54 protein-coding genes (1 of these 54 running past the window's edge) are annotated in these 57,671 nt (G+C 37.3%); 1 reads left to right on the top strand and 53 read right to left on the bottom strand.

All coding sequences use genetic code 11. The annotated features are described in order from the left end of the window. From AB1349_02525 to AB1349_02485, 9 genes are all read right to left on the bottom strand, one after another. Nucleotides 1–211 carry the 5' portion of an HD domain-containing phosphohydrolase gene (locus AB1349_02525; protein ID MEW6556211.1) on the bottom strand. 935 nt of this gene lie to the left of the window's left edge, so the window shows 211 of its 1,146 coding nt (coding positions 1–211); it begins with the start codon at nt 209–211; its stop codon lies beyond the left edge, outside the window. Nucleotides 212–320: 109 nt separating this feature from the next. Then, nucleotides 321–2,138 (bottom strand): ATPase, T2SS/T4P/T4SS family, encoded by a 1,818-nt coding sequence (locus AB1349_02520; protein ID MEW6556210.1) that lies wholly within the window; start codon nt 2,136–2,138, stop codon nt 321–323. Between the two features lie 78 nt (nt 2,139–2,216). Beyond that, nucleotides 2,217–3,167 carry a hypothetical protein gene (locus tag AB1349_02515; GenBank protein MEW6556209.1) on the bottom strand — a complete coding sequence of 317 codons (951 nt, stop codon included), beginning with the start codon at nt 3,165–3,167 and terminating at the stop codon, nt 2,217–2,219. Further along, nucleotides 3,167–3,562: a DUF192 domain-containing protein gene (locus AB1349_02510; GenBank protein ID MEW6556208.1), complete on the bottom strand. Its 396-nt coding sequence runs from the start codon at nt 3,560–3,562 to the stop codon at nt 3,167–3,169. The genes AB1349_02515 and AB1349_02510 overlap by 1 nt, the downstream gene beginning before the upstream one ends. Continuing rightward, complete coding sequence (locus AB1349_02505; protein MEW6556207.1) at nt 3,559–4,899, bottom strand: lamin tail domain-containing protein; 1,341 nt, start codon at nt 4,897–4,899, stop codon at nt 3,559–3,561. Before AB1349_02505 ends, AB1349_02510 begins: the two co-directional genes overlap by 4 nt. Then, nucleotides 4,896–5,708, bottom strand: a complete 813-nt coding sequence (locus AB1349_02500) for a hypothetical protein (protein MEW6556206.1) — start codon at nt 5,706–5,708, stop codon at nt 4,896–4,898. Before AB1349_02500 ends, AB1349_02505 begins: the two co-directional genes overlap by 4 nt. Before the next feature lie 112 nt (nt 5,709–5,820). Next, entirely contained in the window at nt 5,821–6,921 is a 1,101-nt protein-coding gene (locus AB1349_02495; GenBank protein ID MEW6556205.1) for a hypothetical protein, read from the bottom strand. A gap of 97 nt (nt 6,922–7,018) precedes the next feature. Further along, nucleotides 7,019–7,894, bottom strand: a complete 876-nt coding sequence (locus tag AB1349_02490) for a type II secretion system F family protein (GenBank protein ID MEW6556204.1) — start codon at nt 7,892–7,894, stop codon at nt 7,019–7,021. A 90-nt stretch (nt 7,895–7,984) separates the two neighbouring features. Next, the gene (locus tag AB1349_02485; GenBank protein MEW6556203.1) at nt 7,985–8,860 is read right to left on the bottom strand and encodes a type II secretion system F family protein; all 876 of its coding nucleotides are present in this window, start codon (nt 8,858–8,860) and stop codon (nt 7,985–7,987) included. Between the two features lie 86 nt (nt 8,861–8,946). On the opposite strand from AB1349_02485, the gene AB1349_02480 reads away from it, so the two are divergent. Then, nucleotides 8,947–9,210 (top strand): hypothetical protein, encoded by a 264-nt coding sequence (locus tag AB1349_02480; protein ID MEW6556202.1) that lies wholly within the window; start codon nt 8,947–8,949, stop codon nt 9,208–9,210. Nucleotides 9,211–9,386: 176 nt separating this feature from the next. On the opposite strand, the gene AB1349_02475 is transcribed toward AB1349_02480, so the two are convergent. The 44 genes from AB1349_02475 to AB1349_02260 form a co-directional block, all read right to left on the bottom strand. Further along, a complete protein-coding gene (locus AB1349_02475) occupies nt 9,387–10,325 on the bottom strand; it encodes a PorV/PorQ family protein (protein MEW6556201.1) in 939 nt (312 codons plus the stop codon). After that, on the bottom strand, nt 10,322–10,567 hold the full coding sequence (locus AB1349_02470) for a four helix bundle protein (GenBank protein MEW6556200.1): 246 nt from the start codon (nt 10,565–10,567) through the stop codon (nt 10,322–10,324). Before AB1349_02470 ends, AB1349_02475 begins: the two co-directional genes overlap by 4 nt. 26 nt (nt 10,568–10,593) lie before the next feature. Beyond that, nucleotides 10,594–14,949 carry a T9SS type A sorting domain-containing protein gene (locus AB1349_02465; GenBank protein MEW6556199.1) on the bottom strand — a complete coding sequence of 1,452 codons (4,356 nt, stop codon included), beginning with the start codon at nt 14,947–14,949 and terminating at the stop codon, nt 10,594–10,596. A gap of 120 nt (nt 14,950–15,069) precedes the next feature. Beyond that, nucleotides 15,070–15,504: a hypothetical protein gene (locus tag AB1349_02460; GenBank protein MEW6556198.1), complete on the bottom strand. Its 435-nt coding sequence runs from the start codon at nt 15,502–15,504 to the stop codon at nt 15,070–15,072. A 155-nt stretch (nt 15,505–15,659) separates the two neighbouring features. After that, nucleotides 15,660–17,798 (bottom strand): ATPase, T2SS/T4P/T4SS family, encoded by a 2,139-nt coding sequence (locus AB1349_02455; GenBank protein MEW6556197.1) that lies wholly within the window; start codon nt 17,796–17,798, stop codon nt 15,660–15,662. Between the two features lie 157 nt (nt 17,799–17,955). Further along, on the bottom strand, nt 17,956–18,708 hold the full coding sequence (gene cpaB, locus AB1349_02450; GenBank protein MEW6556196.1) for a Flp pilus assembly protein CpaB: 753 nt from the start codon (nt 18,706–18,708) through the stop codon (nt 17,956–17,958). 234 nt (nt 18,709–18,942) lie between these two features. Next, complete coding sequence (locus AB1349_02445) at nt 18,943–20,142, bottom strand: hypothetical protein (GenBank protein MEW6556195.1); 1,200 nt, start codon at nt 20,140–20,142, stop codon at nt 18,943–18,945. Further along, entirely contained in the window at nt 20,111–21,169 is a 1,059-nt protein-coding gene (gene add / locus AB1349_02440; protein ID MEW6556194.1) for an adenosine deaminase, read from the bottom strand. The genes AB1349_02445 and add overlap by 32 nt, the downstream gene beginning before the upstream one ends. A 10-nt stretch (nt 21,170–21,179) precedes the next feature. Further along, on the bottom strand, nt 21,180–21,830 hold the full coding sequence (ybgF, locus tag AB1349_02435) for a tol-pal system protein YbgF (protein MEW6556193.1): 651 nt from the start codon (nt 21,828–21,830) through the stop codon (nt 21,180–21,182). Nucleotides 21,831–21,850: 20 nt separating this feature from the next. Beyond that, nucleotides 21,851–22,525: a hypothetical protein gene (locus AB1349_02430; protein ID MEW6556192.1), complete on the bottom strand. Its 675-nt coding sequence runs from the start codon at nt 22,523–22,525 to the stop codon at nt 21,851–21,853. A gap of 73 nt (nt 22,526–22,598) precedes the next feature. After that, entirely contained in the window at nt 22,599–23,570 is a 972-nt protein-coding gene (locus AB1349_02425; protein ID MEW6556191.1) for a sugar phosphate isomerase/epimerase family protein, read from the bottom strand. A 17-nt stretch (nt 23,571–23,587) separates the two neighbouring features. Further along, nucleotides 23,588–23,923 (bottom strand): DUF86 domain-containing protein, encoded by a 336-nt coding sequence (locus AB1349_02420; protein ID MEW6556190.1) that lies wholly within the window; start codon nt 23,921–23,923, stop codon nt 23,588–23,590. Further along, nucleotides 23,916–24,251, bottom strand: a complete 336-nt coding sequence (locus tag AB1349_02415) for a nucleotidyltransferase domain-containing protein (GenBank protein ID MEW6556189.1) — start codon at nt 24,249–24,251, stop codon at nt 23,916–23,918. The genes AB1349_02420 and AB1349_02415 overlap by 8 nt, the downstream gene beginning before the upstream one ends. After that, nucleotides 24,248–25,108 carry an S-methyl-5'-thioadenosine phosphorylase gene (mtnP, locus tag AB1349_02410; protein ID MEW6556188.1) on the bottom strand — a complete coding sequence of 287 codons (861 nt, stop codon included), beginning with the start codon at nt 25,106–25,108 and terminating at the stop codon, nt 24,248–24,250. The genes AB1349_02415 and mtnP overlap by 4 nt, the downstream gene beginning before the upstream one ends. Further along, nucleotides 25,105–26,406 carry a DHH family phosphoesterase gene (locus AB1349_02405; GenBank protein ID MEW6556187.1) on the bottom strand — a complete coding sequence of 434 codons (1,302 nt, stop codon included), beginning with the start codon at nt 26,404–26,406 and terminating at the stop codon, nt 25,105–25,107. The genes mtnP and AB1349_02405 overlap by 4 nt, the downstream gene beginning before the upstream one ends. Further along, on the bottom strand, nt 26,393–27,082 hold the full coding sequence (locus AB1349_02400; GenBank protein ID MEW6556186.1) for a hypothetical protein: 690 nt from the start codon (nt 27,080–27,082) through the stop codon (nt 26,393–26,395). The genes AB1349_02405 and AB1349_02400 overlap by 14 nt, the downstream gene beginning before the upstream one ends. A 35-nt stretch (nt 27,083–27,117) precedes the next feature. After that, complete coding sequence (locus tag AB1349_02395; protein MEW6556185.1) at nt 27,118–28,086, bottom strand: sugar phosphate isomerase/epimerase family protein; 969 nt, start codon at nt 28,084–28,086, stop codon at nt 27,118–27,120. A gap of 137 nt (nt 28,087–28,223) precedes the next feature. Next, entirely contained in the window at nt 28,224–28,442 is a 219-nt protein-coding gene (locus tag AB1349_02390) for a hypothetical protein (GenBank protein ID MEW6556184.1), read from the bottom strand. Beyond that, nucleotides 28,439–29,770, bottom strand: a complete 1,332-nt coding sequence (locus tag AB1349_02385; GenBank protein MEW6556183.1) for a pyrimidine-nucleoside phosphorylase — start codon at nt 29,768–29,770, stop codon at nt 28,439–28,441. The genes AB1349_02390 and AB1349_02385 overlap by 4 nt, the downstream gene beginning before the upstream one ends. 56 nt (nt 29,771–29,826) lie before the next feature. Then, nucleotides 29,827–32,046, bottom strand: coding sequence for a single-stranded-DNA-specific exonuclease RecJ (gene recJ, locus AB1349_02380; protein ID MEW6556182.1), 2,220 nt, complete (start codon nt 32,044–32,046; stop codon nt 29,827–29,829). 30 nt (nt 32,047–32,076) lie between these two features. Continuing rightward, nucleotides 32,077–32,895, bottom strand: a complete 819-nt coding sequence (locus AB1349_02375; GenBank protein MEW6556181.1) for a purine-nucleoside phosphorylase — start codon at nt 32,893–32,895, stop codon at nt 32,077–32,079. A 9-nt stretch (nt 32,896–32,904) separates the two neighbouring features. Further along, the gene (locus AB1349_02370; protein MEW6556180.1) at nt 32,905–33,528 is read right to left on the bottom strand and encodes a DUF47 family protein; all 624 of its coding nucleotides are present in this window, start codon (nt 33,526–33,528) and stop codon (nt 32,905–32,907) included. 25 nt (nt 33,529–33,553) lie between these two features. Continuing rightward, complete coding sequence (locus AB1349_02365; GenBank protein MEW6556179.1) at nt 33,554–34,585, bottom strand: inorganic phosphate transporter; 1,032 nt, start codon at nt 34,583–34,585, stop codon at nt 33,554–33,556. Nucleotides 34,586–34,611: 26 nt separating this feature from the next. Beyond that, nucleotides 34,612–34,827: a DUF2283 domain-containing protein gene (locus tag AB1349_02360; protein ID MEW6556178.1), complete on the bottom strand. Its 216-nt coding sequence runs from the start codon at nt 34,825–34,827 to the stop codon at nt 34,612–34,614. Next, nucleotides 34,796–35,137 carry a hypothetical protein gene (locus tag AB1349_02355; protein ID MEW6556177.1) on the bottom strand — a complete coding sequence of 114 codons (342 nt, stop codon included), beginning with the start codon at nt 35,135–35,137 and terminating at the stop codon, nt 34,796–34,798. The genes AB1349_02360 and AB1349_02355 overlap by 32 nt, the downstream gene beginning before the upstream one ends. Further along, complete coding sequence (locus AB1349_02350; GenBank protein MEW6556176.1) at nt 35,134–36,357, bottom strand: phosphopentomutase; 1,224 nt, start codon at nt 36,355–36,357, stop codon at nt 35,134–35,136. The genes AB1349_02355 and AB1349_02350 overlap by 4 nt, the downstream gene beginning before the upstream one ends. Then, nucleotides 36,354–37,115 carry a hypothetical protein gene (locus AB1349_02345; protein ID MEW6556175.1) on the bottom strand — a complete coding sequence of 254 codons (762 nt, stop codon included), beginning with the start codon at nt 37,113–37,115 and terminating at the stop codon, nt 36,354–36,356. Before AB1349_02345 ends, AB1349_02350 begins: the two co-directional genes overlap by 4 nt. Before the next feature lie 68 nt (nt 37,116–37,183). Continuing rightward, complete coding sequence (locus AB1349_02340) at nt 37,184–38,146, bottom strand: DNA methyltransferase (GenBank protein ID MEW6556174.1); 963 nt, start codon at nt 38,144–38,146, stop codon at nt 37,184–37,186. Next, complete coding sequence (gene ade, locus AB1349_02335; GenBank protein MEW6556173.1) at nt 38,143–39,849, bottom strand: adenine deaminase; 1,707 nt, start codon at nt 39,847–39,849, stop codon at nt 38,143–38,145. Before ade ends, AB1349_02340 begins: the two co-directional genes overlap by 4 nt. Before the next feature lie 62 nt (nt 39,850–39,911). Next, complete coding sequence (locus AB1349_02330) at nt 39,912–42,221, bottom strand: hypothetical protein (GenBank protein ID MEW6556172.1); 2,310 nt, start codon at nt 42,219–42,221, stop codon at nt 39,912–39,914. A gap of 143 nt (nt 42,222–42,364) precedes the next feature. Beyond that, nucleotides 42,365–43,705, bottom strand: coding sequence for a PorV/PorQ family protein (locus AB1349_02325; GenBank protein ID MEW6556171.1), 1,341 nt, complete (start codon nt 43,703–43,705; stop codon nt 42,365–42,367). Between the two features lie 487 nt (nt 43,706–44,192). Further along, nucleotides 44,193–44,531, bottom strand: coding sequence for a DUF86 domain-containing protein (locus AB1349_02320; protein ID MEW6556170.1), 339 nt, complete (start codon nt 44,529–44,531; stop codon nt 44,193–44,195). Beyond that, nucleotides 44,528–44,845 carry a nucleotidyltransferase family protein gene (locus AB1349_02315; GenBank protein ID MEW6556169.1) on the bottom strand — a complete coding sequence of 106 codons (318 nt, stop codon included), beginning with the start codon at nt 44,843–44,845 and terminating at the stop codon, nt 44,528–44,530. Before AB1349_02315 ends, AB1349_02320 begins: the two co-directional genes overlap by 4 nt. A gap of 419 nt (nt 44,846–45,264) precedes the next feature. Continuing rightward, entirely contained in the window at nt 45,265–46,431 is a 1,167-nt protein-coding gene (locus tag AB1349_02310; GenBank protein MEW6556168.1) for a pyridoxal phosphate-dependent aminotransferase, read from the bottom strand. 86 nt (nt 46,432–46,517) lie between these two features. Further along, a complete protein-coding gene (locus AB1349_02305) occupies nt 46,518–46,898 on the bottom strand; it encodes a response regulator (protein ID MEW6556167.1) in 381 nt (126 codons plus the stop codon). Further along, nucleotides 46,870–49,503, bottom strand: coding sequence for a GAF domain-containing protein (locus AB1349_02300; protein MEW6556166.1), 2,634 nt, complete (start codon nt 49,501–49,503; stop codon nt 46,870–46,872). Before AB1349_02300 ends, AB1349_02305 begins: the two co-directional genes overlap by 29 nt. Further along, nucleotides 49,500–51,329, bottom strand: coding sequence for a chromosomal replication initiator protein DnaA (gene dnaA, locus AB1349_02295; protein ID MEW6556165.1), 1,830 nt, complete (start codon nt 51,327–51,329; stop codon nt 49,500–49,502). Before dnaA ends, AB1349_02300 begins: the two co-directional genes overlap by 4 nt. Continuing rightward, the gene (locus AB1349_02290) at nt 51,326–52,159 is read right to left on the bottom strand and encodes a hypothetical protein (protein MEW6556164.1); all 834 of its coding nucleotides are present in this window, start codon (nt 52,157–52,159) and stop codon (nt 51,326–51,328) included. The genes dnaA and AB1349_02290 overlap by 4 nt, the downstream gene beginning before the upstream one ends. An 11-nt stretch (nt 52,160–52,170) precedes the next feature. Then, nucleotides 52,171–53,100: a hypothetical protein gene (locus tag AB1349_02285; GenBank protein MEW6556163.1), complete on the bottom strand. Its 930-nt coding sequence runs from the start codon at nt 53,098–53,100 to the stop codon at nt 52,171–52,173. Further along, entirely contained in the window at nt 53,090–54,166 is a 1,077-nt protein-coding gene (locus AB1349_02280; GenBank protein ID MEW6556162.1) for a PilT/PilU family type 4a pilus ATPase, read from the bottom strand. Before AB1349_02280 ends, AB1349_02285 begins: the two co-directional genes overlap by 11 nt. A 1-nt stretch (nt 54,167) precedes the next feature. Next, complete coding sequence (locus AB1349_02275) at nt 54,168–54,461, bottom strand: hypothetical protein (protein ID MEW6556161.1); 294 nt, start codon at nt 54,459–54,461, stop codon at nt 54,168–54,170. A gap of 111 nt (nt 54,462–54,572) precedes the next feature. Beyond that, a complete protein-coding gene (locus AB1349_02270; GenBank protein MEW6556160.1) occupies nt 54,573–54,866 on the bottom strand; it encodes a BMC domain-containing protein in 294 nt (97 codons plus the stop codon). 105 nt (nt 54,867–54,971) lie between these two features. Next, entirely contained in the window at nt 54,972–55,643 is a 672-nt protein-coding gene (gene deoC, locus AB1349_02265) for a deoxyribose-phosphate aldolase (GenBank protein ID MEW6556159.1), read from the bottom strand. A 491-nt stretch (nt 55,644–56,134) separates the two neighbouring features. Further along, nucleotides 56,135–57,562: a DUF4139 domain-containing protein gene (locus AB1349_02260; protein MEW6556158.1), complete on the bottom strand. Its 1,428-nt coding sequence runs from the start codon at nt 57,560–57,562 to the stop codon at nt 56,135–56,137. Nucleotides 57,563–57,671 lie beyond the last annotated feature (109 nt).

Here is a 57,671-nt window from a genome sequence, read left to right as displayed (position 1 = left end):
CTATTTTCTTGAGTATCGCATCAACATCTGATGTAGACGCGATTGTTTTGGCTATTTCAAAAAAGTCAGTATACTCGGAATCTTTCATAGAAACCGCAGCTGGTTCCGGTTTTTTCTCTACAAGCGGTTCAATTTTGGTATCCGCAGTTATTCCACAGCGGGGACATTTATCAGACCTGAATATGAACCCGCATTTAGGGCATTTGGGCATTTTAACATCAGTGATTAAGTGATTAAGTGATTAGGTGATTAAGTGATGGATTGCTCTCGCAATGACATTACTAACCACTAACCACTTATCCACTTGTTTATCACTGCCTCTATGTGGCGGCTGCCATTATTTCTTCATATGTTGTAATTCCCATTGTAACCTTTACAAGCCCATCTTCAACCAGTGTTCGCATCCCGTGTTTTTTTGCCATATCTCTGATAGGCCCGACTGATACCTCTTTTATACAGAACCGACGCAACTCATCGTCCATTTTTAATAGTTCGTGGATTGCGGTTCTACCTTTCATACCTCGAGAGCCGCATTTGGGACAGCCACCTTGATGTGGTTTCATAAATGTCGCATTTGAATAATCAATTTTATGGTCATCCAGTGCTTTCTTTAAATCATCAGGTGGACTCGGCTCAGGTTCTTTACAATTTTTGCAGAGTGTCCCGATAAGCCGCTGCGCAAGAATCGCCTCAACAGTATTCGCAGTAAGATATGTATGAACACCCATTTCTGATAGACGCGAAATTGCTGATGGTGCATCATTTGTATGGAGTGTTGACAGCACCAAATGCCCGGTCATTGCGGCTTCCATCGCTATCTGTGCAGTTTCCTGGTCGCGGATTTCGCCAACCATAATTACATCAGGATCCTGTCGTAAGAATGCGCGCAGCGCCATTGCGAAATCAAACACCTTATCGCCCATTTTTAAGTCAGGGTTGACCGGCACCTGCATAACGCCATCAAGATTGTATTCAACTGGGTTTTCAGCAGTCAGTATTTTTTCTGCCGGATCTTTTACAGCGGCAAGTGCAGCGGATAGCGTGTATGATTTCCCACTGCCTGTGGGACCGCAAACAAGTATCAGCCCGTAAGGCACTTCAAGCGCTGCCAGAAATTTCTCCATTGTATCCGGCAAGAAACCAAGTTGTTCCAGTTTTGCAGACGAGCCGGAGCGGTCAAGGATTCGCATTACTGCGCTTTCACCGTAAACAGTCGGCACTATATTCACACGGAATTCTAACGGCTTACCTTTGGCTTTTACCTGAATTCTGCCATCCTGTGGGATGCGTCGTTCTGTAAGGTTCATAGAACCAGTCATAATTTTTATTTTCGCGATAAGTGCCTGCTTGAACGATAAAGGTATCTTAAACGATGCACGCCGTAATAGACCATCCACGCGGAATCTTACAAGCAGCCGTTTCTCAAACGGCTCAATATGTATATCAGACGCTTTCAGCCGGATTGCTTCCAGAATTATCGCATTCACTAATTTTTCAACTTCAGGCGCTGAAGTATCTACCTGCATAATATCGGTTGCCTCTTCCATACCCTTATCAACCTGGACTTCGTCGCCAGTTTCTAAGCCTGCTAAAAGTTCTGCGGTAAGTTCTTTGGCATCCTCGCCGAGGTCTGCGGCAGAAACAGATTCTACTTTTTCGCTTTCTTCTTCAACTTCAGGTATTGCAACTGCTTCTTCAACCCCATAGACTTTATCAAGCACATTTTTTATATCTTCAGGCAGTGCTAAATAGGGCTGAACCTGGAAACCGGTTCTCAAGTTTATATCTTCAATTGCGAACAAATCACGTGGTTCTGCCATTGCGACAAACAGGATATTTTCTTCTTTTGCAAACGGGACTGCATTATATCTTTTTGCGGATTGTTTCGGTATAATTTTAACAACATCCGGGTCTATATCCATCACTGATAAATCAATCGCTTTAACCGCCCATTCAGATGATAGCAGTTTCAGCACCTGCCCTTTGTCAACCAGTTTCAAATCTACAACTGCCTGCTGAAAAAGCACACCACTCTTTTTTAACTCTGCATCAGTTTGTGATAGTTGTTCTTCGGTTAGAATCTTTTTATCTACCAAAATCTCTTTACATGATTTTTTCTTGCCAATTACCTGTGCCATAAATAGAATCAATTAAAAATGTAAAATGTAAAATGTAAAATTGTGGTAGAAAGCATTTTTAATTTTTAATTGCCTCTCTCAGTATGGTGTTTTTTCTATTGGTGTACCTTCTTTAACAATTGTTGGTGTTATGAATATAACAACGGTTGTTTTTATATCATTAAAATACTTATGTGAAAACAGATGTCCTAAAACAGGTATATCCGATAGAAGCGGTATTCCCATGGTTATTTCTTCTTTAAAATTTTTCTCTAAACCTGCGAGTGCGAGCGTTTCGCCATCTCGCAAAATTACTGACGAGGATGCTTTCCGTGTAATTATTGCAGGCAGGTCTATACCGGAAACTGTTACACCGCGTGTTTCGTCTAAATCAGACACATCTGTAAAGATAGAAAGCCCTATCTGGTTATTATCAAGCACTGTCGGAACGAGATTAACACGGGTGCCGTATTCTTTCCATTCTATATCCACACCACCATCCTGCGTCATCACAGCATATGGCACTTCACCACCGACGGTGAATGAGGCATTTGTTTCTGATTTTGCAATCAGTTTAGGTTTTGCTAATAATCGTGCGGCACCTTTACCAATCAACAGTCTTATATCCGCAGAAAGCGATGTCCAGCGTGCAAATTCACCAACTTTAAAAAGCGCCGGGATATCCGGTAGTGTAGCAGGCACTCGTCCTTCTTCAGTATGTGCCACTTCGCCTACCCGAACAGTATCAACCCATTTTACACCAAGCAATCTTGCCTGTTCATTTTTTATCTCAACTACTTCAACTGCAATATGGACAAGTTTATCTTTCTTTTTATTGATTTCATTAAGTGCAGATAAATCGTCAGACGATGATTCGTCAGTAATTGTTTTTACAACTGTTGGTGTGCCTTCGCAGTAAAGACATTGAATAAGTGGATAAGTGGATAAGTGAATAGTAAATACAAACCACTTAACCACATAGCCACTTAACCACCTGAAGTTTACTAACCACTTAATCACATAATCACATAACCACCTTTTTGTATTCACTATTCCTCCATAATTTTTAGTTTATCGGTGACTGAAACTATGTTTTTAGAATGCTGTGCTTGAATTTCTAAAACCGAATCCGCAGTCCTTACAGGCAGACATATCTGCCATGGTTTTATATTATACAGAATTTTTACCGTTTTGTAAATAGTTTTGTTCTGCGTCTGTTCCGTGTTATGTTCCGTGTCTGTTCTGCGTTCCGTTCTCAAGAAAACTGCATCTATCGGGAACTTCATAAAAAACATATGGATACAGTTACAGTTTTTTATCAGAAGCCCTTCAGTTAGTTCTATATTCTGCTTGCCTAAAAGCCCTTTTAATCGTTCTGAAAACTTTTCAGCAATTTTCAAGTTATCAATAACAATTCTGTTTTTTGTCAGATTGTATAGTTTCATTTTTTTAATGTTTTTTTTGCTTTAGCTAATGCGTTTTTTGCTCGTTCGTGGTTGGGTGCATATTTCAGACACATTTCCCAGAGTTCAATCGCTTTTGATATATATCCTGCCGAGTATTCTTTCAAGCCGTTATTATAGTACTCTTCTGCTTTTTCAATATCCTTTTTGGCAGAGGTTGGTTGAGAGATAACAGGTGTTGTAGAAGGTTTTTTGACTTTTGCTGGTTTAGGTTGGGTGGGGTGTGGTTGGGCTTGTGGTTTTTCAACTACTGGTGGAGGTGGTGAAAGTGGTATATTTTTTTCAGGTGGGATTAGGGCGCTTATTTTTTCATACCATTGTTTGATTTCAGCATTTTCAGGTGTTAGTATCAAAATTTTTTTCAGGTTTGTAGCAGCCGATTTATAATCGTTATTAAGATAATACAATACTGCCTCGCCATAAAACTGGTCGCGACCGACCAAATTCTTTTTTTCAAGATCTTCTTTAATTTTTTTTGGGATTCCCTGTAATTCATTTTTAGCAGAATTGTTTTTAGGGTCTAGTTCTCCAATTTTTTTTAACTTTTCTATACAATCAAAAATTTTATTATCACGCCAGTCTGCTTTTGCATCCCTGTATAACGACTCGCATTCTAATTCTTTTTCCTGTTTTATTTGATGTATTTTGGAACCGGATGGATGTCGGGCGATAGCAGAATCGGAATAGACAGTTGATTCAGGCATCTGTGGAATTGATGCAGAGTTTTGAGGTGTTCGTTTTTTGGTTGCGACAAAATCATTCTTATTATCGTCAGTATCAACCCCATAATTTTGTCTTGCTAAACTTACACCATCATTTTCTACAGGTGCATTTTCACACTCTATTGCGTTTATTCCATAGCCGATTTTATCAATTTCCTGCCCATTATAATCAATTATACGGATTGAGCCCTCTTCAGTAAGCAATCCCCAGGGATAATCTCTTGTTAAATCCGCTTTACAACCTGAATAATTAGGTTCTGTATTTGCGATAAGATAAAAACTATAAGCAGCGATTTTTGTATCCGAAGGTATTACTGCTTTGGATACCCAGTTTTGTTTTTCACCGGTACCTTTATACTGAATCCGCCATTCTGAAATATCTATTGTTTTGCCAGTAGGGTTATAGAGTTCTATAAATTCATCTTTAGGCGAATGTGTACTGCCTGTTGCCAGTTCAGATATAACGATATGGTCTGCCCAAACGCCGTAAATGTAATTAAAAATTAAAAATATAAAATGAAAAATGAATGCTAAAAACAATCCATAATTTTTAACTTTTAATTTTAGCGTAGCGTCATTTTTAATTGCTTTTCTCATTCTTTCCTTATTGCTGATTTTGCTTTTTCTATATTTACTCTTGCTTTCTCGTGTGCAGGGTTATACTTCAGACATACTTTCCATAATTCAATCGCTTCCGAGAGATGCCCTGCGGCGTATTCTTTCAAGCCCTGGTTATAGAATTCGTCTGCTTTTTCATAATCAATTTTAATTACTTCCGGCTCTTTGCGTACAGTTTTTTTTCTAACCTGGGCTTTAGCAGGTGTGCTTTTTATATCATTGATTTCTTCAAGATAGAATGTTGCCAGGATATGTCTTGGTGTAAGTTTTATTATCGCTTGAAATTTTTCTGCTGATTCATCGTATTTTTCAGCATTAAACAGTTCTATACCTTCTTCAAGCAGTTTTTTTATTTTCGCTTCTTTATCCTGTTGTTTTTTAAGTTGATATTCCTGTGCGAGTAACTCTTTTGTCTTGTTCAAAAATTTCTTTACTTCATCATTTCCGGGTGTGATTGCCAGACATTTGCCCCACTCGTTGATAGCAGCTGTCAAATCATCATTTATAAAATACAGTATACTCTGATTGTAATATACATCTTCGCTTTTGTATAAAATCTTTTCATCAAGTTTATATTTAAGTTCTGTATAAATATCCGACAATCGTAATTGTGCTTTTTTATGTTCAGGTTCTATTTCAAGTATTTTTTTGTACTTCTCAACTGCGGATAGTATTTTTTTCTTTTTCTTGAATCGTTCTGCACTTCTATAAAGATTCTTTATCTCTTTTTTTATAGAATTGGTTTTTTGAACCTGTTGAGATTCGTCTGATTCGTCGTAAATAGCCACATTTTCGTCAGACCACAGATAAACACAGATGAAAACACAGATTACGCAGATAAAAATCAGCGTTATAGTTCTGTGTCTGTTCTGCGTAATGTTTTGTGTCTGTTTCGCGTTTCTAATAAAACACGATAATAATACCGATAACTTCATTTGTGGTTTCTTCTTGAACAGTTGTAACTGCGGCAGAAGTTTTCAAACTGACAAGTTCTGTTTTCATTATCTGGTTGGGTTTTGTTAGCGAGGCAGAAAGCATTTCCATCAGTTCAGCATTTTTGTTAATTTCTAAGATATGTCTGCCTATATTATCATCGGCAGTTGTAGAAAGTATTGCACATGCTGGTGTATTTATGTAGATGATTTTATTATCCTGGTCTAAGAATATAACACCTTTTGTAAAATATCTGCCGATAGATTGCAAAAAATGGTAGAATCTTAGCTGTGTATATGAAAGTTTCTCCTTATAGGTAGCATAATTAGTTCTGACTGTTTCCATCATTCGGGCTAGTGTATTTGCTAATGCACCGATTTCATCCTTCCTTTTGCCTGTATTCTTTAACACTGTTTCATCAAACTTTTCAGTCGCAATCGCTTCTGAAAGCGCTGTTAATCCGGTAATACCTTTGCCAACATTAAACGAGACAGCATAAACACCGACTGCGACAAGTGCCAGCATCAGAATTATTACTAAAACTGCCCGCTCACTGTAAGCATCCATGATATGTCCTATAGTTTGTGATGCAAAATCTATTCGCAGAAATGCTACTTTTTTCATATTTACAAATATCGGCATTGAAAAAACATATATCTCACCGCCAACACCGGGATATGTCTGGACAAGGAAATCGTTTGATGTAACAATTTTGACTGATATAGGGTCACCTTGCATAATTTTACCTATTTCTGCTTTTTCAGTATGAATTTGGACTTTCATTTCCGGGTCTAAAATAGCCGACTGTATAACATCCGGTAGTTTTTTTATCCTGTCAATATATGCAAGAAGTTGCAGGTCATCTTTGGCTTCTTTCGCATCACCACAGGCATATGCATAACTCTGGACAATTGTTTTAGCATTCGCAAAAAACTGTTCCATCAAGACATCTTTCTGATAGAAATACATAATTGTACCGAGTATAACAACCAGCACAAAGAAGAATGCCAGTTGTGCAACTACTAATTTCAGCACAATACCGATTTTAGGATGTAATGTTTTATCCATCTTACTTCAGGTTAAAGGGATAAATCAAAAGTTAAAATTAAAGGTATAAATTAAAATAAAAGCCCAAAATTTTAACCTTTAACCTTTAACCTGCCTTTTATTTAAAGGCGCCGCCAAAATACTGCAGGGCGATAGGACCGAACAGCATTAAAAATATTGATGGTAACACAAAAAATATCAATGGAAAAAGCATTTTTATAGGTGCCTGTTGTGCCAGTTTTTCGGCAAGTTGAAACCTTTTTATTCGCATCTGTTCTGATTGAACTCGCAATACAGGACCCAGCGAAGAACCTAACTGTTCCGCTTGAATAAGCGCGGTAATCACGGTTGAAAAATTAGGTTCCTGCACTCGCGATATCATATCTTTCATTGCATTCATTCGGGACTGTCCCAATCGGATACCCTGCTGCATAATTATCAGTTCTTCTATCAATGGTGATTTTTCAGATTTAGAAATTACTTTACCTAACGCAGCGGTAAAATCAATCCCTGCTTCCATTGATAATGTAACCAAATCCAGCACATCCGGCAGTATTCTGACTATTAAACGGTGTCTTTTTTTAATCATATCGGACAGGAACAATTTCGGCAGCAACCCGCCAACAGATAGAGCAACAAGCATAACGATAATTTCGGTTTTTTTAATGAACATCAACTCCATCATCAAAACACCTAAAGCGCATATAATCGTGAATGCGATAAAACCATCAGGTGTTATATTTGCTGGATTACCCGCCATATCCAACTGTTTTTTTATCACACGCCGTTGATTGTTAATCCAAGTCCATTTTATTTTAGATATCTGTTTTACAGTAGTTTCTATAACAGCGTTTGAGAATTTGGTAAGCAGCCGGCTGGTTTCTTTTTTCTGCCCAAACCGTTTACTTAAATCAACAATCTCGCTTTTAGGCCAGAAATAAAGTACCGCTAAAAAAACAAATCCACCAATAAATAATGAGATGATGTAAGCCATAATAAAATCAATTAAAAATGCAAAATGTAAAATGTAAAATTGTGGTAGAAAGCATTTTTAATTTTTAATTTTGAATTTTTAATTGCCTTTTTATATATCTATAGTTACAATTTTTTTTATGAATAAGCCGCCGATAGAAATCATCATAAGGACAACAAGCAATATGAGGTATCCGTAAACAGTTGTGAACATCGGTATCATAATTTCCGGGCTTATCAGATATATAAAGAATGCCATCACAAATGGTAGCAGCGCTGTGATAAGCCCTGATAGTTTACCTTGTGCGGTTAACGCATCTATTTTACCCTGCATCTCGTTTCGTTTCCGCATGGTTTCCGAGAGTGTTGTAAGCGCTTCTGACATATTCCCGCCGGTTTCTCGGGCGATATTGATTGCAGTCATTGCGATACGCATTTCTTTGGATTTTTTGAGCCGCTGTGCAATATTGTTCAATGCCTGCTCCATAGAGATACCTAATTTCAACTCCTGCGTTACCGTCTGAAACTCTTCTGATAATGGTGGTTGACCTTGCTGTGCAATTACTTCTAATCCCTGTGCAAATGACAACCCACTACGCAATGAATTAGAGATTAGAACCAGCCCATCTGATAGTTGTTTATCTATGAGTGCCATTCGTCTGGTTTCAGCGCGTTTCAGTATAATTATAGGCAGAAAAAAACCAAAAATAGCGAATAAAATTGTAAAAAATAGATTATTTGTAGAAACATAGCCAACAAACAAAAAAATTGCTAAAGAAATCAGTCGGAATTTTTGTGCTTGGCGGGATTTAGGATTCTCTGCGAATTGTGCAAAAAGCTGTTTTATTGACGGTACTTTTTTAACTTGGTCGCCGGCAAAAGTACTTGCTTCTTTAATTTCTGCACCTGATAGAAGTCGTATAACAATCAAAACGAAAAACCCAAAAACACACGCAACAATCAGAAATGTAAGAATAACTATTAACATACAAATAAATGGCTATTTAACTTGCTTTTTTTTCCACTTGACAAAATTCATATTTTTTGTTATAATTATTTTCAGGAGGTAATGTTATGCCAAATGTTAATGTAAAAAGACTTTTACAGGAATTGGTCGTCCCTGAATTACAAGAGATTAAAGCCGATATCCGAGAAATAAAAGTAGAAATCAGACGGCTGGATGAAAAGATTGATTCAGGATTAGCACGGTTGGATGTTGAAATGCACTCTGATTTCAAACGACTGGATGAAAAGATTGAAATCAATCTTGAATTCCGCGACCGCTTTGCTGCACTTGAAGCTAAAGTTGCTGCATTAACCGCTGCCAGTTCACGATAATTTTTCATCTTTTTTCTTTTAACTACTGAATACACTGAACTCACTGAATTTTTATTTGACATGATTAACAGGATTTTATTCTTTTATCCTGTAAATTCTGTCAGAGTTTTCTTTTACCGACTGAAGTCAGGTATAAATTTTTACTCCCCACTTTAGTGGGCTTGTTTGTTTGTGTTTCAGAATTCAAAACCTATAGAAACTTTATGAATATTGCCGAGTTCACCAAAATATGTAAATGCGTAATCCAGGTTCACGTCTATTTTTTTCATATTTTCTTCAATATAACTTTGCTGATAGAATGTTTTAAGCCCGAGCCCGCCGGATATACCTGAAAATGTACCGGCAGCCTTTAGATCCTCATACCCACACCGCAGATTTACATTCGGGGTTATCCAGTACTCTGCACCTGCTTTAAATTTTATATCAGAATAAATCGGTTTTTCTATTTCAACAGATGTTTCTATTGGTATGTTATTGAATATATAATCTGTATAATTTGTCCCTAACCGGATTGTTGATGGCAGTTTCTGATTATCTATTTCAGGACCGAAATTCTGGAATGAAAGACCAAGCGAGAGATTGTTAGATTTATAAAGTACTCCAACATCAGCACAGAAGCCATCGCTTGTAACCTCATCATAATTCTGATGAACCTGTTTTATAGAGAGACCGGCTGTCAAATTATTTCTGATATTTCTTGCCCAGGAAAGTGTAAAACCAAAATTACTGCTGGATGCGGTTTCGCCAGTCGCACCTGAATCGTCGTTATATACTTCCAGACCTGTAAGCCCGAGATACAGGACAGCTAATCCGACTACATTTTCGCCTTTTTTGCCGATAGGTTTCGCAAACGCCAGCCCTGCTAATTTTATATTCTGAATATATGAAGAATACGCAGTTAGAAGTTGTGGTTTTGCAAGAGTTCCCAGCCCTGACGGATTAGAATATATAGAGTCAACTTTACCGCTATAAGCTACATCAGCACCACCAATTGCAGAAGCAGTAGCAGCTGGGTTTATCCGCAAAAATTCAGCAGTCGGTTCTGTAGCATAAAGGCAATGAAAAATGAAAAATGAAAAATGAAAAATGAAAATCCAAAATCTAAAATGTTTCATTTTCGGCCTTTTAATGTTAAAATACTACTCGCTAAAAAATTGGTAAAATCTTTTCTGGAACTTGATGCTTGTGCTTCAATATAATTTGCTCCAATACTTGTTCCACTCCGTAATAATTGTTTGCCAATTACATCGCAAGTTCTATCTTTAGGCAGATTATCTATAAACTTTATCAATTTTAGAATATACTGATAAATCCGTTCTTTGAACTCTTTTTTGAATTTTGCTTTGTCATTTTCCATTTTTATTTTTTAATTTTAATTTTTATTCATCTTGCCACCATTATTGTTTTGAGTTTGCTTTTATCGTGCCCGATTTCAACTTTATAGAAATACAATCCATTACCGACATCCGATAAGTTCCACTCATATGGTGAGGTATCAACATTTTCATCTTTGATTAAATTACCAGCAATACTGAATATTTTTATATTTGCTTTTTCACCAGTTGAGTATTGAAACGCAATTTTTATGCTATTAGATTTTGCCGGGTTTGGACAGGCATAAACGGTATCGTTAAATGTGTTTGATTTCTCAACACTAAATTTGTATGTTTCAGTCCAATGTTTACTGTTTTTAGCGACAAGTTGTAAATTAACTTTATACTCGCCAGTCACGGTTAACGGCGGGACATTTATTCCAAAAGTTTTGCCGTTGACTACAGGTGTGGTTTTTATTTGTCTGCCAAGCGGGTCAGTTAAAGCAATTGCTGATTTTGAGGTATCTACGATAACATCTTTATCTACGACTGAAACAACAACAGATGAGACACCGGCAGAGACGGTTTTATTTTTAGGTGGTGAATAAGTGCCAACCACAATGTTCCCTGTTCCTGTGGCTGTTGTGCCGGTTTCTTCTTCAGCATTAGCAGGCGGTTCTTCACGCATTATTGTAATATTACCCCACATCGGCTGGGTATTTCCGTAGGCATCAGTTGCAATTCCGCCGTAATCACTTATAGCCGAGATTGTATATGTGTAAATACTGTCAGGCAATAATTCTTCATCGTCAGTTCTACCATCCCATGATTCTTCCCAACTGCCCGCAGCACGGTAGAAACCGAGTGTTGCAAGTGGTGTATATCCATCAGATGGCGCAGGAATCCCAGAACTATCATACACACCCGTAAATGTCACCCCTTTTTGATACACATTGATTGTAACATATGCGGCACCGGTAAGAGTGTACTTGAATGTTTTCTCACCAATATAATCAACAATAGGGTTTGCTGAAAATTCTGTTAATTTCAGTGTTCGCATTATTGTGATATTGCCCCAGATAGGGTGGTCATTCCCGTATGCATCAGTTGCGATACGTTTGTAATCATTCACTGCAGATATAGAATATGTATAGATACCATTAGCGAGTGGTACACCATTCTCATCGTAACCATTCCAGCCTTCTTCATAGTTACCTGCGGCACGGTAGTATTTTATCGTTTTATACAGTTTAGCGCCTGCTGATGGAATGGCTTCTCCATATGTATCGCTATTGGGATTAGTATCTATTCCTGTGAATGTCGCACCACCTTGATAAACTTTTATAGTAACATTAGCAGCGCCTGTGAGCCGGTATGAAAACGCATCTTCTTGATTCTCATAATTAGTGATTGTATTTGCTTGAAGTTTCATTATCCTTAAAATATCTACAGGGATTGAGAGCCACCTGGTTCCACGGCGACCTGTTCTGGGCATCGGGTCGCTAGGATCGCTGACTGGCGGGTCTGTATCCGTCGGGTCAAATACTACCCAGTGTTTATCATATGCATCTATAACAACTATATAAACATCGTTATCTACGATATTACCATTATCATCCCTGCAATCCCATTCATCAGTATTCCACCAGGATGAGTCACCCATCTGTTGGCTTCTTGGTGTTTTATGGATTATAGTTCTGATTGGATTTTTATTTATTGCGGCTGGAAAACCAAAATATGTATATGAAGAATTATGCACGGCGGAATAACTTGGAGTAGTTGAACTCGGATAGATTTTCATTGTGACATATGAATCATCGAAAAGTTGATACTTAAAAAACCAGCCGGGCCCCATCCCGAGTTGCTCTTCTTCTTCCGAATTATCAGTGTAGGAGCCCCTTTTCAAATCATGAATGTACGGACTTAAATGCTGGTCGGCTGGTGAAGGATTGGTACCTGTCCATGTCGGTCCCCAATTCGGCGTCCAAGTTTGCCCGCCGTCAAAACTGACCTGAACGCAATACCTGAAATCACCAAGCCGGTCGCCGATATAATGTCTCGCTTCCGTTTGAGTTGTCTCGGCAAACGGTTCCCAGTTGTTTGACGATAAAAGAGTGCCGGAAGAATACCAAAATTTATATATTGGCGTAATATTATTAACTGATTCTTCGGCCTTGATTGTAATGACATTGCTGGCTGTCTTCGGGTCAAAAACTAAACTTTCAACTTGGACAGATTTACCTGTAGAAATTGTAGACTGCGCTGGTGTCATTATTGCGACACTCCCCCACATTTGCTGAATGCTACCAGATGCATCGGTCAAGATTCCCTTATACTCGCTAACTCCAGAGATTGTATATGTGTATATGCCATTGGGCAGTGGGGTGCCATTATCGTCAAAACCATTCCAACTTTCTTCATAGCTACCGGCAGCACGGTAGAATTTCAGTGTTTTTAACGGTGTAAAACCTGCCGAAGGTATCGGCTCACCGTAAGTTGCACTGGTGGAACTGGTATCAACGCCTGTAAATGTTACACTACTTTGATAAACCTTGATAGTAACTTTTGCAGTACCACTCAAAGTGTATTTGAATATATTTTCATCAACATAATCGCTCACCTGGTTAGCTGAAAACTCTGTCAACTTTACGCTTCTTGTAATGGTAACATTGCCCCACATCGGCTGAACGTTTCCGTAGGCATCTGTCAGTATCCCGCTGTAATCACTGACCGCAGAAATTGTATATGTGTATATGCCATTAGGCAGTGGAGTACCATTATCATCAAAACCATTCCAACTTTCTTCATAGCTACCGGCAGCACGGTAAAATTTCAGTGTTTTTAATGGTGTGAAACCTGCCGAAGGTATCGGCTCACCGTAAGTAGCACTGGTAGAATTGGTATCAACACCTGTAAATGTTACACTACTTTGATAAACCTTGATAGTAACTTTTGCAGTACCACTCAAAGTGTATTTGAATATATTTTCATCAACATAATCGCTCACCTGGTTAGCTGAAAACTCTGTCAATTTCAGTGTTCGCATTATTGTGATATTGCCCCAGATAGGGTGGTCGTTCCCGTATTCATCAGTTGCGATACGTTTGTAATCATTTACTGCAGAGATAGAATATGTATAGATACCATTAGCAAGCGGAAGCCCATTATCATCGTAACCATTCCAGCCCTCTTCATAGTTACCGGCAGCACGGTAGTATTTTATCGTTTTAACCAGTGTAGCGCCTGCTGATGGAATGGCTTCTCCATATGTATCGCTATTGGGATTAGTATCTATTCCTGTGAATGTCGCACCACCTTGATAAACTTTTATAGTAACATTAGCAGCGCCTGTGAGCCGGTATGAAAATGCGTTTGATTGATTAGCATAATCTGATATTGTATTACTTTGAAGTTTCATTATCCTTAAAATATCTACAGGAATAGAGCCCCACCAGTGACCTCTTCTACCGCGTGTAGTTGTAGAGATAGTAACAGTAGCAGGTCCTGGAGATTCCGCGGCATTATCCGTAGGGTCAAATGTGATATAGTGCCTGTTATACGCATCTATTGAAACAATATAAATCCCATTATTTACTATTGTGCCGGAATCATCCCTGCAATCCCATTCGTCGGTATTCCACCATGATGAGTCAATCAATTCCATACTTCGTGGTGTTTTATGGATTATCGTTCTTATTGGTGCTGAAGATATTACAAGTGGATATCCAAAGTATGTTGTTGAACTAACCTGTGTACAGGGTGGATAGATTCTTATTGTTACATATGAATCATCAAAAAGTTGATACTTAAAAAACCAGCCGGGACCCATCCCAAGTTGTTGCTCTTCTTCTTCATTTTCCATACCATAACTACCCCGTTTCAAATCGTGGATATATGGACTTAAAACTACCTGTCCGGGTGCGGTAGATGTATTACCAGTCCAGGTATCGTCAGGTGTCCAATCCCCAATAATTGTTTCGGTATCAGTTACTATATCAAACCGATGTTGAGCAAAATACCTGAAATCACCAAGCCGGTTGCCAATATAATGTCTGACTTCTGTCTGTGTGGTTTCAGGAAGTACCTCCCAGTAGTTTCTTGATGCAAGTGTACCTGAAGAATACCAAACTCTATATACAATTATTACATCTGTATTTTCTGCTGGTGGCACTTCAGGATGGATTGTAATCACATTGCTGTATGTTTCGGGCTCGTAGACGATATCTTCTATTTCAGCAGCAGAGAGGCAGGTTAAAGGTAAAAGGTTAAAATTAAAGGTTAAAATTAAAATTAAAATCAAGATAGAACGAATTTTTTTGAACATCTGTTCTGCAATAATTCGGGCTATTTGGTTTTGTGGTAATTTCTGTACCAGTTTGATTATTTGCAAGGCAAATTTATATGTTCGTTCTTTTAGGTCTTGCATATTTTAACCATAAAGTCAGGTTAAAGGTTTAAATGACAGGTTAAAATTAAAATAAAATCCAGAATTTTACCCTTTAACCTTAAACCTTTAACCTCTTATTTATACCTTTTATTTTAACCTTTAACCTGCCTCTTTATGTTTATACAGAATAAAATCACGCACCTGTATTGTATCGCCGGGTCTGCCGTAGACGGTTATCTGCTCGCTTATATAATTACCTTGCGGATAAACACTCGGTGCTGACGAACCTGATGCTTCTAATGTGTATGCTTCTGCTAATGGGTCGCCTTTGAATGTCCTGACTGCTTTGATAGTTAGCGTATATTTTCCATTAGGATCGGTTGTATCAGAGCCGGAATATCCGAGTGCGATAACTCTGGCGTTTGAAAGTGCGCCTAAAACTCTAATTTTGCCGTCAGATGTTTCTGTCCCGTAATACACCTTCCCAACAAATTCTACTGTATCTTCAAATGGACTGCGTTCGCAGCCGGCAAAAAAGACAGGAAGTAGGAAGTAGGAAGTAGGAAGTAGGAAAAGGTAAAAAATTTTTTTCATAGTTTCCCTTTAACTATTTTAACAAAAAAATTATAATTGTCAATTGAAAATCACAAATAACACATCACGAATATCATCACGAATGTTCCCGAATAAGTATTCGGTTGTATTCGGGTTGGTATTCGGGAGATATTCGGGAGTTGTTATTCGCGATATTATCTGAATATCCCCATATCAAATGTAAGCCCGTGTGATTTTACTTCACTGATGAATGATGGGATAACACCTGTTGTGTTGAACTCGCCAAGCACACGACCTGTAGTATCAATTTCTGTTTGTTTATACACAAAAATATCAGCAAGCGTAATTGTATCCCGTTCGGTTCCTGTTATTTCAGTGATATGTGTAATTTTTCGTGTTCCGTCGGCAAATCTTGCTATCTGAACAATTACATTGATTGCAGATGCAACCTGGCTTCTGATTGCTGAGGTTGGTAAATCCATTCCCGCCATTAATACAAGTGTTTCTAACCGTGACAGACAGTCCCGTGGGGAGTTCGCGTGGATAGTCGTTAACGAGCCATCGTGCCCGGTATTCATTGCCTGAAGCATATCTAACGCCTCGCCACCACGGCATTCACCAACAACGATTCTATCAGGTCGCATACGGAGCGCATTTATCACAAGCCGTCTGATAGTTATCTCGCCTGCACCTTCAATATTAGGCGGTCTGGATTCAAGCCGAACCCAGTGTTCCTGTGGAAGTTGTAATTCAGCCGCATCTTCAATTGTTACAATCCGTTCTGTTGATGGAATAAAACTGGAAAAAATATTCAGCAGTGTTGTTTTGCCACTACCGGTACCGCCGGATATAATTATATTTTTTCTTAACTGAACACAGATTCTCAAAAACTCAATCATTTCCGGCGTAAGTGAACCAAAATTTAATAAATCTTTGAATGTGAGCCGTTCTTTAGAAAACTTGCGAATTGTAAGGCAGGGTCCTACAAGTGATAATGGCGGAATAGTGGCATTCACACGGGAGCCGTCTTTCAGCCGTGCATCTACAAGTGGTGAGGATTCATCAATTCGTCTGCCTAATGGTGTAACAATTCGTTCTATCACATTCATCAGTTGCTGGTCTGTTGTAAATTTTTTAGTGGTCAAAAATATCTTGCCTGCACGTTCTACATAGATTCTATCCCGACCGTTGACCATTACTTCTGTGATTGTCGGGTCTCTCAAAAAATCTTCAAGTGGACCTAAACCTAACGCCTGGTCTAAAACCTCCATCACAAGCCGAACCCTGTCAACTCGTGCGGTAAGTTTTTCGCCTTCTGTATTGAGGATTCGTTCTATTGCTTCCTGAACAATCTGTCTGGTTTCTATCTGTTTCTGTTTATCACCGCTCGGTGCGAGTTCAATCCTTCGTTCTTTCATTTCTTCAACAAGTTTGTTATAAACCCGCATTTTGACTTCTTCTGATGGTGGCAGAAGTGCAGAAGTGGTAGTTTTTGTAATTTCTATTTCTTTTTCTTTGCGGGTCAGTCGGTGTTCTTTTCGCGCCTGTTCCATCGCAATTTTTAACCCGACAAATAACCCAGCACCTTGTTCGGCAGAATTGGTTTCTTCAACAATAGTACTGACTATTGAAAATACACCTTTAGAAAAACCAGACCGGCTTGATGCTGTCACAGCAGGAACCCCTCGGTTTATAGAAAGCACTGCGGTATCCGGGTCAAACGGGATAAGCCATGTCGGGCGCTGTTTGAGATACTCGGTGATTTGGTCAACACTTAACCCACCAGCGATATCTGCTTTGTTTAATACAATTTTTAACATCTGTGTTGGATAGTGATTTATCAAAAACTGTTGCCAGACTTTTTTGGTATGATAGAGTGCTGCAAGTTCAGGTGTAGTAACCAGAACAACTATATCAACATTGTCTAAAATTGCGATTTGTAACTCTGTAAAACTACGGCCTATATTAACTATTACATAGTCATAGACGGTCGCAAAAAAATTGATTGTTTTTTCAGCATAACGCGGCAGTATTTTTGTAGCATCGGTTGATTCAGCAACCGCAGCCAGGAAATCAATCCCGGAAGAATGTTCTACCACATAGCCCTTCAGCATCTGGGCAGATAGTTTATCAATAACAGGCAACAAATCCAGCAGTGATTTCGTCTGTGGAACAGCCAACAGTAGTGCAATCTCGCCTGCCATTGCAAAATTAAAATCAACCAGTGCAACCCGTTTTTTTGTCTGTGATTTTAACGCAATCGCAACATTTATCGCAACCAGTGTCTGTCCAACACCGCCTTTAGAACCCATCACAGCAATTACTTTGCCCATAAAATCAATTAAAAATTAAAAATTAAAAATTAAATACCTTTGGATGTTTTAACTATTTTGCCAAGTATCTTTTTAAATTTAATAACATCTAATGCAAATTTATAAGTTCTTTTATCAATATCAATTTTTAATTTTTCATTTTGCATTTTTAATTGCCTTATTTTGAAAATACGCCCACTGTAGTCGCACCTAAATTAACAACTGTGTGGTCATTTAAGCCGCGAAGTGCTAACCGCAAAACACCTTTCTCAGCAGCTAAGACAAGCGCCTGTGCCTCAAAAGGTGTTACCGCAAGTGTTACCGTAGGCAGTACATCTTCCGTCGGTGTTGATATATCACCACCTGTGAACCCTACGGATGTTTGTGTTCTGGTAGATGCCGCACCGATAATATTTTGTTTATACGCAAGCACAAGTACATTTTGCAGAACTGTTACCGCTTTTTCCTGCTCGTCTAATGTGCATAAAACATCTACATAGTTGCCGGGTTTTATCAATTCTGCAACGCCACTGGCAACATCTACCGAAACGGATACAGCCCGTTTGCCTTCGGGAATCACTATAGCAAGCCCCGTATCTTTGCCGGGTGTTAATAGTTTAGTAGTAACGACCTGCTCACCTTGTTCAATAGGTACTGCGGTCGCATAGATGTTCATGCCGTCTTCATTCACAAGTTGCGAGACCGATTCAAGTGCTTTTGGCATTTTGTAGGCAGCAGGCACTTTGATAGTATCAACCATATAGTCCTTGAGAAGCGTTCCTTCGGCAATATAGCCTCTTGCAACAAGCACCTCGGTCATCTGGGCGCCATAACGGTATTTCTGCTCCAGTGAACGAATCAGCCCGAACGATAAAATAACAGCAAAAAGTCCTAAAATGACTGCAATCAAAATTATTCTTTTGCTCTTCATTCAACACCTCCATTAACGGCAAATTCTAAATCCTAAATCTGAAATCCGAAATTTCAATGAAACTCCCCGCAGCAATTTACGTGGTATTTTAAATGTAAGCATTTGCTTACATTTTGTATGGGAATCCCAATGTTATAGATCCCCACCGGAACCTGTTGTCCATTCGGCATTCTGTCTCTCTGGCTCGCTGTTTTTATGTTCCTATTTTTATTTTACAAGAATTTTTTAGATTTGTCAAGTTTCTGATTCTAAAGCCGATTGGGCGTATTTATAATAAAATAAACTACGTTCTGACTTGTTTTTTATTTCTTTCCGCGGGATTGTGAGCACATTCATGCCTTTAGGAACATTAAACGATTGCTCTACAAAAAGTTTGATAATTGCAGCAGGTACCGAGTAGAGAACATCAAACGGGTTTTGTTCTTTTTTGCCTTCTGAAATTTCTTTGGTTCTGTTAAATGTTCGCTGAAAATTATCTTTGATAAGTTGTATAATTTTTGCGACATTTGGCGGTAAGGAATGAAGTTCTACTTTGTCAATCGGCAGCGTCCATAAATCTATTTCTTTCAGTTTTTCCAATTCCTCATCGGTTAGTTTTACAGGCGGTTCAAAATAAACGAGTTTTAGATTGTAAGGTATCCCAGCATACAGCGTATCTGTGAGTTCCATTGTCATCGGCGTTCTGTATTCTATATCCGTGTTGACACCATTATAAAAAATACTGTATCCTTTGTTAATATAACTATCTGTAAGTTGATTTACGAGCCACCAAGAAAGACAACTTTCCCACGGTGCAAAACATGGACCGAACTCTTTAAACAACAAATACCTGATATTGTCACAGGAGATATTTATAACATTTTCTATTTTTGACAGTTCTTTATAGAAAGTGGACTTGCCACTGCCAGCCGCACCGATTGGTATTATTAAAACCGGCTTTTTGTTTGTAAGCGGTTGGTTGACCCAGTTCGGATTGTTTTTTGAAGCGTGTTGAATGAATGATTCTATATGCTGAATACCGGTTTGGTATAATTTCTGTAAATCAAAACCGGTAACTTGCGATTCTACAATTGCTAAAAAGGTATTCAGAATACTGTAAGGACTTAATCTGAAACAGTTAGAAAAATTTTTTAGTGTCTCAATCGCTTTCTCTAAACTCGGTTTGTTTCTTATCCGAAAAATTCCACGACGGGAATTTACTATAAAAACAGGAATATCATAGATGTTTCGTGCTAACCGCATCGCTTTCAGTGTGTCTTCATTAGCAAGTGTTGTTTCAACAATACTATGCAATGAAATATAAACATCCTTTGTAAAAAGAACTGAATTGTCATCTTCTATAATCTTGCCTAATTTTTCAAGCCCATATGTATTAACCAGTTTTCTTAATAAATCCCGTGTCTCACTGTGCCGTTTGAATTTTTGCTGTTCCATAAATAATTGTGTTTATCTCCTTCTTTATTAAAAGTGCCAGATTTTTTTTGTCCTGCTCCGGCAGAAATGCTGCATCAACACCATTAAATATGATTTTGACTAAATCATCTAATTCAAACCCGAGATGATTAACTAATATATCATATTCATGTGTTAAATCAATCCCGCTTACCGACCTATCGTCAGTATTCACCGTTACTTTTAAGCCCTGATTGTAAAACTCTTTGATTGGATGTGCTTCTAAACTTTCTACAACCTGCGTCTGGATATTTGATGTAATACACATTTCAATTGGTATTTTTTTTTCTTTAACTATATCAATAAGTTTCTCGCTGCTTTTAGAAAGATGAACCCCGTGACCTATTCTGTCAACTGGTATATCAAAAATTTTTTTCATCCCACTCCCCATCGGTGTTTCACCAATATGACAGGTAAGCGGTATTTTGTAACTTTTTGCTTTTTTAAGAAATTTGATAAACTTTTCAGTTGGATAATTTACCTCATCACCCGCAAGGTCAACTCCGACAACACCTTTATCTGAATATTTTCTGGCAAGTTCAACCGTCTGCCAGTTTTCGTCGTCTGTAATCATCCGATAGCAACACAGTATTGCGTTTGCTTTTATCTTGAAATCTCTTGAACCCTGCTGTAAGCCGAATAATGCTTTTTTTACAACCTCGTCCATTGGAAAATCTGCTGTTGACTGAAGTGCAGGCGCAAACCTGGTTTCAAAGTATTTTATATTTTCTGCTTTACAATCTTCACATAACTGATAGGCAATCTTTTCAACCGCTTCCGGGTTTTTTAATAGCGGATAAAAAAAATTAAAGACCTTCAGAAATTCAGCAAGAGACCGACAGTTTTTGGAAACCTGAACATATTTTTTGAGTTCGTCAGGATTTGGAGTTGGCAATTTTATATTCTGTTTTTTGGCAAGTTCTAAAATTGTTTCAGCCCTTACAGAGCCATCAAGATGACAGTGCAGGTCAACTTTCGGTATTTTCTTAAGCAATTCTTTTATATCCATTTAGCGATATTTATTCATTAGCATCTTGTGGTGGTAATTGTTCTTCTGATTTTATCGGCTTCTTCGTTTTTTTTATAGGCTCTTGTTTTTTGGGTTTTTTTGTTTTTTGACCTTTTAATTTGGCGATTTTTTCTTTTGCTTTTTCTGCTTTTTTAGAATCCGGGAAGGTATCTATAACCTTCTGATATTCTTCTATCGCTTTCTTGCTATTATCTATTTTTTCATAACAAACTGCTAACTCAAACTGGGCATTGACCGCTTTTTTTGAGTCAGGATATTTTTCTAATAGTTCCTGATATGTTTTGATTGCTGTTTCATATTTTTCTTGCTTTTTTTGATAGATAGAACCTATCTGCAAATATGCATCAACTGCTTTCTTTCGTTCAGGAAATTTATCAATTACCGCCTGGAATTCTTTTAATGCTTCCTCGTATTGTTTCAGTTTCAAATAGCAAGTACCGATGTTGTATTGGGCATCGGCTGATTCTTTTGTCTCTGGAAATTCTTTTAGAAAATTCCTGTAGGATTTAATCGCATCCTCATACTGTTTCCCTTTTTGGAGTGTTTTTGCTTTTTTGAACAAATCTATTTCCTCCTTCTCAGAAAACAGAAACCCACAACAAAAAACTGCCAACACCAAGCCAACAAAAAACTTTTTCATAATCCCCCCTTGAACGGAAATTAAAAATTAGAAATTTCTTTTGACTGGATTAACAGGATTTTATTTTTTGTAATTATTTGTTTTATTTCAACCATAACTTTGTCTATTTTGGGAATAAGATGGTCTATACCCGGCACATCAGTATCAATAACCAAAACCGGTATTTTAGATTCTCGCAATAATCTATCTCTGTCATCATACAGATATGTTTTCTCCATCTCTTCACGGGATACCAGATGGTCGTCGGTGCCTTTAGCAAGTGCTGCTTTATGTCTTGCTACATTTCTTGCCCAGCAGGTTTCAAACGAGCAATCAATATAGAGGATTATTGAATTATTCAAAACCTGTTCTGAAAAATTTGTTAGTGCTTTAAAATAGTTCTGCCTTGAGAATTCTATAAATACTGCACAGTTATCTTTTTGTAATGCGAGAACATCTTTATCAACCTGTTTCAGAATGTCATTCCAAACATTGTCGTCAGTAACCAGATAGCCGCCGTCAGCTGTTTTTTTACAATGTACCCAATTGCCCGTTTTTTCATCTGCCTGAAAAATAGCCCATAATTTTGGAAAGTCATCAACCCTGACAAAATCGTCAAAAAACTTTTCTTCTTTCAGTTGGGCAGAGATCCGTCTGAAAATTTCGGATTTGCCACAGCCTGGTCTGCCTAACAAGAAAATGTTTAAGCACTTCATTAACCCATAACCTCCATTCGCTACGCTCACCCCCGAATAAATTCGGGGGCTACATCTGACTTAGTATTCCAATTTATGTCGTCATTATATCCTTTACATATTCTGCCTCTTTTTTCATTATCTCGCTTGTATTCAAAAGTTCATCTACTTCTCTAACCGCTGTTTCTAACACAACAATTTCTACTTTTTTCTTTCTGAATACTTCAAAAAGATTTTTCAGATTCTCTTTTTTTAGAAACCCGGATTGATAATGTAACGGCGGATGAAATTTTTTTACAACCGGAATATAATCGTTGAGATGAACCTGCGAGATATATTTTTCAGGGATTGTATTCATAATGTTTTCAGGCGGGTTGGGAACCTGGCAGCCTGCATCAGCCCTTGTGAACCAGTGCCCGATATCAAAACAAAATTTTATCGTTTTACCGCGGGAATCAATCATCTCAAGAATCTCAAGACATTCTTCAATATCAACAAGTATAGAATCAAACGCCGTATTGTTTTCAAGATGGAACATTATCCCTTTTCTGTAAGTATACGGCACCAGGTCTCTCAGCGACTTCAACAGGTTTTCTGTAACCTGTTTTCTATACAGCCCAACTGCCTGATAAAACGGCACACTGCCGGGATGCATCACAATATTTATACAGTTCAGTTTGGCAGCAAAATCAATATACAGTTTCAATAATCCAACCGCAAGTTCCCTGTCCTCTTTTTGAAATGCACACACAGCAGCACAGATATATGTGTAGGGCAGATGAAGTGAAAGTGTAATATTTTTTTTATAGGCAGTTTTTTTTGCTTTTAGTACCGCCGACGACGATATCTGTAAAAATGGATTGGGTATCCCGCCATCAAGTTCAACATGGTCAAGCAATACATCAGCGGCAACATTTATCTGATTTACAATATCCCGCTTTGATTCAATCTGTACTTTTGCGTCCATATCCGCAACTGTGAGAGTCCCTTCTTTTAGTTTTCTCTTTTCATCGTCTGACAGAAAAGTAGTGTTTAACAAATTCGTAAAATCCCTACCTATTCGCATATCCACTCCTTTCTAAATTATTTAATAATTTTTTCTATTTTTTCTTTCAGCAATGGAATTTCATTTTTTATAACACTCCAAACGATTTCCCATTTCACACCAAAATAAAAATGAATAATTTTATCTCGCATACCTGCCATATTTTTCCATTCAATATTTTTATATTTCTTTTTAAAATCAGTTGAAATATTTTTTGTGGCTTCTCCGATAATTTCAATATTACGAACAACTGCATCTTGTGTTTTCATGTCCCGTAGAAATTCATCATATTCTTTATTTTCTGTATAACTTTTAATTTTCTCAATAGCCTCAATGATATCTTTTAAAAATTCTTTTTCACTTCTTTTAAACATAAATAACACTCCTTTTAATTTCGTCTTTAACCTCTTTTATTCTTATGGTTTCTATACTTATAGGAGTCAGTATTTCAACTTTTCTGTTAAATAGATTTTCAAGATAATTTGATAAATCTATAAATGTGTCATAAAGTCCTTTAAAATTTTCACCAAATTTGTTTAATTCAAATTCAACAAGAAAATCTATATCACTATTTTTTTTCTGTTCTCCTCTGACAAAAGAACCAAACAGTCCTATTTTTTTAATATTATATTTTTTCAACACTTTTTTGTGTTTTTTCAATGTTCCCAAAATTGCTTTATCTGTAAGTTTTTTTGCTCTCATTTTATATACCTCCCAACTAATGGTTTTAGTTTTTTTAGTGTTGTCTTGTTAAGTGCTTTCGGTTGTGTGAAAATCGCATTTTTTACGGCTGTCGCACATCTACATTTTCTTTCTTTTTTCAATTCGGGCAAAATCGCCTTAACTAACCGCTTGACATTATTTGAATTCGCAATAAGATTTTCAATAACTTTTTCTATCGTTACTTCCTCGCCTTCCTTCCAGACATCATAGTCGGTGACAAGCCCGATTGTAACATAACATATTTCTGCCTCGCGGGCCAATTTTACCTCGGGCAGTGCCGTCATACCAACAATAGAAAAACCAAGTTTTCTGTTCACCTCTGATTCCACCTTCGTTGAAAATTGCGGTCCTTCTATACAGACATATGTTCCACCTCTATGCACGGAGATACCAAGTTCTTTCGCCTTATTATAAACAATCTCTGAGAGAACAGGACAATACGGCTCGTCAAATGCGATATGACCGACGACACCATTCCCAAAAAATGTATTCGGTCTTAGCCGTGTTCTGTCAAACAACTGGTCAGGAATAAAAAAATCTCTGGGTTTTATCTCTTCTTTCAGAGAACCACAGGCAGATGCAGCAATTATTCTTTCAACCCCAAGTGTTTTAAGCGCATAGATATTCGCTTGTGAGTTTACTTCCGTCGGTAAAAATCGGTGACCTTTTCCATGTCGTGGTAAAAATGCACATTTTATCCCTTCAAGTGTGCCTATAACAATACTGTCTGATGGCTTCCCAAACGGCGTTTTTAGCTTTACCTCTTTAATATCTTTGATTCCATCAATTTCATAAACACCGCTACCACCAATAATCCCAACTTTTACATCATTCATTCTTCCCCCAGAATAATAAGAAATTCTTTCATAATCTCATATAATGAAACACCCGAACTTCTTGTTTTGAACTCTGCTGCCTTTGGATGACCACCGCCTGAAATCTCGCCTCGGTGCCCAAATTTTGAAACCAACTTTTCTACAAGTTGTGTTGCAATGTTGCCACAGTGAATTTTATCAGTATTCGCTCTGAATGAAATATGAACACCGTTTTTTTCGCCAAGCCAGTTGAACATAACAAGCACACAAGGATTACCCAATTCGTAGAGTTTCACAGAACCAACCATCGGCATCAATGCAACATTGTTTCCGACAAACAGGTAGATATTTACTCCATCAAGTTTATTGAACAAGGCAACATTATCAAACATATTTTTGGATTTATTCCAGTCGTCTAAAAAACACTGATATATTTTTCTGGCAATATTTTTATAGAGCATTTGCTCTATATGTTTTGCCGTCGGAATATAGAGCATTTGCTCTATAAAGTCGTCGGGCGAACTGTAATCTTTCGCTTTCAGATTAAGCAGAGTGTCAAATGCAAACTCAACCTGTCTTCTATTTTTAAGTTCTGGAATTCTATCATTATAAAAATACTGAAACCCACCGCCGGAAAGTGCGAAATAAAATTCAGCAATTTGGTTTAATACTGTTGTTTTTTCTCGCTGGTTGACTTCAAACATCGTCGGACGGGAAGATATTTTCTTGACAAGGTTCGGAAATTTTTTAATTGCATCGTCGTAAAACGGTTTGACAAATGGTGCGACAAAATCAGTTGCGGGCTCAATTGCCCAGTCGCCTTTAAGCCCAATCAAAGTCAAGAAATCATCAAGTTCGTCACGCAAACCCATTGCCTGTGAAACCATATTACACAAAATAGCAGCAGACGAAAGTGTATATTGCGGGATAGATGGATTAAAAACTAAACATTTGTTCGGATATTCACCGACAAGCGGGTGATGGTCAATAATTACAACATCTTTTATTAAATCAGGATACTCATTGTAATAACCCATTGTCGCTTTATCAACTATAATCAGTAATTCGTAATTTGTAATTCGTAATTCGGATTGAATCCGATGTTTTTCAAGTTCCATCGTCTCAGGAATACGATATATAATTTCAGCACCAAGTTTTTTTAATATTCTGTAAATTATAGCGCCCGAAGTCAAACCATCAGGGTCATCGTGAAAAAACACAAGACACTTTTTGCCTTTTATATTTTTCAATAATTCAACTATTCTCTTAAATCCGTCTGGTTTTTCTAACTGCTCTTTTACAAATTCAGAATAACTCATTAATTACCTTTTCGTCAATTTGTTTTCTTAAACTTGCAAGTCCTGCTTTACCTGATACAGTACTGTCTAAAACAACCGTTTTAGTCGGCACTAATTTCATAAGTTCTTTTTCTGACCTAATATATGCCTCTTCATAATCATCAGTTTTATAATATGTCTTCATCAAATCAAGCGGGACGATATGGTCGTCGTGCCTGTTCGCAAAGTCTACCTCGTACTGCGATGCATGGCTCACCTCTGAATGAATTCGGGGGCTACATTGTGATTTCTGAAATCTTGCAACATTTCTTTTATAACATTCTTCAAAAGTACTGTAAATGTATAGAATTAGTGAATCATTCAGAACATCTTTTGTAAAATTTTCAAATGCATGGCAGTAATTATCACGAGCAAACTCTATAAAAATAATTTTGTTGTCTGCTCTTTCTTTTTTTACAAGTTGGCATAACTCCTTCAGTGCCTCATCAACAACAGACCAGTCAGTAACAGCGAAGCCGCCATCTTTTAAAATGTGCCTTTTGAAGTCACTATCTCTCGCAAGTATCTCTTTTAATGTCAGGAAATCATCTCGCCGTGGACAAAAAATCTTTTTTTTCTCAACTATTTCTTTCAAGATTTTATAGACGACTGATTTCCCACAACCGGGTCTGCCTAACAAAAATACAAAATGTTTCATTCCTTGTTCCCACGTTCTCGCTAACGTGAGAATGATTATTTAAATATTCCCTTTATGTATGCTGTTTCCTGCTGAATAATATCGTCTCTGTTTTTTACCTGTTCAAGTGTTTTGAATGCGGTTTCTAAAACAATCACTTCCGGATTTTTCTCTTTTAGTATTTTCCAATAATTTTCAAGATTCGCTTTTTGTAAAGGACCGCGGGTTGTATGTAGCGGTGGATGAAAAATTATTTCTTTCGGTATATAATCGTTAAGATGCATCTCGCAGATAAACTCGTCAGGTATAATTTTTAATTTCTCTTCTGGATTCAATGGTATCTCTTTGCCTTTTTCGGCTCTTGTGAACCAGTGCCCAATATCAAAATTGAAATAAAGTTTTACACCGTTTGCACGAACTGCTTTTACAACTTCAATACAATCTTCCGGTTCGGCAAAGATATTATCAAATGCAACATTGTTTTCTATATGGAGTTTCAGTCCTTTACTTTCTGCGTATTTACCAACCTCGGTGAATGATTTCACAATCTGATTAAAAAATTGTTTCATATAAATATCAGAAACCATATAAAACGGTGCAGTGCCTGGATGCATAATAAGATATTTTGCGCCAATATCAGCTGCAAAATCAACATATACCTTCTGAAGTTTTACAGCAAACGAGCGGTCAAGTTCCTGCAAACTTGAAATAGAAGAACCGGCATTGGAGTAGGATAGATGGACGGAGAGTGAAATTCCGTTTGTTTCTGCCAGTTTTTTAATTTTTTTTCGTTGCAATTTAGAAAACTCAGGATATGGATTGGGCACATCGCAATCAAGTTCCAGATGGTCAAGTCCTAATTCTTTCGCTTTTTTTATCTGGAACTCAACACTTTCTTTGAACTTAATAAGCCCGAGTGCATTCATAGAAAAAAGCGTCAGGGTTTCATTAAGAATTTTTTCCTGAATATCCTTTTCCAAGACATCAAATACAAAAGTGTTTGTAAAATCCCGTCCAAGTTTCATCTGTTCTCCTTTTTTCTTATAAGCCATTCACGAAATGCTTTAAGACGAGGAAGTGATTCTCTATCTCTTAATCGTTTTGCTGACTCTTTACTTTATGTTTATTAAAAACCTTTGCAAGTAATTTTGCCTGTTTATAATCAAATCTTTTTTCCATAGCCAAGCCAGGATGGTAATTTTTTTTCACACCATTGACGATATTCTTTCATGGTCTTGAAAGCACGAAAATACGGTTCGTCATCTAAAACTGGCTTATATGTATGAATAAACGAATAGTTCAGTCGTTGTTTTAATGTTCGTTTAGAAGCTGCCTCAAAATCCTCAATCCAAGTTTTTATATCTCTATTCACTTTCTTCATTTGTATTTCTCTACTTTATCCTTTGTTACTCTTGCATAGAAGAATTTTGGTGGTTTTGTTTTTTTATTTCCGATTGTATAAGCGTTCAGGAATTTTTCTTTTGCCTCGTTGAATTTCTTTTCGTTTCCGTCAGTATGGAAAATTGCAAGTGGTTCATCTTTTTCCACTTTGTCGCCAACCTTTTTCTTTAAGTAAATCCCAACGGATGGGTCAACGATATCCTCTTTTTTCGTTCTGCCAGCGCCTAAAATGAGTGATGAAAGTCCAACTTCAAGTGCATTTATGTTTTCAACATAGCCCGATTGCCGACTGCATATTGTTATCTGCTTTTTACATTGTGGCAAAAGTGACGGATTATCAATCGCTTCTGGATTCCCGCTTTGTGCCTTTACCATTGCTTTAAGTTTTTCAAGCCCTTTTCTATTAGCAATTATCTCTCTCAATTTTTTCTTACCTTCGTCAGTTGTCTTAACAATTCCAGAAATCAAAAGCATATTACTTCCTAACTCAATACATAAATCTGTTAGGTCTCTTGGACCAACGCCATTTAAAGTATCTATTGCCTCTTTAACCTCTATTGAATTACCAATTGCATACCCGAGCGGCTCTTCCATACTGGTGATAAACGCTACCATTTTTTTACCTGCACCTTCGCCGATATCAACCATCGCTTTTGCGAGTTTTAATGCATCTTCATATTTTTCCATAAATGCGCCGGAGCCGGTTTTTACATCAAGCACGATTCCGTCGGAGCCAGCCGCTAATTTTTTTGACATAATACTTCCGGCAATCAAAGGAATAGAATCAACCGTCGCTGTTACATCACGGAGTGCATAGATTACTTTGTCAGCGGGTGCAAGTTGTGCGGTCTGTCCCATCAAAGCAAGCCCAATAGTATTCACATTCTGAATAAATTTTTCTTTGGTAAGCGAACAGGTAACACCTGGGATTGATTCCAGTTTATCAATCGTTCCACCTGTATGCCCCAATCCTCTCCCTGTCATCTTCGCAACCTTTCCACCACAGGCAGCGACAATCGGACCTAAAACGAGTGTTGTCGTATCTCCGACACCGCCGGTTGAATGTTTATCAACCTTGAAACCCTTTATACCCGATAAATCTACTCGTTCACCTGAATCAACCATTGCCATTGTTAAATCAGTAGATTCTCTTGCGGACATACCACGAAAAAAAACCGTCATCAAAAACGCTGCCATTTGATAGTCAGGGATTTCGCCTTTTGTAAAACCCTGAATAACAAAATTGATTTCCTCTTTTGACAATTCTGCGCCATTTCTCTTTTTGTAAATTAAATCATACATTCTCATAAAAGCTTTGCCGTCTGTAAATTAGTCCATTTGTACTAAATTACCATCGCTATTTTTTAGAAAATACCGTCCGATGGTTTCAAATCCAAAATTTTCAGTTGTGCTGATTCTTTTGTCTGCCATACATTTATTTCAAGTTGGAACGCGACATTTACTTTTTGTCCTTTTTTGAAATCAGCGGCTCGCCGGCCCAACTGCCAGCCAATACCGCCTATACCTATTTTATCATCCTTGAACCGCGTTCTTAAATGCGCTCCATCAATCCCAACACTTGAAAACTCGCTTAATACAATATCATTGAGTATAAAAACAGGGTAATCATTCCCAAATCCACAGGGTTCTAACAATTCAAGTTCTTTAATAAGTTCAACTGAAATCTCAGATGCTGATATTTCACAGTCAATTAAAAGTTTAGGAACAAGTATTTCGTCTGTAATTAAACTATTCGCAATAAACTTTATCCGTCTGATAAACTCATCAAGATTATTTTTAACTACTGTCAGTCCTGCAGCTTTTTTATGTCCACCGTACTTTACAACTATGTCTTTACATTTTTCTATCGCAGACACTATATCAAATCCTTCAATACTTCTGGCAGCGCCTATAGCCTCGTTATTTTCAAGTATAAGAAGGATTACCGGCTTGCCGAATTCTCTTAGTATTTGGTTTGCAGCAATCCCTGTAACACCATGCTGTAAATTATCTACCACAGTCACAAAAATTTTATCAGTTTCAATATCGTTTTGTTTAATCGTCTCATCAATAAAACTTCTTATATTGATTTTCTGTAAGTTTTTTCTTTTATTATTAATATCAAGAATTTCATCAAATAACTTATTGGCACGGTTTTTATCGGCAGTGTTAAGTAGTTCAAAAGATAAATCGGCTTTGCCATAACGCCCGGCGGCGTTCAAAAATGGAACTATAGACCATGAAATTTTTTTGGCAGTAAACGATTTTTTTTCAATCTGAAGATTCTTAACAATAGTATAAATTCCGGGTTTTTGGGAATTATACAGCATGGGGATACCATATTTAACAAAAACTCTATTCTCGTTGACCAGTGGAACTATATCTGCAATTGTGCCTAAAGCAACAAGATATATGTAATTTTCAATAAATCTCTGTTGTTTTTTCTCTTGCATTAAAACAAGATGTTCAAAAATTTCAGCAGTAACAATCGCATCACTTAACGCTCTATGATAATTTTTAATTTCAACATCTAAGTCCTTCGCCAGTGCATCAAGCCCGTGCGATCTAAACGGAAACAAGGCACGCGATATCTCAAGTGTATCTATAACTTCGTTAGGAATCTCTTCTTTTATTTTTCGGGCAGCCAGATATAAAAATGCGGTATCAAAATTCGCATTATGGGCAACAATAATTGCATCACCAAGAAATACTAAAAACTTTTTTATAACTTCTGTTATATCCGGCGCATCTTTACAATCTTCATCTGTTATCCCGTGAATTGCACTTATACTTTTTGGGATATGGGAATGTGGCTTCACCAATGTTGAAAATGTTCCTATCTGAACAAAATTTCTTATTTTAACCGCACCGATTTCAACTATCTCATCCATCAGCGGTGAAAGCCCTGTGGTTTCTATATCCAGCACAACTATATCTTTGGCAAAATATCTTGAGTACGAAAAAGCAAGTGCCTGAAAAAGTTTGAATGAGACACCGCAGCCGGCGAGTTCCTTGAATGGATATTGTTCGTTTGCCGATTTCGGGTCAATTACACAAAATGCATTCGGTAGTTCAGACGATGGGGGGGGCTCGTGATGGTCGGTAATTATCACATCAATACCTATAGATTTTGCAAACTCAACTTCGCTAACACCAGAAATTCCGCAATCAACAGTTATTATTAAACTAACATTTTCATTGCGATATTTTTCAATTATCTCTTTATGGAGTCCATACCCCTCTTCAGATGGGATATACCATCGGACATCTGCGTTTAATTCCGTAAGATATGAAACTGCGATATTTGTAGATGTAATTCCATCAACATCACGGTCTCCGTAGATAAGAATTTTTTCTCTGCTGTCTATCGCTTTTCTTATTCTGTTGACTGCTTTTTCCATATCCTTGAACAAAAACGGATTATAGAGGTCGGTAAGATGTGGCTTGATAAACTTTTTTAGTTCTGAAACGGTTTTTATACCTTTCTGGACAAGTATTGAGATGAGTATTTTTGAATAGCCTGTTTTTTGTGCAAGTTCATCAATAAGTAATTTATCAACTGATTTAATTTCCCATTTTTTCATTTTTTATCGTCTAACAATGTAAGCATTTGCTTACATTTCTTTTACAATCTCTTTAATATAGCGACACAACTGTTTTCCAACTTTTCTACCCGTTTCTATAACTTCCTGATGGTTTAACGGCTGTTTCAGAATTCCTGCTGCCATATTTGAAATGTATGAAATACCAAGAACCTTTATCCCGCAGTGATTAGCAACAATCGCTTCTGGCACGGTTGACATCCCAACAACATCCGTACCAAGAACTCGTGCCATTTTTATTTCCGCTGGTGTCTCATATGAAGGTCCTCTACCTGCGAGATATACACCTTTCTGGATTTTAATTTTAAGTTTTTTAGCAACTACTTCTGCCTTTTTTATCAACTCTTTATTATAAACCACTGACATATCAGGGAATCGCGGGCCTAATTTATCATCATTGGGTCCCATCAATGGATTATCGCCCATAAAATTGATATGGTCGGTAATGAGCATAATATCACCGGGTTTGAAATTTTTATTGACTGCACCGACCGCGGAAGTGATAATAAGTTTTTCTACACCAAGATATTTCATTAACCGCACAGGATATGTCACATCTTCCAGCGTATGTCCTTCATAGAAATGCAGCCGACCTGCCATAATAAAAACCTTTTTGCCTGATAATTTACCGATAACAACTTCGCCTTTGTGTCCTTCAACAGTGGATTTTGCAAAATACGGAATTTCGCTAAACGGAATGCAAACAATATCCAAACCCGCATCAGCGACAGATGACAAACCCGAACCGAGAATTAAAGCGACTTCCGGTTTTAATTTTGATTTACTCTCAATAAACCTTTTTGATTCGTCCAATTTTTCAATAAGTTCCATATTACCCCTTTATGTAATTTTTACTAAAATATCATTAATAACATCAGCAGCCTCGGCGGCGCGATCGGCTGCGTTTGATAGATGTCTGTAGATTTCCCGTTTTTTCAGAATATTTATTACATCGTTTGTCTTAAAAAGTTCTACCAAGCCTTCCCGATACCGATGCTCTACAAAATTTTCTGCCTTCCTTGCACGAACCAGATGCTCCGCACATACACCTGGATGCTCTTTTAACTGTTTAACCGCACAGACAATATCTTTTGTTGCACTATGTATCGCCTCAACCATTTTTTTAATATAGGTATCAGGCTGAATTTCAAAAAGCGTCATCTCTTCAACAGTTGATTTCGCATAGTCCATCATATCATCAACTGCACGAGATAACGCAAAAATATCCTCGCGGTCTATCGGTGTAACAAACGAACGGTTCAATTCATCTACCAGGATTCTGCGGACCTCATCCGCATTCTCTTCTGCTTCATTCACCTTTTTCCCGTTCTCTGTCGTCGGATTATTGATAAACTCCTCAAACAGAGCAAGTCCTTTTTCTACCTCTGCTAACTGCTCATTCATCATCTTATAGAAATCCTTTCGCTTGGGAAAAAGTTTTTCTACCAAATTCATCTTCCCCATAACACATCCCTCCTTTTCATTTTTTTTACCAGCCTAACAGTTTAATCCCATTTATCAACAGAAAATAAATACCAGCTGAAACACACGCGGTTGCCGGCATAGTAACAAGCCAGACAATAAAAATATCAAACGAACTACCCCATCTTACCGCTTTGACTCGTTCTGCTGCACCCGTTCCCATAACAGCGCCGGATATTATATGTGTAGTTGAAACAGGAAGTCCGAAAATACTTGCTAAATAAATCACACCTGCCCCAGAACCTTCAGCACAAAATCCATTTATAGGTCTAATTCTATAAAGATGCATCCCAACGGTTTGTATAACTGCTTTCCCGCCTAACGCGATACCAAGTGTAATCGCAAGAGCACAAGCAACTATAACCCATTTAGGTATAAAAACTTCACCTGTCGGTTTGTACAATCCAAGCACAATAAGTGAGAAGGTAATAATCCCCATTGTCTTTTGAGCATCATTTGTTCCATGAGATAATGCAAAACACATAGAAGAACAGATTTGCAAATATTTGTAAAGTTTGTTAATTTTAGGTGTTGTGGACCGTGACAAAAAATATGCCAATTTTGTAACAATAAATGCGCCAATAAGACCCATTATCGGTGCTGCTATAAGCACAATAAATATCGTTAATACATTATTCCACTGGACAATATCTAATCCTGCAGCAACAATACCGGCACCAATAAATCCACCGATTAAAGCATGCGAGGCGGAAATAGGGAATCCAAAAATCGTGCAGATTACATTCCAGCCTGCAGCAGATATAACAGTAGCAAAAATTATCACTATTCCATATTTATCGCCGGTAATTATCGTCGGGTCTATAATACCTTTCCCGATTGTTTTAGCAACTGCAGTTCCTAAAAAATATGCGCCGATAAACTCAAAAATACTCGCGAAAAAAATCGCTTTTGCCGGTGTAAGCGCTCTTGTTCCGATAACAGTTGCAACAATATTTGCGGAGTCATTGAACCCGTTGGAAAAATCAAATACCAACGCCAGCACTACAACCAAAATACCAATTAAAAGTGTCGTATCCATTTATGATATCTCCTTTTTAAAACTTTTTACTTATATAAAGGCACTGCTACTTCTTTTGGTTCTATATCAAATTTCTTTGAAAAATTCAGCACCGTCAATCCTATCAGCTCTTCGGTTACAGAGTCATATCTTGCGAAAATTCCATCTTCAATCTCTTCCCCAACAGCTTTCTGCGGCAAACCGAAACTCAAATACATTACATCTGCCATCTTATCGTAACTTATTGAGATTTTTTTCTCCATAGACAACCTCCTTTTTTTCTTTCCTAATTTTTTTAACAAAAAACGCAGTAATAACAAAGCCATCGCCATTAGTATGTTGGGCAATCAAAAGTAAGTATTTTTCACTCACAGGAGTTTCCTTAAAATGTTTGTAGTAATGCACATTGTCTTCCTCAGGACAGTAGTATATCAAATCCGGTTGTTGTATTGTTATGGTTAGTTTTGATAATTGATTATCCATCTCGGGATGTCTTTTTCTAATATGAACCCATTGAATCGCTGTAAGTCTTATTGTTTTTCCAGTTATTGATTTAACTTCAAAAATTATCATTTAATTTCTTTTAAGAAACTTGTTCCACGCTTAAGTTTTATATCAAATAATTCTGCAATTGTCTGGCCTAAATCTGCGAATGTTTTTCTGATACCGAGATTGACATTGTTTTTCAGTCTTTTGCCGAATACGAGAAGTGGCACATATTCTCGTGTATGGTCAGTGTGTATTTTATGCGTCGGGTCGCAGCCATGGTCAGCAGTAATGAATAAAATATCGTCATCAGCCATTACCGAACATATGTTCGGTAAGAACTCATCAAACTCTTTAAGTCCGTTGTAATACGCCACAACATCCCGACGGTGGCCCCATAGCATATCAAAATCAACGAGATTTGTAAAAACTAAAAGGCGTTCTTGTGTTCTTATGTTCTTATGTTCTTGTGTTAACTTAAGAACTTGAGAACTTGAGAACTTATGAACTGCTTCAAGTGTTTTTTGCATACCATCTTTGTTGTTTTCAGTATGAATCGCTTTTGTAATCCCGTGACCGTTAAAAATATCGGAAATCTTTCCGATGCTTATTACTTCTACACCGGAATTTTTTAATTTATCAAGCAATGTCTCTTCAGGCGGGTCAATTGCATAATCGTGCCTATTTGAAGTTCGCTTGAAATTTCCAGGAGTCCCAATAAATGGTCTTGCGATTACTCTGCCGATATTATGCGGTGCAACGAGCATCTTTCTGGCGATTTCACAAATTTCATAAAGCCGATTCAAGCCGAAAATTTTTTCATCCTCGTGTGCGGCAACTTGAAAAACACTGTCAGCAGAAGTATAGACAATCGGATAACCGGTTTTGTAATGTTGTTTGCCAAGTTGTTTTATTATTTCAGTCCCAGAAGATGCATAATTTCCGAGCGTTTTCGTCCCGATTTTTTTTTCATATTCGGCAATCAATTCCTTAGGGAATCCATCAGGATAAGTCGGAAGCGGTTTTTCTGTAATTATTCCTGCTATCTCCCAATGTCCAATAATTGTGTCTTTAGCATTAGAAGCCTCAGCCATTTCGCCGTAACAACCACCGAGGGACGAGGGACGAGGGACGAGGGACGAGGATACGAGATGGTAAAGACCAAGTTTTGCAAGATTTGGGAGATTGAAATCTTTCACTGATTTTGCGATATTACCAAGTGTGTCTGTTCCAACATCATTATATTTTTCTGCATCTGGCAATGCTCCAACTCCGACAGAATCCAAAACAATTAAAATAATTTTCATAATGGTATTTGTAATACAAGAAAATAACCGTTGAAATGATGTTTGATTTTGAAAATACTGAATTTTTCTAATCCTGATTTACCAGATACTATTTCTGTTTTTCTTAAGATATTTTTTTCTTCTTCATCAGTATGGCAAGGCAAAACAAAATTCAAAGTGTCATCTTTAATTTCTTGGTACTTTTTGGGATTCAAAATGTTCCCTTCGGCTTTAATTTCAGTCATTATCCGGAAACGAAGTTTCACAGATGCTTTTTCTACATTTCTAACTTTACTGAAATTTTGTTGTTGAGAAAAAATGGTTAAGAGAGTTTGCTTAAACTCTTCTGAAATTTTTTTACCACTTTCCTTTAATCGCTCTTCTAAAACCTGTGAAAATGACTGGCTTATCAGATTTTCTATACTAATCGTCTCAAAAAAACTACCATAAACGAGGCAAATTTTTACATAACTTTCTTTCCTTCCCCTGACAAGATAATATACATCTCTTACAGGCAATAAGAAAATATCATTACCTACCTTTTCCATCTGTTGTTTAATTATGCTATTCTCTCCAATAATAATCTCCTCAATATTTTTACTCCGGGAAGGTATAGTTGAATTGAAAGATGAAACAGTATAAGAATCGCTATCTTTTAATTCTATCAATTCACCGCCTGTAAATATTTTTTTATCTTTGTTGAGCCGAATCGCCATATCAGGAAAAATTCCATCATTTCTACAAGACAGTAGATTTTTATCAAATGGAAATTTATCCAATCTTTTGACCTTTTTTAAAAGATGTTTTTGCTGAACCAACGAATAAAAGAAATGATAAATGGAATACATTATTCTCTGAACAATTCTAATACTTTTTCTTTTTTACCGACGATGGGAGCAAAATCAACATCCCATACCGTTTTCAGATTTTTAGTATAAATATAGTCCTTATAAAATCGTATTACACTGTCTTCTCTGCTGATATGTTCTAAACGATTATTAATACACCTTATATTTTCTGAATCAATCTCAATCCCAATATATTTTCTTCCAAGTTGTTTAGCAACGATGAGTGTTGTTCCTGTGCCTGCAAATGGGTCTAATACGATATCTCCAATTTTTGTGGAAGATAGAATTATTCTTAACAAAAGTGCAACTGGTGATTGCTGTTTATGGAATCTTTCTCCATTTTCTTTTCTAATTGCCTCATCACCTGCAAAATATCCAGATGTCAACTCGCGAATATCGTCCCATATATCTGTAATATACATACCGTTTTCACGCTCATATTTATAAACTGGCGGTAAGGGTGGATTAATTCTGAGACGATTGAATACTCGAGGTTTTTTTCCTTTCGTTGCAAATGCTATAATCTGATAATGTTTGCCAAATTTGTTTAAACATGGAACTGCTGAACTTTTTTTCTTCCAAATAATAAGATTTTGTAAAACCCATTCTGCTTTACGCAGGCACTGCAAAATATATTCTGTGTTTTTTTCTCTTTGCATAAAATAAATTGCTCCACCATTAGAAGTTATTTTATAAATATTTTTGCAAACCTGTTCCATAATCTGCCAGTATTCCTGTTCTGGCAAATTATCATTCCATGAATTATATTCTTTATCTTGATTGAAAGGCGGATCTAAAAAAGTTAAATCAACACTTTGGCCTGGAATATTCTTCATTAACTCAATACAATCACTTTCAATAACCTGATTTATAAAATTATTTATTGATTTATTTTTAGCGGAGTAAGTAACAGTATTCTCTTTTATTAAATATTTTTGTTTTTTGCTTTTTTTATTTTTCATACAAATAGTCCTACTATTTTCATTTTATTAACATCCACGAGACCTCTGTCGGTCAGTTTTAATTCTGGAATTACAGGCAGTGCAAGAAACGAAAGCGTCATAAACGGGTCGTCCAGAACACAGCCAAGTTTTTGGGAAACTATAACAAGTTTTTCAAGTTCTTTTACAACCGTTTCAAGTGGTTTGTCTGTCATAAGCCCTGCAATTGGAAGCGGCAGTTTACCTAGAATTTTTTCGCTATCAGCGATACATAATCCACCACCCATTTTTACTATTTCTACACAGGCGGTAAATATGGATTTATCGTTAACACCGACGCAGATTACATTGTGCGAATCATGCGCTACCGATGAAGCAATCGCACCTTTTTTTAAACCAAAACCCTTTACAAAACCCTTGCCGATATTTCCTGATGCAAGATGCCGTTCTACAACAACCAACTTCAAAACATCTTTTTTTGTATCAGAAACCGCAAGTTTATTTTTTATACCCACAGGATAAATTTTGTTTTTCGTGATAATCTGGTATGGCACAATTTCTATTACTCTGACATTTTTTTTAACTGCCGGGATTCTGAAATCAGTTTCAGCAAGCCATTTGACATTTATTGAACTACGAAGCGACACATCAGCAAGTTTGACCTTTTTGCCGACATACTTGCCGTCAACCGCTACCAACTCACCACGCCTAAAAACCATTTTCGGCTTGATATTTTTCAGGTTATCTAAAATCACAATATCCGCCTGATAACCCGGCGCAACCGCACCGATTCTTGATAAATGAAAATACTCCGCAGTATTCAATGTTGCCATCTTGATTGCTACAACACCGTCAAGCCCGAGTGAGACTGCTTTTCTTATTACGAAATCAATAGAGCCTTCGTTCACCAAATCTGGCGGATGTCTATCGTCGGTAACAAAAAAGAACCGAGAATAATTTTTTTCATTCACGAGTGGAATTAATTCCTTAAGGTTTCGTTCTGAAGTGCCTTCTCTTATCATCACATACATACCTTTATCCAGTTTTTCTTTTGCCTCTTTATAGGTTGTTGATTCGTGGTCAGAAGCGATGCCTGCAGAAATATATGCAGATAGTGGTTTACCTGAAAGCCCCGGTGAATGGCCATCAATTCTTTTTCCTCTTGCAATTTTTATTTTATCAATAAGGTTTTCATCAATACCTACAAGCCCTGGATAATTCATCACCTCACCAATTCCAACAACCCATTTTTCAGTCAGAAACGGATACAAATCAAAACCGGTCAGTTTCGCACCTGCTGTTTCCATATTCGTTGCAGGCACACAGGATGGCAGCATAAAGAAGACATTCAGTGGCTGGTTTTTTGACGACTCCAGCATATATTTTATACCATCAATCCCTAAAACATTTGCAATCTCGTGTGCATCAGTAATAACGGATGTTACACCTTTAGGCACAACTGCTCTTGCAAACTCTGAAACGGACATCATTGATGATTCAATATGGACATGCCCGTCTATAAAACCTGGCGAGATATATCTGCCATTGATATTCAGTACTTTTTTTGCCTTGTAATTTCCGAACCCGACGATAAAACCTTTATGGATTGCCACATTTTCAGGATAAACTTCGCCTGAAAAGACATTCACCAATTTACCATTTTTTAACAACAGGTCAACCACTATTTCGCCATTTGCCGCTTTAATAATTTCTCTGATATCCATAATAACATCAGTGATTAAGTGATTATGTAATTAAGCGATTAAGTAAAAATCAATCACTGTCCTTATTCTTTTTTTAATTCTATAACAAATTTTTTTATTGCCTGAATCTGACTCTTGACATCCAAACCTGCTTGTTTCAGCACTTCACCGCCGGGACCTGAGCCCAAAAAGATTCCTTTCTTGAATGGATGCAACGAAAACTCACGCCCTTTTTCGGACAGCAGATGTTCGTACATCGTATCTATTGTAAAACCTGTTACTGCCATTGCGTTTTGCTTGAATTCTATCGGTAAAATCTCATCTTGCTTTTTTTTCGACAGATATGAAAACAATTCCGTGCTTGAGATATATAAAATATTCACATCTATTTTTTCTCTGTCTAAAATCTCAACGACATTAGGCAGTTCAATCCCAACTTCGGCGCCTTGATACAGGATAGTTGCTTTTGATTTTTTTGCCCGACGGATAGAGTATATTCCATTAACAGTTTCTGATACATCGGCAAAACCATACTTTTTTCTATCAATTACTGTTTCACTTGGTCGTGAAACAAATGGGACAATCACAGCAGGTTTTTGTCTTAATGATGTAAGGACAAGCGGCCATATTTCGTTTGCATCCCAAGGTGTAAGTGTAATTATTTTCCATTTAAGTTTATTAAAACTTTTCCAGAATGAAAGCGTTTGCGGGCACGCATGTGTGGGACCATCTTCGCCTGTTTTTAGTCCTGCGTGTGCATTAACCAAAATCACCGGTGCTATGTTTTCACCATGTTTGGACTGATATGCGATACAGAAAAGCCGTGCAGCAGTGAATCCCATCGGGCTGATAAATGTAGCATATGAACTGCCTACGCCGATATAATGCCCGGTTGCAGAAATGCCTGACATCAAACCAGAACCGCCGTCTTCACAGATACCGGTTGGAATAATTTTGGCAAGTGGTTTCTCACAGGAAATAAACCCCTCAGGGAAACCATCGCTCATCAGGTTCAAACTTGTTGAGCCAACAAGGTCTGCGGCAAAACCATACAAGCTGCCTTTTGTGATATGGTTAAGATAACTCAATGTTCTACCGAGTGATTCCCGCAATGTCACAGAACTGCCTGGTTTATTCCAAATTTCTGTAGGTGGTTTTTTTATATCAAGCGACTCAGAATTTTCAAACAAAACGGAAATAGCGGCACTATCTTTTTTAGGCTTGCGGTTTTCTTTATTCAGTGCATTCCTGTTTGAAATCAGTTTATTAAATCCAAACTCAAGCAGTTTATCGTCGGCTCTAAGTGCAGTTTCAACAACCAACAGATTCTTGTAAAAATATTCTTCTTTTATTTCTGGTGTTGCCGGCTGCGGTGTTTTGCTGAATTGGACATTAAAAGTTGTCTCAAAAATTTTTTGCGCATTGAAATAGTCGTCGGAATCCAGTTTATAGCCGGCACCGTGTGATTTTCTACCTTCCCAATAGCCCTCGCCTTTTATAGTGCGATACACAAGCATATTTGGTGCATTTTTTTGAGTGATAAAATTGTTAAATGCATAATCCTGTGAAACTTTTATTTGATTATTATCCTTACCGTTTTCCACATACACGACATTATGCCCGTGTAGAAGCCCGAGTTCGTAAGGTGTCCAATTAACATACTGCCCTTTGTTATGCTCGTCGGTACAGACATTATCCGCATCAATACTGGTATTGTTCCAATCCACATGGATAATCAGATTCCAGATATTAGCCGACCAGAAATGTGCCAGATTTTCGTGTACTCTGCCCGGTGTCATTCCACCTTCACCTTCTACGATATTTATTATTGGCGGATTCTCGTAGTATTCTTTTTTTGCAAATGCATAACCACCGAAGCCACCGAAGCCAACACCGGATGCGCCTGTTGCGAGCATAACGCCCGGTGTTTCAGGTGTTGGATGACCATCAAGCCGTTTAGAGCTAAATTTTTTCAGCAATGGCAACACAGTTGCTGGATTTTTTCGGAATCCGAGCAAATCTTCAAACCGTAATTTATGTTCAATAGAATTGTAAAGTTTTTCATCTTTAAGTTTTACAAGTTCAAATAAAAGCCCAAGAAACGAATACAACCCGAGTGCTTTATGTCCTGCTGCCATGCCGATAATATCAGAATCAGGTCTATTCAAGTTTGTAATATCCATTTTTGTATTTTTATTAAAGATAAGATTCAAGAGAATCCTGCCGACTGAAATAGAGCCGCCAGGATGACCTGACTGCGCAAAATTAAACAATAGTATAACGATTGCCCGATAGGCAATAAAAAGTCGGTCCATTATTTGCAGGTCCTGTTCTGCATATTTTTCTTTTTCATCAAGTAACATTGATGACTTTATCAATTTTTTTTCGTCCATTCTTCCCCCGTTCCAGAAAACTCGCCTAGGCGAGTAACCACAGATTAACACAGATTTGCACAGATTTTAATTCTTAATTCTAAATTTTTTCTGTGTTAATCTGTGTCCATCTGTGGTTAATTTTATACTTTCTTATTTATGTGCTATTGAGTAATTTTTTTAGCAAGTTCTACACAGACACGCTGAAGTTCTTCTGCCGAATATGCTTTTACTGTTTCTGATTTAAGTATCTTGCCGGTTTCAACCTCTACAAGATTTACCGTTATAAAATATGTATCCATAAGTTTAGAAAGGTCGCCAACAACCATCTGTTTTACATTCAAGAGTTTACCAATCTGGACTGCGCATTCCGATGTTGTGCAGCCTGTCTGTTGAAATGCCGCTTCCGCTAATATCTTATCCATATTCGCTTTCTCAATAACATTACATACTTGAAGTTTTACTATTTCAGTCCTCAAAAAACCTGCAACAATAGACGCATCCGCAGCAGAAACATTTTTTCCTACAAAATCAGCCACTGCAAGATTTGTTAACATCACTGGCTTTTTTATTTCTGCTTTGACTTCTTTTTCTGCTACCTGCTGTTGTATCTGTTCTAATTGTTGTTTTGCAATGTCTAAATTGTTTTTTGCTGGTTCGTATTTCCCTACTGAAAGAAATACTTGCGCATCTTTGAGCAGTTTTTCAGGTGATGATGTATCTACACCTTTGCCGACCACAATATCCAGTATCTTTTTAACCTCTGTAATTTGATTTTTTATTTCCTGTTCCTGCTGCCGTTTTAATTCTCGTTCCTGCCTCAATTTCTGGTTTCGTTGAGCAATTTCGTTTCTCAATCGTTCTCGTTCCTTTCTTACTTCTTCGGCACTTTTTCTTACTGTCGCTGTCCTGTCTGCTGCATCTCTGTATTCAGGGCTGGTTTTATCAACTTGTGAATAATAATACACTGCCCTGTTTGGCATCTTCTTCGCATAATACTTCTCGCCAATATTATACGGCTTGTCAGAGCCGAATTCCAGCGTGAACGAAATTTTATGCGTCAGTTCATCAAGTGTGGAGACATAACCGTAATCAAGTTGACCATTGAACGCTTTTACGCCAACACCTGCGGTAAAGATATTCGGCTCATAGCCAATTTTGTAGCCAACCCTTAACGCGATAAGTTTCTGAAACCAATACTCAAACCCAAAATGTGTTTTTCTAAGATCTATGTAATCTTCTGTAAGCAGTAAAACATCTTCGGCAATAGTCAGATTATGTTTCTGTAAATCAAGCGGTTTATATTGTAATCCAGTTCGCAAAACAGTCGGTAAATCATCAACAACATCTTTATATTTTAAGCCGTCACCCATATTTACCATTGAAAAACCAAAAGAAAATCTATCATTAAAGGTTCTGAAAATTATGCCGAAATCAAATGCAACCGTATTTGCAGAATAATTCTCGCCCAAAGTGCTATTTACAATTTTTGCATTGCTACCTATAAAAAACCACTGAAAACTGCGAAAACTGCTGCGAAAACTGAAAAAACTGAAAACTGTGCCAGCAACGAAAACTGAACGAAAACTGCGAAAACTGAAAACTGCAAAACTGAAAACTGTGAAAACTGTGAAAACTGTGAAAACTGTGCCAGACTTGAAATTTTCAAATTTTTTGTTGATTCATCAACACCACAAGTGATAGGGCTTTCTAATGAGGTAAAACCAAAAATACCAATATTTTTCATAAATTTTGTTTTCGTTTATTTTGTACCACGCCAACGAAAAATTACTTTTCTTAAGCATAAGTGAGTTTAGGGGACGGGGTTGAATTGGTTGATTTTATCTTTCCCCTATCACCATTCACATTTTCTCTATCCGACCTTTAATTTTTTTCTTTTCATATCGTTGGATAACAATCCAACCGCTGCATTACTTTGCGGGGTAACCCCGCTACTACTTCTGCTATGTAATTCCATTTTCCTTTCATCTTTTATAAATCCTTGTGAAGTTTTTCAATTTTTATTTTTAATGTGGGTAAATCTTCTTTTATAGTATGCCAGATAATATCATAGTCAATCTCATAATATTCATGTGCCACAATATTCCGCATATCATTCATATCCCGCCAGGGAATGTCAATATGTTTTTCTTGAAATTCTTTAGAAATCATATTTGCTGCTTCTCCAATTGTTATGAAATTTCTTTCTACTGCATCAATAGTTTTTTTATCCTTAAGAAAATCCTGTATTGTCTTTTCTTTGGTATATTCCTCAATGTTTTCAATACAGTTTTTTATATCTTCAATATACGATTTGTCTTCTCTTTTCATAGTATCGGTATCATTTCTTTTAATACTCTTTCTTTCATGCCCGGTCTTTTTTTCTGGTTCCTGTCTAAAGCTCCTTTCTGAATTAAATCAACTTTATGATTTAGGATAGTACTCAAAAAATTTTTCAACTTTATAAAATGAAATAGACCAACACTTTCACTAAATTCAATAAGAATATCTACATCACTTTTTTCAGTCTGTTCGTTTCTTACAACTGAACCAAATATCCCTAAGTTTTTTACTTTGTAATTACTTCTCAATACTTTTGTATTGGACTTAATCAATTTTGTATACTCATTCACTTGGTTATTCATTTTATCTTACCCTTTACTTCAAACTACTTCCCAGAATATTCGCAGAATGGGAAAATGGGGACGTTTCACATTTTTTTAATCGTTGATTTACATCAACCGCTACAGATAATTTGGCGAATTACAATTCGCTCGCTACCTGTTTTTTGCGCCAATTTTCTTTCCTAAAAATCTTCGTCTTAAAAAAAGTCCTCGACAAAACTTGTTATTTCTGTTATAATTATTCCGGAGGTGAAAGTTATGCATACATCTACTATTTCACAGTATCGGAATTTCAATATTATCCGCGGATTACGCAAAAAAATCACAGATTACGCAGAAAGATTCCTATTTTTCTGCGGTTTCTGCGGTATTTCTGCGGTCTCTGCGGAATCTCGAACTTGTTCGGGCTATCTTGTACCTGTTTTTTTATACCTGTTTTTTTACAACTTCTTCATTGCATCGTCTATTTTTTTCAGTGCTTTTTTTATGTTTTCAATGGAATTGGCGTATGAAAATCTCAAATATCCTTTTCCGTAGGCGCCGAAAGCTGTGCCTGAAAGTGCGGCGACACCGGCTTCGTTAAGCAGATAGTCTGCGAGTTCTTTAGATGTTTTTTTTGTTTCTTTTATATTCGGGAATACATAGAATGCGCCGTGTGGTTTTTTACATGAAAAACCTGGTATCTTATTTAATCCGTCAACAATCACATCCCGTCTTTTTTTGAATTCTGCGACCATTTTTTTGACATCATCCTGTTGGCCTTTTAACGCTTCAATACAGGCAATCTGTGTAAATGTTGCGGTACAGGAGTTAGAATTTGTTTGAAGCCGTGCTATATGTACTGCAAGTTCTTTACTCATAATACCGTATCCAGCTCGCCAGCCGGTCATTGCAAAGGTTTTAGAAAAACCATCCAAGATTACTGTCTGTTCTCTTATTCCCGGAACTGATGCGATGGAGTGATGCATACCTTCATAAATTATTTCGGAATAAACCTCGTCTGACAGAATAAGTATATCCTCGTCGCCACCAATAATTTCAGCGATACCTTTGAGTATTTCTTCGTCAATTACGCCGCCTGTTGGATTCTGTGGTGAGTTCAGTATTACCATTTTTGTTAATGGTGAGACCAGTTTTTTGAACTCATCTATTGTGAATGAGAAATCGTTTTCTTCCCGTAATGGCAAAAGAACCGGTTTCGCACCGACGAAGTTAACCATTGATTCATAGATTGGGAATCCAGGTGATGGCAATATCACTTCGTCGCCAGGTCTCAACCATGTTAAAATTATAAAAAATATAATTGGCTTGGCACCGGGTGTTACAACCACTTCCTCCGGGTCAACTTTTATATTTCTTGTTTTTGAGATATATTCTGCAATAGTTTTACGAAGTTCAGGTAGTCCTGCTGAAGGACCGTAATGTGTATAGCCGTTGTCAATCGCTTTTTTTGCGGCTTCCTTGATATTTTGTGGAGTATCAAAATCCGGCTCACCTATTTCCAGATGAATAATTTCTTTCCCTTTTGCCTCCAGTAGTCTCGCTTTTGCCAGCACTTCAAATGCTGTTTCTGTACCTAACCGTGCCATTCTGATTGCAGTTCTCATAATCGCTATGCTCCTTTTCTCACGAATATCGCCCGAATGTTCAACCCGAATACAACCGAATAATTATTCGGGTTAATTCAGTGTTTCTATTCGGTGCCTTTATTCGGACTTATTAGTTTTTGTATCTGGTTTAATAAATCATCCGGTTCAAACGGTTTCACGATATAGCCATCGCTACCCGCCATCAACCCTTTCATAACCTCTATATCCTGCCCGAGTGCAGACAAAAACAGTATTGGTATTTTTGCTGTTTTTTCATCTGCTCTTAATTTTTTGCAGACCTCAATCCCATCCATCATTGGCATCATTACATCCAGCAGAATCAAATTGGGCTGTAATGCTTGTGCTTTTTTAATACCGTCAGGTCCATTAGTTGCTGTGGTTACCTCATACTTATGTCGTGTCAGAAAAAACTCTAACAGTTCCAATGTGATAGCATCATCGTCTATCGCTAGTATTCTGGGCATTTTCTACCTCCTGTTTTTTTTTATCTATTATGTCTGTTTTTTTTATTTTCGGTAGTAAGAATGAAAAAGTTGAACCTTTAGCAGGTGCTGAATCTATCCAGATATTGCCGCCGTGCAGTTCAATAATTGATTTTGCAATATACAGTCCTAACCCTGTTCCGGTGGCAATTCTTGTGTATGAAGAATCTATCTGATAAAACTTATCAAATATTTTTTCGTGTTCTTCTTTAGGAATACCGATACCGGTATCTGTGATAGCGGAGAGCACGAAGTCGCCTTTATTTTTTACAATGATTGAAATATCTCCACCATTGGGTGTAAATTTAACCGCATTTGAGACGAGATTATCATACACTTGAAGCAACCTTGAGAAATCGCCATCTATATTCGGGATTTCTTTATCAATTTCAAGTTTTATATTGATATTTTTATGTTTTATCTGGTTTATGTTTGTTTCTATTGATTTTTTCACAACATCTGAAAGGTTAAGTTTTTCTATCCGCAGTATTATCAAACCTTTTTCTATTTTTGACAAATCCAGCAAATCGCTTATCAGCCGTGTTAGATGGTTACTGGATTGTTCAACAATTCGTAAGAATTTTTTCTGCTGGTCGTTAATTTTGCCTGCTTCTTCGTCTAACACAACATGAACAAACCCTTTGATTGCGGTAAGTGGTGTTCGGAGTTCATGTGAAACCATAGAGACGAAATCGTCTTTAATTTTATTCAGCCGTTCCAGTTCTATATTGATTTCTTTCAAGCGGTTATGGATTCTTGCATTTTCTACAATAACCGCGGTCTGCCCGGCAATCAATTCAGCAAGCCGGCTTTTTTCATCATTAAAAAATTTCTGCGATTTGGAACAGAAACAAAACAGCCCTATACTTTTATCTTCAACTTTGAGTGGTACAAAAAGATGTGATTTTAGCTGCAGTGTTTTTTGTAATTCTTGATACGGTCCATCCGGTAGTTCTAACTCGTCTAAATACTGGATATTACCTTTCTGGAATATTTCAGCAATAATAGATGTTGATGTCTTAGGTATTTGCAACTCGTGTTGCGGAATCATTTCTGGCGGAAATTTTAGCATAAGTGCGCCACTGGGTTCGTCCAGAAGCCAGCATAATACATAGTCAGATTCTAACGCTCTGATACTTTTTTCAGCCAGTACTTCTACAGTTTCTTCTAACTGCGGTTCTGTTTTGATTGTATTGGATATATCTCTCAAAGTCATCAGGTCATTGAGACGGTGATTTAACTGCTCATAAAGTTTTATTCTTACTATGAGTTCTGCAATCTGTGATGCAACAACGGACAAAAATCTCATATCATCCTGTGAAAATTTGCCTGTTGCTTTATTACCGAGCAGAAGCAGTCCTAACACCTTTTTTTCAATTAACGGTAATGCAATCAACGAAGTGATTCTATATTTTTTATAGAGATTTTGCAAATCAGATGCATTCTCCATAAACAGTTCGTTAGAGATAAATGTTGTAGCATTTCTGTAAGATTTAGAAAGCATATTATCTGTGGTCTCAGCTGCCAGATTAAATGTGTCAAAATCGCAATTCCCGACGAGCAGTTTAGTTTGCTCATCATAGATAACAAACCCGGCGTTAGCGACATTTGTAACAAGTTTTAGCCGTTCTGCTACTGTAGAAAACATTTCATTCATATCAACCTTACCGGTTGCAGAAAAAATTATATCATTCAAGGTTTTCATTTCTTTCACTTTCGCTATGAGCCGCAGGTTCGTTTTTGTTAATTCTTCTGTTGTTGCTTCAACCTCTAACTCTAACCGTTTATTAAACTCCTGGATATCCTGATACATTTTTGAATTACTTATCGCGATTGCCAGATAATCGGTAAGTGTGGTTAATGTTTTTACTATATTAGCGTCAAAGAAACTTTTGATATCTGAATTGACATTAAAAACACCAACTGCTTTATCATTAACAATGATTGGGATATGGACAAACGACATAAGCCCTTCCTGGTCAACCAGTTTTTCAGTCACCGGATGTCTTTCTTTAGTTGCGTCATTTACTATTATTGTTGCCTTTGTTGAGAATGCTTTACCGACGAATCCTTCATCAGGTCTGGGGTGCATATTTTTGACAAAATTGTCGGATAATCCGCGGGATGCCTTTATTCGTAAAAAACCATCGTCATCTAAAAAAACAACACAGGTTGATGGTATCATCATTTTTTCGTAGACCAAATCTAAAAGCATTTCTATTACTTCGTTAATTTCTATTCTGGAAGTAATCGTTTTAGAGGCTGCAAACAGGATATTAAGCGAACCTTCAAAAACCAGCAGCCGCTTAAAAAGCAGTTCTAAATCCGCACCAAACTTACCAAGCCCGGTTATTTTGGGCTGATAATCATAGTAGTTACCTTCTCTGGATTTAACAAATAGTTGTTCTAACAATCTCAGTGGTTGAAAAATCCAAATATATCCAACGATTAAAACTATTCCACCTGCTACAAAAATCAGATATGAATTACCAGCATTACGAATACAGTATGCAAATATCAAAACGAGTACCAGTATCACTAAAAACAACAAAAACCTGAAACTTAAATATAAATTTAACTTTCTCATTTTGTAAAATCCTTATGACCAAGCAATGTTATATCCAGTGCGATATTCAGATATTTGTACTGTTTTGTTAAATCCGCAAATGGGATTATTTCAGCAGAAACATTACCTGACTCGCATGCATTTGTAACCATATTTATAAAATCCTCTTCCGTAATTATTGAAGAAGACGGCGGGCATAAAAAAATAGCGATATGTATGTTGTTTGTATTGCATAACTGGACAAAAAGCGTATAATTTATTTTTTTGTCAAATTCGTAACCTCTATCAAAAACGCCAACCAGCCTGAATTTTAATTTATGTTTTTTTATCGTCTCTATGAATAACTGTTTTACTTTTTCCAACTCTTTTTCATAACCAGCAGGATAAAAATAAGCGACTTCAACCGGTTTTAACAGGTCATATTCACTTTTTGCAGGTGGTAGCGGGCTGATAACCTCTTCCCCCCCTTTTTTCTCAACAACTGGTATTACAGGTTGAGCAGGTGCTTTTGTTTCTTTTACCGGTTCAACAACCTGTTTTTCAGGTGCTGGTAGAGGTGGTGGTGGAGAGGGTGGGGCTGGGGCTACAAGTGGCGCTACAGACACAGGTGTAACAGTAGCCACCGCTTTTTCAACCATTTCTTCTATTTCTGTTTCCGGTAACAACTCGCCTATCAATTCTTTTGCGCGATCCATATTTATAGGCAGGTTAGTCATTGTAGAATATGCTTTCAGTCGTTTCAAGAAACCTTCTAATTCCCTGATGTTGGATTTCAGTTTGCTGGCGATATATATCAGCATCTTATCGTCTAATTCCATTTTTTCGTTCTGTGCTTTTTTCTTTAAAATTGCAACCCGTGTCTCTAAATCCGGTGGTTTTATATCAGCAATCAGCCCCCATTCAAATCGGGATTTCAAACGGTCTTCTATCCCTGCCAGTTTTTTGGGTGGCTTGTCGGATGTAATCACAATCTGTTTCTGGTTTTCATGTAAGATATTAAAAGTATGAAAAAATTCTTCCTGTGTTGACTCCGCTTCTGACAGAAACTGGATATCATCAACAAGCAATAAATCAAGATTCCTGTACTGCTGTCTGAACTCTAAAAGTGTGCCGTCTTTTATCGCTTCTATAACTTCAGATGTGAACTTTTCAGTAGTAATATAAAGGATATTAGCCGACAGATTCCTGTCTTTGACTGTATTTCCAATCGCTTGCATAATATGTGTTTTTCCTAAACCAACACCACCGTAGATAAAAAGCGGATTATATGTTTTGCCCGGGCTTTGAGAAACCGCCCAAGCGGCTGCATGAACAAAACGGTTGTTAGCGCCGACAACAAATTCATCAAAAATATATCTTAAGTTCAATTTAGGTTTTACTAAAACGGTTTCTCCCCCCCCCTCAGCTTTTTTTTCGTCCTCTATTCCTTTTTTTGTTTCAGCAGTAGAAGTGGTGGGAGTGGTAAGAGGTGGCGGAGTAGCAGGCGGCGTCTGCTGTATTGGTGGTACAGTCGGTATTTCAGGTTTCTCAATCGGTGCTTCTTCAATCCCTGCTACTTTCTGAAAAATTTCTTCAAGCCCAACACCACCTTGAGTATCTTCAATTTTGCCTTCTGAACATTTACTTTTAAGAAACTTTTCAGCTGCAAGTTTTTTGTCGTCTGATACATTGTAAATATAAACCGCATAATTATATTCCTGTGAAAGCGGAGTGAACGGTTTGCCCGCATCTGACCCAAAAAACTTTATTGTTTCGGTAAGGTCATCTTGTAGTGCCGATATCAGAAGTTTATATCTGTTTTTATCCCTATCACAAGGCGAAAAAACTAAATCCCATTTTTTAATCATAATTCGCGTGCCTCTATTCGCGATTTCTCTGTTTCTGCTAATATAATATTTGTCGCGATATTAAAATAAATAGACTTTTTATCTACATCAGTTGGTTTTATATGTTCTATGTATATCCCTGCTGACTGAAATGGTTTCTGTAATATCTCGGCAAGTTTGGATTCACCATTGACCACAACTGCTGTAACATTTTGTTTCTTACAAAGTGAGATCGCATTTTCAATATCTTCATCTGAAAAAACAAGATAACCTTGCTTGAATACAATTTTGATTTGGAATTTAAGTTTTCTGCCAGAAACACTTTGTAGCAGATTTTTTTCAATTGTATTAGCATATTCTTCCTGACCGCTCCTGAAAATTATACCGACAGATATGGTGCTTCTCTCTGTCTCAACAATTTTTTGTTGTTTGGTTTCTTTCGGTAGTTCTATGCTGTTAAGCTTTTCAGGTTCAAAAATATCAAAATCAATAATATCCGACATCTCTTTTGCTACTTTTACTTCTTCGGTTGTCGGCTGTTTTGTAGACGCTCTTGGCGGGAATATATTAGAACGTGGTTCAGGATGAAAAACGGCTGGTTCTGTTTTTGTCGGTAAATGTTGTAACTCATTCATTTGGGCTTCCAGTTTTTCTACATCTTGTGGTGTTATTTGATACAGATAAAACGAAAAGTTGAACTCTGAATTTTTAGGTTTCCACGGTAACCCGCATTTTTTTCCATAAAAATCAGTAATTTTTTTCAGGGTGTTATAATCGCATTTAATACTCACCTTGTATCTATCCGGATATCTTTCAGACGGATATGGAATTATTTCCCATTTTTCTATCATTTGCTTCTTTTTTATGTTCTCAGTTTTTTCTTAACCAGTAAGAGTTCTATTGCCATATCAACAAATACAAACCTTTTGTCAAGTTGACTAATCTGGGCAACCATATAAAGCATATCATTCATTCTGCATGCTGTATCTATAAAAAGTCGGATATCATCTATCCCGTCTGGAATAACTACAAAAATAATTTCGGCAGATTTTTGTTTTGCCTCATGAACCAGCGAGATAAATTCGTTAGGTGTATTGGAACTATAACCTATTGATGCTATTTTCTCAAGATGGATTGGTTCTTTCATCAGTTTTTCTGTTACTGTGGTTAATTGGTTTATGAACTTTTCAACTGATTGGGGAAAGGTTGATGGATAAAGATAACACGCATTAAGTGATTCGCCTGTTGTCTTAGCAGGTGAAAGTTGGATTCCCTGTTGAGGACTAACTTCCTCTGTTACTATTGGTGTGGGAGACACGGGATGTGTGGGTGTGGTTGGAGGTGCAACAGGACTTTTTTGTGGTTCTGGTATTGCCTGTGTTTTTTCTGCTTCTTTTTTTTCAGTAAGTTTCTCTAGCACCTCTATCTTTTCAGGAATCTTTTGTTCAATATATCTTTGCTCTTCAACTGTCAATGCTGAAAAAATATCTGTCAACGCAGAAATTACCTCGTTTACTTCTGTTTCTTTTTTCAGTTCCTGATTTACCACATCTTCAAGTTCACCCAAAAAATACTTGTAAATATTTTTTCGGTCTTCTCTGGTTGAATCGTCAACATACACGCCCCACTTGTATTTTTCGTCTATTTCACCTTTTATTTCAATTGGTTGAGAACACAGATTCGGAAATCTTTTTATCAGATTATCAGCTTCTTCACGGGTTGTCACCATAACAATATATCTGTTTTGATGTTCGTTATCAAACTCAGGCAGCATTGTCCAATTATTTCTCATCTCGTTCTATCCCTTTAATTTTCAGCATCAGGTCGTCAGGGTTTGTCGCATTCTCTAATGCATCCTCAAGAATAATTTTCTTTTCTTTGTAGAACTGGATTATACACTGGTCAAATGTCCACATACCGTAATACTCGCCTTGCTCCATTAGTTTGTAAATCTCGGCTGACTTACCTTCTGCGATATTTTTTCGGATAAGCGAAGTCCCAATAAGAATTTCAGTCGCAGGAATCCGCTCGTCACCTTTTACAGTTGGAACTAGCCGCTGTGCAATGATACCTTTGACTACATTTGACAGTGCGATTCTTACCTGATGCTGCTGGTGTGGTGGATATGCATCTACAATTCGGTCTATCGTCTGAACCGCATCCATCGTATGTATCGTAGACAAAACCAGATGTCCTGTTTCTGCGGCAGTAATACCAGCAGCGATTGCTTCAAAATCACGCATCTCACCAATACAGACCACATCAGGGTCCTGTCTTAAAACATATTTTAACCCTTTGCCAAACGATTTCGTATCGGAACCAACTTCTCGTTGACTCATAAACGATTTTTTGTCTTTATGAAAATACTCTATCGGGTCTTCTATGGATACAATTTTGTATGCGAAATTCTCATTTATGTAGTCAATCATCGCATTCATAGTTGTTGTTTTCCCGGCACCTGTTATGCCGGCAAATAAGATAAGCCCACGCGGCTCCGCAGCAAGTTTTTTTAGTATTGCATCAGGTAAATTGAGTTCTTCAAAGGGTTTTACCTGTAACGGTACAACCCGTAAAGTAAGCGCAACTGTCCCGCGTTGTTTGTAGATATTAACCCTGAATCTTGATAGCCCTTCTACACCATATGATAAATCTATTTCGTCTTCTGTAGCAAATTTTTCTTTTTGTTCTTTTGTTAAAAGCCCGAATGCAATTTCTTCTATATGTTTGGGTGTAAAACTTTCAAACCCGGTAGAGACAAGTTTGCCGTTGATTCTTATCACAGGTGGTGTGCCTGCCTTAAAATGAATATCCGAAATCCCTTTTTTTATCATTGCTTGTAAAAGTTCTGAAATGTTCATATTATTCGCTCCCCTCACTAATTATTTTTATCCCTTTTTCTTGAATAATCTCTAACGCAAATGGCGTCAGGATTGTATCCTTAGAAATTTTTAATGTTTTACTACCCTCTGCAATTAGTTTTTTTATCTCAATTTCAGTAACCAATCTTTTTTTGGTTTCAAGTGTCGTGTAGGATTTTATCCATTTGTCTTTTGTAAAAAAACCTGTTTTGTATGATGGCGATTTTTTAGCCATTATCTTCCTGTCAGATATTTCACCAGATACTATATCAACAATATCTTGCTCGGTAACCATATAATCACGAATAACTAATCACAAATGTTATCACGAATTTTTACGAATAAAATCAATGCTGTTATTCGTGCCTTGTTCGTGATGTTTGCCGTTATTTGTATTTAATTCGTGTTAAAAATTAGATTCTATTTTTTTGAGTACTTTTTCTAACTGCTCGTCGGGACGCGGTATGACATGTATTGCTACCAGTTCGCCGACTTTTTGCGCTGCTGCAGCACCTGCTTCAACCGCGGCACGCACAGCACCGACCTCGCCACGAACCATCGTTGTCACAAGCCCCGTCCCGATTTTCTCAAAACCAATCAGCCGAACTTTCGCCGCCTTCACCATCGCATCACTCGCTTCAATCATTCCAATCAGCCCACGCGTCTCAATCATCCCCAACGCTTCTTTTGTCTCCGCCATCTTCTCCCCCTAAAATCACGAATGTCTCCCGAATAACAACCCGAATACAACCGAATAATTATCCGGGTTTATTCGGTGTTTCCATTCGGTGCAGTTATTCGTGAGTTAATATTTTATTTTTCCCGGTTCTTTACCAATAACAATTGCAACAGATGCACTGGCGCCGATTCTTGTCGCACCTGCTTCAACCATTTTTCTGGCATCCTCGGTGGTTCTTATCCCGCCGGATGCTTTGATACCCATTAACGGTCCGACTGTTTCTCTCATAAGTTGTATATCCTCAACCGTTGCACCTGACGGACCAAAACCAGTAGATGTTTTAACAAAGTCAGCACCTGCTTCTTTTGCTAACTGACAGCCTTTTATTTTTTCATCTTTTGTGAGATACGCGGTTTCTAAAATTACCTTCAATATTTTGCCACGAGTTGCTTCTCTAGCCGCTTTTATATCATCTAACACAAGTTGGTAATTCCCACTTTTTAACGCACCAACATTGATAACCATATCAATTTCATCAGCACCACTAGCTATCGCATCTCTTGCCTCAATCGCTTTTACCGTTGGTGTTGTAGCACCTAATGGGAATCCTATCACTGTACAAACTTTGACGGCTGAACCTGCAAGAAGTTTACTCGCAAGTTGGACATACGCGGGATTAACACAGACGGAAGCAAACCCGTATTTTCTCGCTTCTTCGCATAATTTACCAATCTCTTCCTGTGTTGCATTTGCTTTCAATAATGTATGGTCTATAAACGGTGCAAGTTGTTCGCCGATATTTTTCGTATCTTTTGCAGAAATTCTATCAGCACCCGCTGCAACAATTGTCTGAACTGAACCGGATTTTTTTTCTACACATTTCCCGCATTCTGCACATTCTATATCCGGCTTCGTGAACGCAGGACAGATATCAGTGAATGGTATGTTTAATTTATACGACGATTTTGATGTCTCTAATGTAGGACCTGCCTGACCATCAAATACTTTTCCAGCAGTTGACCAAGTGACTTTTACATCCTTTTTAGGTGCTGATGGCATAGTCGGCTGAGAAACTTTATATGACGATTTTGATGTCTCAAGCGTAGGACCTGCCTGACCATTAAATACTTTACCAGCAGTTGAAACTGTAACTTTCGGTTTTTTTTCTTTTTCTTTTTCTTTTAGATACCGTTCCATAACTTCTTTCACAATTTTTTCTACCAGTTCTTTATCCATATTTTACATCTCCATAATCTCTCAATCTCTTAATCTCTCAATCTCTGTCTTTATTAGTCCCACCAATAATGGACTGTGTAAGTAATTGTGTTTTCGCCATCTTTCGCAATTTTTAATTTATATTCTATTGTTCGTGAATCTTTTTTTTCATAATCCTGCGATTTCTGTGTAATTTTCCAGTTTGACCACCGGTAAAGTTTTTCAACAACACGAACCTCAACCTGTTCTTCTTTATGATTTCTTAAAGTGATTTTGAATGTCTCATCGCAGAAGTCATCACCACACTTAAAATCTGTCTGTACTCTTTCACCAACAATATCAAATGCATCACCGAGATATATTCTTATCTGTTCATCTTTTGGTGTATGCTCTATAAAATCTTCGCCAATAAATTCTAATGATTTGTCTGAGTCCTCTTTATACACACGCATCTTTCCTTTTGGTAGCGGAATACCGAGATTGTTTTCTTTTGAGTTTTTAAACTCAAGCATAACATAAACCTTTTTGTTACATTGTGTTCCATAATTTCTATCCGCTCTTGACCATTCTTGATAACCCCAGAATTTCTGTAAAGCGCCTTCATAGATATAAAGTTTTTTTACAGGAACATTTGCTGCGGAAGCAAATTCAATCTGTTTTGTTTCATTATCCCGAACATTTGTTCGGCGTTGTAATGTGTAAAGATGGTATTCAAAAAACGCTTTCTCTTCAAATTGTGGTGCTGCCTTTGCCCTCTTATCATACATTACTCGCTCTTCCATCGCAACTTCCGGTGGTGCAGCACGATGAATATCACCCGCAATTAGTTTCAGTTTTGCGTCTTTGTATGTTGCACCGGATTTATTATTAATCGTCACCCAGCCGGTCAAATCCAGATTTTTATCATCTTTATCTGAAACAATCACATAATCAGCAGACCAGTTTATACCATTTGTTAGATAATCAACCTCTATTTTATGCTCACCAGGAATTTCATTCTCTAAAAGCCAGGAAAGTGTTGGCTTAAGTATTAGGCCCTCAGGCAGTTTCGAAAGTAAAACCTCGCCAGACGGATTAACAAGAATCTTATCACCAGATTTTATTGTAAGCCCGCCTGTTATTGAAAGCAGCGTCCCTCTGATAACTTCTTTTTTTTCGCCATCTTTACCAAAGCGTCGCTCAAGTTCTATCTCTTTACCAATATATTTCTGTAGAAGTTTATCGCGTGAAATTAAATCATATTCAAAATTCTGTTCCAAAACCGAACATTTGTTTGGAAATGAAATTGACTTAAAATGCACGCTCGTCGGGTCAATCTGTACCGCAACATCAGTGAACTCAATTTTCTGTACACCTTTATCAATCTTTATTGTCCGCCTATCCTTCACTAACCCAAGATTTTGGTTATACACAGTCAGGTCAATTTCTTGAGAAACGCAGATTACCGCAGATAAAATCACTCCACAGATTACACAGATAAAAGTCTTTTGTTGAGTAGACATCTTTATAACCTCCTTGTGGTGACAGCCCTATCGGGCTGTCGTGCCCCTCGCAGAACCGTGCTTGCAGATTGCCCACACACGGCTCTTCAATAACACTTCCTCATAAAGC

The sequence above is a fragment of the Elusimicrobiota bacterium genome (assembly GCA_040757695.1).
GTDB lineage: Bacteria > Elusimicrobiota > UBA8919 > UBA8919 > UBA8919 > JBFLWK01.
The sequence above is the reverse complement of the archived record's forward strand: the minus strand, read 5'-3'. Positions and strand labels throughout refer to the sequence as shown.

Coding starts and splice junctions, on each gene's coding strand:
- AB1349_02520 (MEW6556210.1), bottom strand. CDS start 2,138: ATGGCACAGGTAATTGGCAAGAAAAAATCATGTAAAGAGATTTTGGTA.
- AB1349_02510 (MEW6556208.1), bottom strand. CDS start 3,562: ATGAAACTATACAATCTGACAAAAAACAGAATTGTTATTGATAACTTG.
- AB1349_02505 (MEW6556207.1), bottom strand. CDS start 4,899: ATGAGAAAAGCAATTAAAAATGACGCTACGCTAAAATTAAAAGTTAAA.
- AB1349_02495 (MEW6556205.1), bottom strand. CDS start 6,921: ATGGATAAAACATTACATCCTAAAATCGGTATTGTGCTGAAATTAGTA.
- AB1349_02490 (MEW6556204.1), bottom strand. CDS start 7,894: ATGGCTTACATCATCTCATTATTTATTGGTGGATTTGTTTTTTTAGCG.
- AB1349_02485 (MEW6556203.1), bottom strand. CDS start 8,860: ATGTTAATAGTTATTCTTACATTTCTGATTGTTGCGTGTGTTTTTGGG.
- AB1349_02480 (MEW6556202.1), top strand. CDS start 8,947: ATGCCAAATGTTAATGTAAAAAGACTTTTACAGGAATTGGTCGTCCCT.
- AB1349_02475 (MEW6556201.1), bottom strand. CDS start 10,325: ATGAAACATTTTAGATTTTGGATTTTCATTTTTCATTTTTCATTTTTC.
- AB1349_02470 (MEW6556200.1), bottom strand. CDS start 10,567: ATGGAAAATGACAAAGCAAAATTCAAAAAAGAGTTCAAAGAACGGATT.
- AB1349_02465 (MEW6556199.1), bottom strand. CDS start 14,949: ATGCAAGACCTAAAAGAACGAACATATAAATTTGCCTTGCAAATAATC.
- AB1349_02460 (MEW6556198.1), bottom strand. CDS start 15,504: ATGAAAAAAATTTTTTACCTTTTCCTACTTCCTACTTCCTACTTCCTA.
- AB1349_02455 (MEW6556197.1), bottom strand. CDS start 17,798: ATGGGCAAAGTAATTGCTGTGATGGGTTCTAAAGGCGGTGTTGGACAG.
- cpaB (MEW6556196.1), bottom strand. CDS start 18,708: ATGAAGAGCAAAAGAATAATTTTGATTGCAGTCATTTTAGGACTTTTT.
- AB1349_02445 (MEW6556195.1), bottom strand. CDS start 20,142: ATGGAACAGCAAAAATTCAAACGGCACAGTGAGACACGGGATTTATTA.
- add (MEW6556194.1), bottom strand. CDS start 21,169: ATGGATATAAAAGAATTGCTTAAGAAAATACCGAAAGTTGACCTGCAC.
- ybgF (MEW6556193.1), bottom strand. CDS start 21,830: ATGAAAAAGTTTTTTGTTGGCTTGGTGTTGGCAGTTTTTTGTTGTGGG.
- AB1349_02430 (MEW6556192.1), bottom strand. CDS start 22,525: ATGAAGTGCTTAAACATTTTCTTGTTAGGCAGACCAGGCTGTGGCAAA.
- AB1349_02425 (MEW6556191.1), bottom strand. CDS start 23,570: ATGCGAATAGGTAGGGATTTTACGAATTTGTTAAACACTACTTTTCTG.
- AB1349_02420 (MEW6556190.1), bottom strand. CDS start 23,923: ATGTTTAAAAGAAGTGAAAAAGAATTTTTAAAAGATATCATTGAGGCT.
- AB1349_02415 (MEW6556189.1), bottom strand. CDS start 24,251: ATGAGAGCAAAAAAACTTACAGATAAAGCAATTTTGGGAACATTGAAA.
- mtnP (MEW6556188.1), bottom strand. CDS start 25,108: ATGAATGATGTAAAAGTTGGGATTATTGGTGGTAGCGGTGTTTATGAA.
- AB1349_02405 (MEW6556187.1), bottom strand. CDS start 26,406: ATGAGTTATTCTGAATTTGTAAAAGAGCAGTTAGAAAAACCAGACGGA.
- AB1349_02400 (MEW6556186.1), bottom strand. CDS start 27,082: ATGAAACATTTTGTATTTTTGTTAGGCAGACCCGGTTGTGGGAAATCA.
- AB1349_02395 (MEW6556185.1), bottom strand. CDS start 28,086: ATGAAACTTGGACGGGATTTTACAAACACTTTTGTATTTGATGTCTTG.
- AB1349_02390 (MEW6556184.1), bottom strand. CDS start 28,442: ATGAAGAAAGTGAATAGAGATATAAAAACTTGGATTGAGGATTTTGAG.
- AB1349_02385 (MEW6556183.1), bottom strand. CDS start 29,770: ATGAGAATGTATGATTTAATTTACAAAAAGAGAAATGGCGCAGAATTG.
- recJ (MEW6556182.1), bottom strand. CDS start 32,046: ATGAAAAAATGGGAAATTAAATCAGTTGATAAATTACTTATTGATGAA.
- AB1349_02375 (MEW6556181.1), bottom strand. CDS start 32,895: ATGGAACTTATTGAAAAATTGGACGAATCAAAAAGGTTTATTGAGAGT.
- AB1349_02370 (MEW6556180.1), bottom strand. CDS start 33,528: ATGGGGAAGATGAATTTGGTAGAAAAACTTTTTCCCAAGCGAAAGGAT.
- AB1349_02365 (MEW6556179.1), bottom strand. CDS start 34,585: ATGGATACGACACTTTTAATTGGTATTTTGGTTGTAGTGCTGGCGTTG.
- AB1349_02360 (MEW6556178.1), bottom strand. CDS start 34,827: ATGGAGAAAAAAATCTCAATAAGTTACGATAAGATGGCAGATGTAATG.
- AB1349_02355 (MEW6556177.1), bottom strand. CDS start 35,137: ATGATAATTTTTGAAGTTAAATCAATAACTGGAAAAACAATAAGACTT.
- AB1349_02350 (MEW6556176.1), bottom strand. CDS start 36,357: ATGAAAATTATTTTAATTGTTTTGGATTCTGTCGGAGTTGGAGCATTG.
- AB1349_02340 (MEW6556174.1), bottom strand. CDS start 38,146: ATGAAAAATAAAAAAAGCAAAAAACAAAAATATTTAATAAAAGAGAAT.
- ade (MEW6556173.1), bottom strand. CDS start 39,849: ATGGATATCAGAGAAATTATTAAAGCGGCAAATGGCGAAATAGTGGTT.
- AB1349_02330 (MEW6556172.1), bottom strand. CDS start 42,221: ATGGACGAAAAAAAATTGATAAAGTCATCAATGTTACTTGATGAAAAA.
- AB1349_02320 (MEW6556170.1), bottom strand. CDS start 44,531: ATGAAAAGAGAAGACAAATCGTATATTGAAGATATAAAAAACTGTATT.
- AB1349_02315 (MEW6556169.1), bottom strand. CDS start 44,845: ATGAATAACCAAGTGAATGAGTATACAAAATTGATTAAGTCCAATACA.
- AB1349_02310 (MEW6556168.1), bottom strand. CDS start 46,431: ATGAGAACTGCAATCAGAATGGCACGGTTAGGTACAGAAACAGCATTT.
- AB1349_02305 (MEW6556167.1), bottom strand. CDS start 46,898: ATGCCCAGAATACTAGCGATAGACGATGATGCTATCACATTGGAACTG.
- AB1349_02300 (MEW6556166.1), bottom strand. CDS start 49,503: ATGAGAAAGTTAAATTTATATTTAAGTTTCAGGTTTTTGTTGTTTTTA.
- dnaA (MEW6556165.1), bottom strand. CDS start 51,329: ATGATTAAAAAATGGGATTTAGTTTTTTCGCCTTGTGATAGGGATAAA.
- AB1349_02290 (MEW6556164.1), bottom strand. CDS start 52,159: ATGATAGAAAAATGGGAAATAATTCCATATCCGTCTGAAAGATATCCG.
- AB1349_02285 (MEW6556163.1), bottom strand. CDS start 53,100: ATGAGAAATAATTGGACAATGCTGCCTGAGTTTGATAACGAACATCAA.
- AB1349_02280 (MEW6556162.1), bottom strand. CDS start 54,166: ATGAACATTTCAGAACTTTTACAAGCAATGATAAAAAAAGGGATTTCG.
- AB1349_02275 (MEW6556161.1), bottom strand. CDS start 54,461: ATGGTTACCGAGCAAGATATTGTTGATATAGTATCTGGTGAAATATCT.
- AB1349_02270 (MEW6556160.1), bottom strand. CDS start 54,866: ATGGCGGAGACAAAAGAAGCGTTGGGGATGATTGAGACGCGTGGGCTG.
- AB1349_02260 (MEW6556158.1), bottom strand. CDS start 57,562: ATGTCTACTCAACAAAAGACTTTTATCTGTGTAATCTGTGGAGTGATT.